Source organism: Bifidobacterium sp. LH_426 (assembly GCF_056356875.1).
Genome location: NZ_JBKEVB010000013.1, coordinates 1 through 56,067 on the forward strand (window position 1 = coordinate 1; position 56,067 = coordinate 56,067).

The window sequence follows — 56,067 nt, forward strand, 5'->3', positions numbered from 1 at the left end:
CAACAATCAGCAGACCGTAAACCATGCCCCAGGACACCCGTCAGGCATGCCCCAGGACATGACGTCAACCATGCCCCGAGACATACGTCAACTATCCGCTGAAACTAGACACGCTAACAATGCGTCGGAATCGCGGGGAAAAACACGGGGAAAATCACGGACCCCGACGCGGGTAGAAGTCGTCGGAAACGACATGACCCCCTCGCTCACGAGGGGCGAGAGGGTCATGTTCGTGAAGTTATCTCACCGAAGTGAGTGATCCGCGAAGGCGAATCAGGCTTCGATGCTGCCGCCGGCGGCCTCGATCTTGGCCTTGGCGGAAACGGAGGCCTTCACGCCCTTGAGCGTGAACGCGACGGAGACGTCGCCGTCGCCCAGGACCTTCACCGGGGCGTTGCCGCGAACGGCGCCCTTGGCGACCAGGTTCTCGACGGACACCTCGCCGCCCTCCGGGAAGAGCTCGACGAGACGCGCGATGTTGATGACCTGGAACTCGACCTTGAACGGGTTCTTGAAGCCACGGAGCTTCGGCAGGCGCATGTACAGCGGGAGCTGGCCACCTTCGAAGCCAGGACGCACGTTGGTGCGCTTGGTCTGGCCCTTGGCGCCGCGACCCGCGGTCTTGCCCTTGGAGCCCTCACCGCGGCCGACGCGGGTCTTCGCCTTGTTGGCGCCCGGAGCCGGCTTCAGATCGTGCATCTGCAGGATTTCGTTGTCTGCCATAATCAGTCGACCTCCTCGACGGTGACCAGGTGGCGAACGACGTTCACCAGACCGCGGTTGGCCGGGATGTCCGGACGGACAACGGTCTTGCCGATCTTGTTCAGACCCAGGGTCTGCGCGGCGGCACGCTGCTTCGGCGTGCGGTTCACGAGACCGTGGTGGAGCGTGATCTTCAGGTTAGCCATCTATCACTCACCATCCTTCGCTTCGGCGGCCTTGGCGGCCTGAGCCTCTTCACGGGCCTTGCGGGCCTCGGCGATGCCGGCGGCGCGGGCGCGCAGCAGGGCATCGGGGGCGACCTCGTTCAGGGCGAGACCACGACGGGCGGCGATCTCCTCCGGCTCCTCAAGCTGCTTGAGGGCGGCGACGGTCGCACGGACCATGTTGATCGCGGTCGGGGAGCCCATGGACTTGGTCAGCACGTCGGTGATGCCGGCGCACTCCATGACGGCGCGCACCGGGCCACCGGCGATAACGCCGGTACCGGGGGCGGCCGGACGCAGCAGGACGGTGCCCGCGGCGTCGTGACCGATCACCGGGTGGGTGACGGTGCCGCGGACGCGCGGCACGGTGAACATGTGCTTCTTGGCATCCAGCTGGCCCTTGGCGATGGCCGCCGGGACCTCACGGGACTTGCCGTAGCCGACACCCACGGTGCCGTTGCCGTCGCCGACCACCACGAGGGCGGCGAAGCTGAACGTACGGCCACCCTTGTGGGTCTTGGACACGCGGTTGATGGTCACGACGCGATCGAGGAGCTCATCACCCTTGTTCTCTTCGCGACGGTTGCGACGCTCACCGCGACGGCCCTCGCCGCGACGACCGCCACGGCGGCCGCCACGACGCTCGTCGTTGGCGTTGGCGTTGTTCTCGTCAGCCGGGGCAGCCTGAGTGTTCTGAGTTTCTTCAGCCACTTGGGTTTCCTTCATTTCTTCGCTCACAGTGCCAGACCTCCCTCACGGGCGCCATCGGCGACGGCGGCGACACGGCCGGTGTACTTGTGACCACCACGGTCGAAGACGACGGACTCGATGCCGGCGGCCTTGGCCTTCTCGGCGATGAGCTCGCCGACCTTCTTGGCGGCCTCGACCTTGGTGCCCTCGAAGCCGGCGAAGTCAGCGGTCAGCGTGGAGGCGGAGACCAGGGTGATGCCCTTGGTATCGTCCACGACCTGCGCGACCATGTGGCGGTTGGAACGGGTGACCACCAGGCGCGGACGCTCGGCGGTGCCGGAGATACGCTTGCGGATGCGGGCGTGACGACGCTTGAGCGCGGCCTTCTTGCCCTTGCCGAAAATAGTGACGCTCATATCACTTACCAGCCTTTCCAGCCTTGCGCAGAATATGCTCGCCGGCATACTTGATGCCCTTGCCCTTGTAGGGTTCCGGAGCGCGCAGCTTGCGGATGTTGGCGGCCACCTGACCGACCATCTGCTTGTCGGTGCCCTCGACGACGACGTGCGTCGCGTCGGTCACCTTGAGCGTGATGCCTTCCGGCGGGTTGACGGTGATCGTGTGGGAGTAGCCGAGGAAGAACTCGATGCCCTTGCCCTTGGCGACGGCGCGGTAACCGGTGCCGACGATCTCCAGGGTCTTGGAGTAGCCGTCGTGCACGCCCTTGACCATGCCGGCCATGATGGAGCGGGCCAGACCGTGCTTGGCACGGGTCGGACGCAGGTCGTCGGCCGGGGTGACGATGATCTCGTTGCCCTCGACGGCCGCGGTGATGCCTTCCGGCAGGATGTAGGAATCGGTGCCCTTCGCGCCCTTGGCCTCGAAGTTCTGACCGTCGATCTTGACCTCAACGCCAGCGGGGATGGCGATGGGGAGCTTACCAATATGCGATGCCATGTGTCAGCTCTCCTTTCTCACCACACGTAGGCGACGATCTCGCCACCGATGCCTCGATCGAGGCATTCCTTCTGGGTCAGCAGTCCCGACGAAGTCGAGATGATCGCGATGCCGAGGCCACCGAGCGGCATCGGCAGGGAGTCGGACTTCGCGTAGCGACGCAGGCCCGGCTTGGAGATGCGCTTGATGCCCTGGATGGAACGCTCGCCGTTCGGACCGTACTTGAGGGTGACCTCAAGGGTCTGACCGACCTTGGCTTCCTTGGCGGTGTAGTCCTTGATGAAGCCTTCGCGCTTCAGGATCTCCGCGATGTTCTTCTTGAACTTGGAGTACGGCATATCCACGGTCTCGTGCTTCGCCGCGCTCGCGTTACGCAGACGCGTGAGCATGTCTGCGATCGGATCTGTCATTGTCATGTGGGCTTATGCCCTTTCTCGCCGTGGTTTCCGCCGCCGGCTCCCCTGGGGCTCCAGGAGAGCTACAGCCGCGGACCTTCAGCGTCGATGTTTACCAACTGGACTTCGTAACGCCGGGCAGCTCGCCGCGGTGGGCCTTCTCGCGAAGGCAGATGCGGCACAGGCCGAACTTGCGGTACACGGAATGGGGACGACCGCAGACCTGGCAACGCGTGTAGGCGCGCACCTTGAACTTCGGCTTGCCGGCCGCCTTGTTCTTAAGAGCGGTTTTTGCCATATCAGTTCTCCTTGAAGGGGAAGCCGAGGTGCTTGAGCAGCGCGTAGGCTTCCTTGTCGTCCTTGGTGCTGGTCACCACGGTGATGTCCATGCCACGCTGGTGGTCGATGGAATCCGGATCGATCTCGTGGAACATGGACTGCTCGGTGAGACCGAAGTTGTAGTTGCCCTGGCCGTCGAACTGGTGGCCGTTGATGCCACGGAAGTCGCGGATGCGCGGCAGGGCCATCGTCAGCAGACGATCGAGGAACTCCCACATGCGGTCGCCACGCAGGGTGACGTACGCACCGATGGCCTGGCCCTCACGCAGGTGGAACTGCGCGACGGACTTCTTGGCCTTGGTAATCTTCGGCTTCTGGCCGGTGATCAGGGTGAGGTCCTTGACGGCGCCCTCGATGAGCTTGGAGTCGCGAGCGGCGGCACCGACACCCATGGAGACGACGACCTTCTGGACGCGAGCGACCTGCATCGGGTTGGAGTACTTGAACTCCTTCTCGAGCTCAGGCACGATATGCTCGTTGTACTGCACCTTCAAGCGCGGGGTGGCCGGCGCTTCGACGGTAGTGGTGTCGGTCATGCCAGCTCCTTTCCGGACTTCTTGGCGACGCGCACGCGCACGGTCTTCACCTTGCCGTCACGCGCCTCTTCCTTCACGATGACGCCGACGCGGGTCGGCTTGCCGGTCTCCGGGTCGATGACCATCACGTTGGAGCGATGGATCGGAGCCTCGACGGAGACGATGCCGGCCTGCTGGCCCTGCTGGGTGGCGCGGACGTGCTTCTTGACGATCTGAACGCCCTCGACGATCAGACGGTCGTTCGGCAGCACGCGAAGGACCTTGCCCTCCTTGCCGCGATCCTTGCCGCGGATGACCTTCACCTGGTCGCCGCTCTTGATCTTGGCTACCATGTCAGATCACCTCCGGGGCGAGGGACACGATGCGCATGAACTTCTTGTCGCGAAGCTCACGGGCGATCGGTCCGAAGATACGAGTGCCCTTCGGTTCACGGCCGGAGCCGAGAATCACCGCGGCGTTCTCATCGAACTTGATGTAGGAGCCGTCGACACGACGGTGCTCCTTGACGGTACGGACGACGACGGCCTTGACCACGTCACCCTTCTTGACCGATCCGCCAGGGATCGCGTCCTTGACCGAGGCGACGATGACGTCGCCCAGGCCGGCATAGCGTCGCTTCGAGCCACCGAGCACGCGGATGGCAAGGATTTCCTTGGCACCCGTGTTGTCGGCGACATGAAGCCGCGTTTCCTGCTGAATCATTGATTCTCCTTAGCCGAGCTGGTTCTCCCCGCACACCGGGCGCGGTGGATAGACGCACAGAACATCTATCTAACCGCGCCCGGTGGACGGCGAGCCTTGCCGAACTTATTTTTTTACTTGGCGCGCTCGATGATCGACTCGAGACGCCAACGCTTGGTCTTGCTCAGAGGACGAGTCTCCATGATACTCACGAGGTCGCCAATGTGCGCCTCGTTGTGTTCGTCATGGGCCTTGACCTTCTTGGTGGTGCGGACGACCTTGCCGTACAGCGGGTGGGTCTTGCGGTTCTCCAGCTCCACGGTGATCGTCTTGTCCATCTTATCGGACACGACGTAGCCGCGGCGAACCTTGCGGAAGTTGCGCTCCTGCTGCTCTTCAGCCATGATCACTGCTCCTTAGCGGTTTCGTCGGCCGGCTCGGAGGTGATGCCAAGCTCGCGCTCGCGCAGCACGGTGTACATGCGGGCGATGTCGTGCTTGACGGCCTTGAGGCGGGCCGTGTTCTCGAGCTGACCGGTGGCGGACTGGAAGCGCAGGTTGAACAGCTCTTCCTTGGACTTCTTCAGGAAGCCCTCGATCTCCGCGTTGGTCTTCTCGTTGAGATTCTTGATGGAGTATTCTTCGGTTCCGACTGCCATATCAGATGTCACCGCCTTCACGAGCAATCACACGGCACTTCATGGGGAGCTTGTCGATGGCACGACGCAGGGCTTCCTTGGCGACGTCCTCGGAGACACCACCGATCTCGAACATCACGCGACCAGGGTGGATGTTGGCGATCCAGAACTCCGGAGTACCCTTACCGGAACCCATTCGGGCGCCGAGCGGGTGCTTGGTCAGCGGACGATCCGGGAAGATCGTGATCCACACGCGGCCACCACGCTTGATGTAGCGGGTCATGGCGATACGCGCGGCCTCGATCTGGCGGTTGGTCACGTAAGCCGGGGCCAGCGCCTGGATGCCGTAATCACCGAAGTTGATCTCGTTGCCGCCCTTGGACATGCCGGAGCGGACGGGACGGTGCTGCTTGCGGTACTTGGTCCTCTTTGGGATAAGCATTCTTGCTCACTCCTTCGTTTCCGTGGCAGCGGGGGCCGCGGCGGCCTCGGCCTTGGGGGCCTCGGCGTTGCGGGCGGCACCGGCGTTGCGGTTGCCACGGCGCGGACGGCGATCGCCGCGACGGCCGGGACGGTTGTTCTGCTGGGCCTGCTGCTCTTCGAACTCACGTTCGGTCATGTCGCCCTTGTAGATCCAGACCTTGACGCCGATGCGGCCGTAGGTCGTCTTGGCCTCGAAGAAGCCGTAGTCGATCAGGGCGCGGAGGGTCTGCAGCGGGACGCGACCCTCGCGGTAGAACTCGGAACGGCTCATTTCGGCACCGCCGAGACGGCCGGAGAGCTTGATGCGGATACCCTTGGCACCGGCGCGCATGGCGTCCTGCTGGGCCTTGCGCATCGCGCGGCGGAAGGTGACGCGGTTGGTCAGCTGCTCCGCGATGCCCTGAGCGACGAGCTGGGCGTCCAGCGCGGCGTTCTTGACCTCGAAGATGTTGAGCTGGACCTGCTTGCCGGTCAGCTTCTCGAGCTTGGCGCGGACCTTCTCGGCCTCGGCGCCGCGGCGGCCGATCACGATGCCCGGACGGGCGGTGTGGATGTCGACGCGGACGCGGTCGCGGGTGCGCTCGATGACGATCTTGCTCACGCCGGCGCGCTCGAGGTCCTTGTTCATCTCCTTGCGGATCTTGTCATCCTCAAGGACGAAGTCGCTGTAGCGCTCGCCGGCCTTGTTGGAATCGGAGAACCACTTGGAGCGGTGGTTTTCAGTGACGCCCAGGCGGTAGCCAAAGGGATTGATCTTCTGACCCATCTTTAGCGGTTTCCTTCCTTGTTGGCGACGACGACCGTGATGTGGGAGGTGCGCTTGTTGATACGAGCGGCACGGCCCTGGGCACGAGCACGGAAACGCTTGAGCGTCACGCCCTCGTCCACGTAGGTCGCCTTGACGACCAGGTCGTTCTCACGGAACGGCTCGCCGGCCTTGTCGGCCTTGACGCGCGCGTTGGCGATGGCGCTCTCGAGGACCTTGCGAACCGGGATGGACGCGTCCTGCGGAGCGAACTTGAGGATGGTGAGGGCTTCGGTCGCCTGCTTGCCTCGGATGAGGTCGACCATGCGGCGAGCCTTGCGCGGCGTCACGCGGACGTGACGGGCGATTGCTTTAGCTTCCATAAGTCATTCTCTCCTTTAGCGGCGGGCCTTCTTGTCGTCCTTCACGTGACCCTTGAAGGTCTTCGTGGGGGCGAACTCACCCAGCTTGTGGCCGACCATGGCCTCGGTGACGAACACCGGGACGTGCTTGCGACCATCGTGGACAGCGAACGTGTGTCCGATGAAATCGGGGGTGATCATCGAACGGCGGGACCACGTCTTGATGACGTTCTTGGTACCCTTCTCGTTCTGCTCGTCGACCTTCTTCTGCAAGTGGGCGTCGACGAAGGGGCCCTTCTTGATGCTACGAGTCATCGCTTCGAATCTTCCTTACTTGCGGTTCTTGCCGGACGGACGGCGACGGACAATCATCTTGTTCGAAGCCTTCTTCGGACGACGGGTACGAACCTCGCCCTTGCCCCACGGGGAGACCGGCGGCTTGCCGCCGCGGGTACGACCGCCGTGCGGGTGGTCGACCGGGTTCATGGACTCACCACGGGTGATCGGGCGCTTGCCCATCCAACGGGCGCGGCCGGCCTTGCCGAGCTGGACGTTCGCGTGGTCCTCGTTGCCGACCTCGCCGACGGTCGCGCGGCAGCGGGCGTCGACGTTGCGGATCTCGCCGGACGGCATACGCAGCTGGGCGTAGGCGCCGTCCTTCGCGACGAGCTGGACCGAGGTGCCGGCGGAACGGGCGATCTTGGCGCCGCCGAGCGGCTTGAGCTCGATGGCGTGGATGACCGTACCGGTCGGGATGTTCTTCAGCGGCAGGTTGTTGCCCGGCTTGATGTCGGCCTGGGCGCCGGTCTCGATGACGTCGCCCTGCTTGATGCCCTTCGGCGCGATGATGTAGCGCTTCTCGCCGTCGGCGTAGTGCAGGAGGGCGATGCGGGCGGAGCGGTTCGGGTCGTACTCGATGTGAGCGACCTTGGCCGGCACGCCGTCCTTGTCCCAGCGACGGAAGTCGATGAGACGGTACTGGCGCTTGTGGCCGCCGCCACGGTGGCGGGACGTGATACGGCCGTAGGAGTTACGACCGCCGGTCTTGGAGAGCGGACGAACGAGCGACTTCTCAGGCGTGGAACGCGTGATCTCGGAGAAGTCCGAGACGGAGGCGTTGCGGCGGCCGGCGCTCGTCGGCTTGTAAACGCGGATAGCCATAATGTAGTTCTTCCTTTAACTTTTCTCGGCTAACCTTCAGTTACCGAAGATGTCGATGGTCTGGCCCTCGGCGACGGACACGATCGCACGCTTCTGGGAAACGCGACGACCGAAGCCGAGGCGGGCGCGAGTGCGCTTGCCCTCACGGTTGAGGGTGTTGACCTTCGTCACCTTGACATTGAAGATCTGTTCGATAGCCTGCTTGATCTGCACCTTGTTCGCGTTCGGGGCCACCACGAAGGTGTACTGGCCACGATCGGAGGCGGCGTAGCTCTTCTCGGACACGACGGGCTTGATGATGATGTCGTGAGCCGGCTTGTGAATAGCGACCATGGAAATCAGGCCTCCTTCTTGGTCTTCGCCGCCACGAAGGCCTCGAGGGCCTCCTTGGTGAAGACGACGTACTGCGCGGTCACCACGTCGTACGTGTTGAGCTGATCGACGAAGATCGGGTGGACATACGGAAGGTTGCGCACGGAGAGCCACTCGTTGACCTGGTCACGGGTCAGCGCGATGGTGGCGAACTTCTCACCGATGACCGGGTTCAGGGCGGCGATGGCGGCCTTGGTGGACGGCTTCTCGGAGACGCCGAAGTCGACGACGGCCACGCGACCGGCGTTGGCGCGGTCGGAGAGCACGTACTTGAGGGCGGCGGCCTTCATCTTCTTGGGGGTGCGCTGGGAGTAGTCACGCGGCTGCGGGCCGAACACGACGCCGCCGTGGTACCACTGCGGGGCGCGGATGGAGCCCTGGCGGGCACGACCGGTGCCCTTCTGCTTCCACGGCTTCTTGCCGCCGCCGGAGACGTTGGCGCGGGTCTTGGTCGCGTGGGTGCCGGCACGACGGGCGGCGAGCTGCGCGATGACGACCTGGTGAATCAGCGGGATGCGGGACTGGACCTCTTCGGCGGAGAAGCCGAAGAGGTCGGCCGGGGCCTCGACGGTGCCGGCGGCCTGGCCCTGCGGGTCGGTGACGTTCAGAGTAACGTTAGCCATGGCTTATCAGGCTCCCTTCACGGCGGAGCGAACGAGAACGATGCCGCCCTTCGGGCCCGGGATGGCGCCCTTGATGGCGAGGATGCCGTTCTCGACATCCGCGGAGACGACGGTCAGGTTCTGCACGGTGGAGGTCACATGACCCATGCGGCCAGCCATGCGCTTGCCCTTGAGAATGCGGCTCGGAGTCGCGCACGCGCCGACGGAACCGGGGCGACGCTCGTTCTTGTGGGAGCCGTGGGTACGGCGGTAGGACTTGAAGCCCCAACGCTTGATGGTGCCGGCGAAGCCCTTGCCCTTGGTGGTGCCGGTCACGTCGACCTCAGCGCCCTCGGCGAAGACGTCGGCGTTGAGCTCCTGGCCCACCTCGTACTCGGTGGCGTTGTCCTCGCGCACCTCGACGAGGTGACGGCGCGGGGTCACACCGGCCTTGGCGAAGTGGCCGGCGAGCGGCTTGGTGACCTTCGTCGGGTCGATCTGGCCGTAGCCGAGCTGGACGGCGGTGTAGCCGTCGGTCTCCGGGGTCTTGATGGCGGTGACGACGTTGGTGGAGACGTCCACCAGCGTGACGGGCACGAAGAAGCCGTTCTCGTCCCACACCTGCGACATGCCGAGCTTCTTGCCCAGCAGCGCCTTGCGATCCTTATGTTGCGACATAGCGGTTCCCTCCTCCCTTACAGCTTGATCTCGATGTTGACGTCCGCAGGCAGATCGATGTGCATCAGGGAATCCACGGCCTTCGGGGTCGGGTCCACGATGTCGATGAGGCGCTTGTGCGTGCGCATCTCGAAGTGCTCGCGAGAATCCTTGTACTTATGAGGAGAACGGATAACACAGAAAACGTTCTTCTCGGTCGGCAGCGGAACGGGGCCAACAACAGTTGCGCCCGCGTTCGTCACCGTTTCGACGATCTTCTTCGCCGATTGGTCGATGACCTCGTGGTCATAGGACTTAAGCCTGATGCGGATTTTCTGTCCCGCCATTGCCGTCCGCCCTTTCTAGCGATTCGTGTACTGGTTTCCAGCCTGCTTCTTCAGGGCACCGGCGCGCATGGCCTCCCTTGGACATACGTCCTCTGGCGGTCATCCGACATCAGTGCACGGCACCACGAATCGCACTGCGATCCGCCGGCCCGTGCTCGCTTTGTTATTTCCAATGTGCGAGCCCAAATCAGGCAACTTGAGTATCTAATCACCGGCCTTGGACGAGCGCGCCCCCGCGACACGCCGTCACCGTATAAGGCAGGCTCATGCCGTCGTCACCGCCAGCACGGCGACGAAGACCAGCAGGGTGGAGACCATCTCGACCATGCCGGCGACGACCGGCTTCACCCGTCGGCGCGAACCGATCCACGGCAGCGTGACCGCGCGCGCCAGCAGCCAGACCGCGGCGAGCTGCGCCCACAGGAACCGCGCGCGCATCCACGCGCCGGGTCCGAGTCCTGCCGCCGCGGACCACACCCACCAGGTCACGCCCGCGAACAGTGCCGCATGCCATGCGATCGATGCGACGAGGTACGCGCGGCTCCCCCGCTCGCGGATCATCGTCTTGACGAACAGCACCGAACCGAACTGCGTCACCGCGAACACGGCCGACATCATCACCGCCGTGGACGGCATCATCGCATGCAACGGATTATGCGCCCCATACGAGGCGACGACCGTGGCCATCAGCGACGAGGCGAGCACGGCCACCGCGTTGCCCCACAGGCTGCGTTCGCGCCTGAACCATGCGGCGAGGAACGAGAGCGCGGCCAGCACCATATATAAGGGAGCCCAGCGCAGTATGCCCGGATTGACGATGATGAATGGAATCCCGAACACGGCCAGCGCCGCCCCATACCCCGCCACGGGCATCCGGTACCGCCGCGCGAACTGGGATTTGAGCCACCGCGCCGCGACGAACTGCACGCAGTAGCACAGCGCCCACAGCACCACCAGCCACACGGAATCCCGGGTCGGACCTCCTGCGACAAGCCCGGCCGCCGCGGGCGCAAGCGCCATCACCCACGCTCCCGGCTGGTCGGGAATCCAGTCCCGCACGCCCGTGGCGCGGGACTTTGCGGGAGAGCCGACGGGAGATTTCACAGGGGCCTTCACCGGCTTGGGCACATCACTCATACGCCCAGTCTAACGGCGCTAACGGCGCTACCGGCGCAGGCGGCGCATCGCGCGGGCGGCGGCCTCGTGGGCGGAGCCCGCGCCGTTGCCGCGCACGCCGAAGGCGACGAGCAACACCATGACGAAGCACAGCGTGGCGGAGATGCGCAGCGCCCACTGGATGCCGGCGATGTTCGCGAGCGTCGCGGACATGCCGCCCGCATGGTACATGGCGGTGAACGTCTCCATCAGGATCACGAGGATCGGCGCGCCCATCGCGCCCGCCACCTGACGGGCCGTGTTCGTCACGGCCGAGCCGGCGGAGATACCGGAGGGCTCGAGGCAGTTGAGCGACCACGTGGTGATCGGCATCAGCAGCGACCCCATGCCGATCTGACGCACGAACTGGCAGATCGACACCCACCAGATCCACGTGTCGGACGAGATGAGGCTCATGCCGATCGTGCCGACGGTGAGCATGATCGCGCCGAACAGGGCGACGGGCCGCGCGCCGAAGCGGTCGAGCGCCTTGCCGCCGAACAGCTGGGAGATGCACTGGCCGATCGCGCCGGGCAGCATGATGAGGCCGCTCATCGTCGCGGAGTAGCCACGGTCGTTCTGGATGTAGAGCGGCATGATCACCAGAATCGAACTGAACGCGAAGAACGCGAGCGACGCGGTGATCGTGCCTACGGTGAACGAGTGGTTCCTCAGCACGCCCAGGTCGAGCAGCGCCGGCTCGGGCCTCTCCCCGCGCACGACGCCCTCACGGTAACGGCGCGAACGGCGCACCTGACGCGCGACGAACCAGATGATGCCGACCACGCCGACGAGCATCGACGCCCACACCATCGGATGCGTGAACGGATAGTTCTCGATGTTCGTGAATCCGAACATCAGTCCACCGAAACCGAACACGGACAGGGCGACGGAGAAGAAGTCGGCCCGCGCGGTCGCGTCGTTCTCGCCGAAATCATGCAGCCACAGCACGGCGGCGACGAGCGAGAGCGCACCGATCACCGTGAGCGTGAGGAAGATGGAACGCCATCCGTTCGCGTCGGTCTGCAGGCCGCCGAGCGTCGGGCCGATGGCGGGGGCGACGCTCATCGCGATGCCCACGGTGCCCATCGCGGCGCCGCGGCGCGACAGCGGGAATATCGAGAACACGGTGATCTGCAGGACCGGCCACATCACGCCGGTGCCGACGGCCTGCAGCACGCGGCCGGCGAGCAGGACGAGGAACGTGGGCGCGAGCCACGCGCACACGGAACCGAGCGTGAACACGATCATCGACGTGATGACGATCTGGCGCGTGGAGAAGCGGCGCGTGAGGAACGCGGTGAGCGGCACCATCACGCCCATCACAAGCTGGAACACGGACGTGAGCCACTGTCCGGTGGTCACATTGATGCGGAATTCGTCGACGATCGACGGCAACGCGGCGGACAGCTGGAGCTGCGTGAAGTTGCCGACGAACGTGATGAACGTGAGGATGGCGAGCGAGACGAACGCCGTGTGCGTCAGATGCCCGTCAACGTATGATTCCTCACGCGTGAGCGTGCGCTTCGATCCCAGCTTCGTCACCATATGCCGCATACTTCTTCCCGTGCGATTCCCGAGGGGATTCGGCCGCCGTCGACCACGATGCGGCTCCCCGAAAGCACGCGAATACGCTATACCCAGCCGTGCCCAATCCACACGCAATCACGCTGTGAGCGAGGTCACGGCGGCGGATGCGGGAATCCGCGACATCTTCCTTGCCTCGCCGGAGGCGGTCATTTATATTACGGAATCGTGAGCGAACTGAAGGGCAAATCGATCGAACCGATCCACGATCACCGCGCGAACGTGCTCTACCAGCACGGCACGCTCGCATTGCTCGTGCCAGGGCTGCTGGAAGGCACCACGACGATGGGCGAACTGCTCACCCACGGCGACACGGGCATCGGCACCGGCGAAGGGCTCGACGGCGAGATCATCGTGCTCGACGGGCGCGCGTGGAAGGTGGGCCGCACCGGCGAGGTGGAGGCCGTGCCCGACGATCTGACGCTGCCGTTCGCGAACATGCACCGGGCCGCGTTCCAGTACCAGTGCGAACGCAGCGACATCGGCCTGGAGGAGCTCAACCGGCGCATCGTCGAGGCGAACGGACGCGCGAACACGTTCTTCGCCGTCATCGTGCGCGGCACGTTCAGCTTCATCAAGACGCGCGCCGTCATCAAACAGCAGGCACCGTACCCGACGCTCGAGGAGGTCGCGGACCGGCAGGCGATCTTCCTCGGCCACGACGTGCGCGGCACGATGCTCGGCTACTTCTCCCCCGTCATGTTCCACGGCGCGGCCGTCGCCGGATTCCACGAGCATTTCCTCGCCGACGACCATTCGATCGGAGGCCACGTGCTCGACGCGGTGCTCGAACGCGGCGAAATCCTGAGCCAGGTGTTCGACACGATGGTCACGCACCTGCCCGTCGACAATCCTGACTACCGCAATCACGACTTCACCCGCGACAACATCGCCGAGGCGATCACCAACGCGGAAGGCGACGTGAAGGCGGACTGAACCAGACCGGCCGGCGCGTGCGCGCCCGCGGCGTCGCGGCACGCGCGCCGGCGGAACGTCGCGCCGGAACCGGCGTCCCGCTCGTGACCGGCCTAGCGTATACTGTCTGCGATTCGACCGCAACCGCGAGACAGAGGACGAGAGAGATGAGCGACAACGAAGCCGGAACGACGGCGGAAGCGCGCGCCGACGCCATGACGGCGACGGCGACCGACGCACCGGCCACCACCCCGCCGGACGACCCGACCACCGGCACCGAGAAGCATACGAGGCACGCACTGCACACGAACCTCAAGCGCGGCATGGAGGCGCGGCATCTGCAGATGATCTCGCTGGGCGGCGTGATCGGCACCGGTCTGTTCCTGAGCTCCGGCTACACGATCCAGCAGGCGGGACCGATCGGCACGATTCTCGCCTACGCGATCGGCGCGGTCATCGTGTACCTGGTGATGCTCACGCTCGGCGAACTGTCCGTAGCGATGCCGGTGACCGGCTCGTTCCACGTGTACGCGGAGAAGTTCATCGGACCGGGCACCGGCTTCGTGATCGCCATCCAGTACTGGCTCACGTGGACGGTGGCGCTCGGCTCCGAGTTCACGGCGGCCGGCCTGCTCATGCAGCGGTGGTTCCCGCACACGCCCACATGGATATGGTCGGCGGCGTGCATCGCGCTGATCTTCACGCTGAACGCCCTATCCGTGCGGTTCTTCGCCGAGGCGGAGTTCTGGTTCGCCTCGATCAAGGTGTTCGCGATCTGCGCGTTCATCCTGATCGGCACGCTCACGATCTTCGGCATCATCCCGATGAAGGGGTACACGCACGCGCCGATGTTCGACAACCTGTTCAAGGACGGCGTCTTCCCGAACGGCTTCATGCCCGTGTTCGCGACGATCCTCACCGTGAACTTCGCGTTCTCCGGCACCGAGCTGATCGGCGTGACCGCCGGCGAGACGCGCGACCCGGAGAAGGCGGTGCCGAAGGCGATCCACACGACGCTGTGGCGCCTGGTCCTGTTCTTCATCGGCTCGATCGTCGTGATGAGCGCGCTCATCCCGTGGCGTCAGGCGGGCGTGGGCGAAAGCCCGTTCGTGCTCGTGCTCAACTCGGTGGGCATCCCGTATGCGGCGGACATCATGAACTTCGTCGTGCTCACGGCCGTGCTCTCCGCCTCGAACTCCGGCCTGTACGCCTCGACGCGCATGGTGTGGTCGATGGGCCATGAGGGCATGATCCCGCGCTGGTTCGCGAAGACGAACCGCCGCGGCGTGCCGATGCTCGCCCTGTGCGCGGCGATGGCCGGCGGCCTGCTCGCGCTGCTCTCCTCGGTGGTGGCGGCCTCCACCGTGTACCTCGTGCTCGTGGCCCTGTCCGGCCTGTCGGCCGTGGTGGTGTGGATCGCGATCGCGTACTGCCAGATCGTGTTCCGCCGCCGCTGGGTCGCCTCCGGGCATACGGCCGCCGAGCTCAAGTACGCGACGCCCGGCTACCCGTGGACCTCGTGGGGTGCGTTCATCCTGTGCACCGCCTCGTTCCTGCTCGTGTTCTTCGACAAGGAGCAGCGGTTCGCGCTCGTGGCCGAGCTGCTGTTCATCGTCGTGTGCTATGCCGCGTACTTCGTGCAGAAGTGGTGGCGCGACAAGCATCCGGCGGCCGAGGTGCAGCTGCCGTAAAGCCGTGGATAACCGCGGATAGCCGTGGATAACGGGCCGCGGCCCTGGAAGCCGTCGCGATTGCGACGGCTTCTGCGTTGGAAGGGGTACATTCCGGTTCCGCGGGACGCGTATCTGGCTTGTGAGGGGTACCTTTCCACGGATATTCCGGGTATGGGCCGCGCCATTGCATGCCGGCAACCGGGAATATCGCGTTGCAGGCACCCCTCGCAACGCAGATAAGTGTCGGCTCGGGAGAGGCGGTACCCTCCAAAGCGATATGACCCTCCGTTTGCCGTACAGGGGCCGTATAGTGAAAGCGTGAACGGCTCTGCGAAGGTTCCAGGTGCTCCGGCGACCGCGACGGCGGCCGCCCCGGTGAAAAGCGGGCGGATCGCCGCCTGCGCGTTCGGCGTGGCCATGCTGCGCGTGTTCTGGTGGACGACGCTGGTCGCCGGCATCGCGTTGGCGGCGTCTCTTGTGACGATGTTGACGGCCTCATGGCCGGTCCCTTGGGTTCCCGACTGCTGGACGACGTGGCTCGCCGCGTTGGGTGGCGTCGTGGTGGTCGAATCGGTGGTCTTCTGGATCGGCATCGTCACCGTGTATCTCACGTCGGTGCAACTGGGGTTGAGGATTCGTGTGATCGGCATCCTGTGCGGCTGGATTCCGATCGCGAATCTCGTCGCGTTGCACCATATCATCCGCACCGTGGCGGAGGAGGTGCGCTTCGAATCGGCGAAGGAGCGGCTGGACCGGGCGCGCGCCGGCGCACGCGTGTGCGCGACGCGCTACCCGGTCCTGTTCGTGCACGGCGTCTTCTTCCGTGACACGAAGGCGCTCAACTATTGGGGTCGTGTGCCGGCGGAGCTGGAGCGCAACGGCGCGGTCGTCTATTACGGCGAGCATCAGTCGGCGGCGTCCGTGGCGGACAGCGCGCGCGAACTGACCGAACGCATCCGGCGGATCGTCGAAACGACCGGATGCGGGAAGGTGAACGTGATCGCCCATTCGAAGGGCGGATTGGACATGCGCTACGCGATTGCGCGATGCGGTGCCGGGCGGTGGGTGGCGTCGCTGACGACGATCAACACGCCGCATCGCGGCTGCGGGTTCGCGGACTACCTGCTGACGAACATCCCGATGGCGGTGCAGCGGCGCGTCGAGGCGGCGTACAACGCGGCCGCCTCGCATCTGGGCGACAAGAAGCCCGACTTCATGGCCGCGGTGCACGACCTCACGCAGGCGGGCTGCGCGCGACTCAACGCGGAGATCGGCGATGCGGTGCTGCTGGAGGAGGGAGCGCGTGCGGCGGCGGGCGGCATGGCCGGCACGACCGGCACGGTGACGGTACCGGGCGGCGGAGCGGCGGAGCGCACGGCGGGTGCGGCGGGGCTCGGACCGTTCGCTGGTATCCTGTGCCGCAGTGTCGGGTCACGGCTCGCGCATGCGACGACCGGCAAGTTCCCGCTGAACTTCACGTACCCGCTGGTGAAGTGGTTCGACGGGCCGAACGATGGACTGGTCGCGCGGCCGTCGTTCCCGTGGGGCGAGAGCTTCACCTGGCTGGAACCGAACGGCGTGCGCGGTATCTCCCACGCGGACATGATCGACCTGAACCGCGAGAACATCCCCGGCTTCGACGTGCGCGAGTTCTACGTGGGACTGGTCGCCGATCTGAAGCGCCGCGGGCTATGAGAGGCGAGCGAATACGCAAAAGGCCACCGCTTGTGGCGGTGGCCTTGGTGGTGGGCGATGTAGGAATCGAACCTACGACCCCTTCGGTGTGAACGAAGTGCGCTAGCCGCTGCGCCAATCGCCCATATCGCGCGTCGATGCCGCTCGTCCGAGCGAAACCGGCGTTTCGACGAAAAAACCGGCGGACGCCGGTTCCTTCTTCGAGTGGAGCTAAGGGGATTCGAACCCCTGACCCTCTCCATGCCATGGAGATGCGCTACCAGCTGCGCCATAGCCCCGTGTTCTGTTATGCACGCGTCTGCCGAAGCAGTCACGTTCGTGGGCGATACAAGATTCGAACTTGTGACCCCTTCCGTGTCAGGGAAGTGCGCTACCTCTGCGCCAACCGCCCGGGTCGTCTTCAGACCGAATCGCTCCGGCCTTCCGAGAGCGGACAACGGGACTCGAACCCGCGGTCTCAACCTTGGCAAGGTTGCGCTTTACCAACTAAGCTATGTCCGCAGTTGTTTGCTGCTCCGTGAAGCAACGAGTGAATAACATACGCGAGTTTCCACCATCATGCAAATCGAGACGCCCCATCGGCGTGTCGCGCGCGATTCCTGGAGCTTCGCAGCACGTCTCCGTCATCGCGAAAACCGCACGAAATCGCCGATAATGACGCATGGGCGCCGCCTGAAGCGCGACTAGACTGAGTGACTGAACGCGATGGAACGCAACCGGACGCAACCGGGCGCAACCGGAGACCGCCGAACGACCGAACGACCGGGCGGGCGCGGGCGGCGGCATCACGGCATCGCACGACATCGCACGGGAATCGTGCCACACACGCACGGAAGGAGACGCCCATGGGCAACGTGTTCGACTATGTGACCGGCGAACGACGCCCGCTCACCGATCCGGACGCGCCGTTCAACGAGGTCGACGCGCTCGTGTTCGCCTCGCTCTCCTACGAGGACGTGGCGCGGCTCTCCCCCACGCTCGCGCTCGACGAGACCAAGGGCGGCGCCCGCGGCGGCTCGTTCGCGGCCCGGCTGCGCGCGTTCGAGCCGCGCCACCCGTGGCTGTGGGTCAAGGGGTTGGTGCGCGAGCCGTTCGAATCGGTCACGCTCGCCGAGGCGGAACAGGCGCTGCATCGCGAGCTCACGGGTGCGGCCGACGGCGGCGGCGACATTGGCAACAGCAGCGACAGTGCCAAAGACGGCGACGATACGGACGCTACAGACGGCGATACCGGTCATACCGGCGATACGGACGGTACGGCCGGCGCGGCCGACACAGGCAAGCCGGACGCGCAGATGGTCGGTCTGACCGACCCGAACGAGACGCACGACTTCTTCGCCGCCGTGGCCGCCTCGCCGCGGTTCGCGGCGACGCGGCTCGGCGCGGTGGCCGAACACGTGAATCCGGGCGAGCAGACGCAGTTCGCGGCGATGACGTTCATGCTGCCGGACGGCCGGGATTGGCGCGGCCGGCCGCGCGTCAAGAATCCGACGCGCGGCGGCACGCTGGTCATCGCCTTCCGCGGCACCGACGATTCGCTCATCGGGTGGAAGGAGGACTTCAACATGGCCTTCCAATACCCGGTGCCGGCGCAGCGGGCGGCGAGCGCCTACCTCGACATGGTGGCGCGGCTGTGGCGCGGACCGATCGTGCTCACCGGACATTCGAAGGGCGGCAATCTGGCGGTGTACGCGGCGATGAACGCGGATGAGGAGGTGCGTCGGCGCATCCGTCACGTGTATTCGTTGGATGGTCCGGGATTCCCGCCGAACGTGGTCACGTCGCGGCAGTATCTGGATATCCAGCCGAAGGTGACGAAGATCGTACCGAGTTCGTCGATCGTGGGGCAGATCTTTGAGACGCCGGAGCCATGCCGCGTGGTCACGTCGGATTCGGACGGAATCATGCAGCATTTCTCGTTCTCCTGGCAGGTGGAGGGCGACCGGTTCGTGACGGAGCCGGATCTTGCATCGAGTTCGCAGCTGTTCAACCAGTCGTTGAACGCGTGGATGGCCGGGTTGACGGTGGAGCAGCGCGAGCGCGCGGTGGATGCGCTGTTCGCGGTGCTGCATGCGAACGGCGCGACGACGTTCTCCGAGGTGATGGCCGGGTTCCCGGGGTCGATTCCGGCGATGATCGCGTCGATGCTGGGCCTGCCGGCGCAGGACCGGCGTCATCTGCTGGAGGCGGTGGCGATCCTGGTGCGCGCGACGATGGCGCGGCAGTCCGGCGGACAGTCCGCGCGGCAGTCCGGGAACCAGCCCAAGGAACAGCCCACGGAACAGCCCGCATAGCGCAGCGCTCGCCCCATGTCCTCTTATTGGTTATACTGTCTAGACAGATTGTCTAGATTGTTGACGGGAGGGACCATGTCACGACCACGCAGGGACTCGAACATCCCACCGGCCAAGGAGCGCATGGAGAACGCGTTCTGGGGGCTGCTCGCCGACCGCGAGTACCGCCGCATCACCGTCACCGACATCGTGCACCGCGCGCAGGTGAACCGCAATTCGTTCTACTATCATTTCTCCGGACTGTCGGAACTCGCCGACGCGGCGATCCTCGCCGAAGTGCAGACCTCGCCGCTCATCCAGGAGGCGCCCGATCCGGACGCCGACCCGCAGGAGCAGTGGCGCAAACGCGTCACGCATTTCATGCATTCGCCGCGCGAACAGCAGCGTCTCGACCGTCTCGCCCTGCTCGCCGGGCCGCACAGCTCCCCCGAACTCGTCGAATCGCTGCATGATTTCGCGCGATTGTCACTGATGCAGACGCTCGACCTCGACGCGGACCATCTGGACCTCAAGACCGACCTGCTGCTCGACTTCACGGCCGGCGGCCTGCTGTCGATTCTCAAACGCTGGCCGGAGCTGCGCCAAAGCGTCTCGATGGACGACCTGCTCAACGAGGACGTGGCCGTGCTCGCGATGGGCATCTACCTGTCCATGTCCAAGGAGAACATGCTCGCCTACTGGAACCGCATCTACAACAAGTAGGAGGGCGACGGCACCCCCTCAGACGGGCTTCGCCCGCCAGCTCCCTCTGAAGGGGGCGCAAGAGGTTGGACATGCGCCAGCCGGTTCCGCGCCCCCTGAAGGGGGAGCTGGACGCCGTAGGCGGACTGAGGGGGTGTGCGGTTTCTCACAGAGGGGAATCATCGCGTCATCATGGCGTTTCCCGCGTCGAGGCGACATCATGGAGACATGACGAACGAGACGAACGCAATGAACGCGACTGGCGACGGCACGATGCGGACGGACGGCGCGGCGGCGCCGGCGCCGGTCCGCATCGAACACGACTGCATCGGCGAACTGGCCGTACCGGCGAACGTGTATTGGGGCATCCACACACAACGCGCGATCGGCAACTTCCCGGTCTCCGGCATCACCGATTCGGCGCACCCGGAGCTCATCCGCGCCTACGCGACGGTCAAGCGGGCCTGTGCGGGCGCGAACGAGGAGCTGGGGCTCATCGACGCGGACAAGGCGCGGTTCATCCGCGAGGCGTGCGTCGAGATCGAGGGCGGCAAGCTCGCCGACCAGTTCCCGGTGGACGTGATGCAGGGCGGCGCGGGCACGTCGTCGAACATGAACATGAACGAGGTGATCGCCAACCGCGCGTTGGAGCTCGCCGGGCACAGGCGCGGCGACTACGCGTACATCCACCCGAACGACGACGTGAACGAGTCGCAGTCGACGAACGACACGTATCCGGCGGCGTGCAAACTGGCGCTGATCGACGCGATCCATCCGCTCGCCGAGGCGACGAAGCGTCTCGCGAAGGCGTTCCACGATCTGGCGGACAAGCACATCAACGACGTGACGCTCGGCCGCACGCAGCTGCAGGACGCCGTGCCGATGACCTACGGGCAGGAGTTCCACGCGTTCGCGACGCTGCTCAAATCCGATCTCGCCGGTTTCGAACGGCTCGTGCCGCAGCTCGCGCAGCTGAACCTCGGCGCGACGGCCATCGGCACCGGCATCTGCGCGGATCTGCGGTTCCGGCGCGCGGCGACCGAGCATCTGGCGCGCATCACCGGCCTGCCGATCACGGCGGCGCCGGACCCGGTGGCGGCGATGACCGACATGGGCGCGTACGTGTCGACCTCGGCGGCGTTGAAGAACCTCGCCGTGCACCTGAAGAAGGCGGCCGACGACCTGCGTCTGCTCAACTCGGGCCCGCGCGCCGGATTCAACGATCTGGACGTGCCGGCGCGTCAGGCGGGTTCGAGCATCATGCCGGCGAAAGTGAACCCGGTGATTCCGGAATGCGTGAACCAGTGCTGCTTCATGGTGTTCGGCATGGACGTGACGGTGAACTGGGCGGTGGCCGAGGGCCAGCTGCAGCTCAACGCGTTCGACCCGGTGATGGTGCACGAGCTGCTGACCGGCATGTCACTGCTCACGAACGCGATGGACGTGTTCCGCGTCAACTGCATCGAGGGCATCGTCGTGCACACCGAGGTGGGGCGCGCACACGCCGAATCGACGCCGTCGATCGCGGCCGCGCTCAACCACTACATCGGCTACGAGCGGGGTTCGGCGATCGCCGCCGAAGCGGTGCGTTCGGGCCGCACGGTACGCGAGGTGGCCGGCGAGATGACCGATCTGCCGGCGGAGAAGCTTGACGAGATCCTCGATCCGATACGTCTGGCGCGTGGATTGGGTCAGACCTGCCGCGAGCACCGGGAGTAGGGAGATTCGGGAGTAGGGACCGGAACGACACCCCCTCAGTCCGGCAGGCACCCCCTCAGTCCGGCCTACGGCCGGCCAGCTCCCCCTGAAGGGGGCGCAGACTGAATTCGCGCCCCCTTCAGGGGGAGCTGGCGCGCGGAACGCGACTGAGGGGGTGCCCGCCGCGCGCGACACGCCGACGTGCGGTTTTGCGGATATTCTCCGGTGGATATGCACCGGCTTCCAGCCCCCGCGTTTATCGTGGTGCGCATGGAAAACTTCGATGACATGATTGCGGCCTGGTTCCGTGCGAACGCGGGCAAACTGCTGTGGCTGTTCGTGGTGGTCGCCGCCGCGTGGGTGGCGGACCGCGTGCTGCGACGGCTGCTACGCAAGGTGCTGGATAATTCGCAAATCCCCAGCGCCTCCATCTTCATCAACCTGATGCGCGTGGTGGTCTGGTGCGCGGCCGCCACGATGGTGCTGCAACCGGTGTTCGGCATCAATCCGACGACGTTGGTCACCGCCCTCGGCGTCGGCGGCGTCGCGTTGTCCCTCGGTCTGAAGGACACGATCGCGAACGTGATCGGCGGGTTCGGGCTGATGCTCGGCCGCGTGATCCAGCCAGGCGATCTGGTGTCGATCCAGGGCGTGACCGGCACGGTGAAGGACATCACGTGGCGTCATTCGATGATCGAGACGCGCTCCGGCGACCAGATGGTCATCCCGAACTCGATCCTCAACACCGCCTCGCTGACGAAGCTCACGACGGTCACCGAAGGCATGGCCACGGTGCCGTTCACGGTGAAGGGCAGCGCCGACCCGGACGAGGTGAGCCGCGACATGCTGCGGCGCGTGGAGGCGGGTGCGAGCGCGGTGCTGCGGCCGGAGAACCCGCCGCTGGTGAAGTTCACCGGGTTCTCCCCGTACGGCGCGGAGGGCGAAATCCTGCTGTTCGTGCGCGACGGCGTGCTGCTGTCCACCGCGAAGGACCGCGCGGCGCGCGCCATCGCCACCGCCGACTACCTGGTCAAGGACGGCGGCGCCTCCGAATGATCACCGGGAGACGGCATCGCGCAGCGATGACGGAGGGAGAGACCGCGGTCAGAAGAGCGTGATCAGTCCCATCTGCCACAGTCCGAGCACGACGGTGAGCAGGATGTAGACCGCCATGCCGGGATTAAGGAACGCGAGGCGCGCGCCGTACCACTTCGGCAGCTGTTCGGGCGGGTCGTAGAATTCGATGCGCTTCACGTTCACGCAGATCAGCGCCACTCCGGCGATGACGAGCAGGACCATGAGCACCCCGTACAGGCCGAGCAGCATGACGCCCATCATGGCGACCGAATCGTGCTCGGCCACGCGCATCATCTCGGCCTCGCCCGCCGAACCGCTCATCATCTTGGCGACGTCGCCGCCACCGGCGCTGATGAGCTTCAGGATGCCGGGCGCCACGAGCGAACCGGAGGCGTTGATCACCATGTGCATGATCACCGGATAGCGGAGGCGGCTGGTGCGCATGTACGCGTAGCCGAACACGAGACCGAGTCCGAACGCGTAGAAGAACTGGTACAGGTTCATGTGGAACAGCGCGAACGCGAACGCGGACAGCACAATGGCAGTGCGTTCGCCGTAGCGACGCGTACGGTCGATGATCTGCTTGCGGAACAGCCATTCCTCGAAGAACGGCGCGAGCAACACGACGAACAGCGCGTCCACCCACGGGTCCACGTGCAGGATCATCTCGGAAACGCGGTTCGTGGCCGTGCCTCCCGAGATCACGCCGGACAGCCACGTGCCGATGATGTTGCCCGCCATCATGATCGGGAAGCACGCGATCATCAACGTCCAGAACCGTTTCGCGCCGAGCGTGAACTCGCGGGCCTTCAACGCCGGCACGCGGGAGAACACGCTGAGGCCCAGCGGCATCGCGACCGCATACAGCGGCCCCGACGAGATGAGCATGGAGAGCCACATGGGAGCGCCGCCCGGGCCGGGGAACAGCGGCCGCAGCAATCCGGACAAGACGATGTTCAACCCCACCCAGAACGCGATCATCACGCACAGGCCGACGCCGATCAGCGTGAACCGCCGGTGCGCCTCCATGAAGAACGGCCGGTACGGGTCTCCCGACTGAGACGTCTGGGACGGTGTCATCTGCGACGGTGTCATCTGCGGCTGTTCATCACTCATACGTCCCAGCTTACGGCACTCGTCACCGACGTAAAACTATGGGCGTGACTAGTATAGTCACGCCCATAGTAAAGGCCCCCATCGAATCAGAACACGACCGGAGCAACAGACCCCGCTGGGCTCCATCACAACTTTCCCCGTACGTTGTTGTCAAAAGTGTGCTGTTCCGACACTTTTAACATGTTAAAAGTGTGTTGACTGCACACTTTTGACAACAACCGCCGTGGGAGGCCGTGCGGGACGGCGCAAGGCGACGCGGAACGGCGCATGCCACCGGCACACCGCCGGCACGCCACACAAGGCGATTCAGCAGGCGAGCGCTGCGACGGGGCGCGGCGTGACGATCACCTCGTCACCGACGGCGAGACCGGCGGGCAGCTCGTTCGCGGGCAGCTGCACGGTGACCTTGAGCTGTTCGCCCTTGTTCCAATGCCGGTATTCGCCGCTGGAGATCCCGCAGTCGACGCGGGCCACGGCGCCGAGGAAGTGAATCACCTCGACGCGGGCGTGCTCGCCGGCCGCGGACGTGGCCTCGCCGGCGCGCACGAGCGCGATGTTCTCCGGGCGCACGAGCACGGCCACCGGATCGCCTTTCCTGGAGCCGGGCAGCAGCGGCACGCGCTGGCCGAACACGACCGCCTCCTCGCCGTCGGAGGCGCCGGGCAGACGGTTCGTCAGACCGATGAACGTGGCCACGTATTCGGTGGCGGGACGCTGGTAGAGGTCCTGCGGCGCGGCGATCTGCTCGATGCGGCCGTGGTTCATCACACCGATGCGGTCGGCGACGGCGAGCGCCTCCTCCTGATCGTGCGTGACGAACACGGTGGTGGTGCCGGTGTCGAGCTGGATGCGGCGGATCTCGTCGCGCAGCTGGACACGCACCTTCGCGTCGAGCGCGGAGAGAGGCTCGTCGAGCAGGAGCACGCGCGGCTTGATGGCGAGCGCGCGGGCGAGCGCCACGCGCTGCTGCTGGCCGCCGGACATCTGCTGGGTGAACTTGTTCGCCTGATCGGCGAGGCCGACGAGTTCGAGATGCTCCATGGCGACGCGTCGACGTTCCTCGCGCCCGACGCCGCGCACTTCGAGACCGAATTCGACGTTCTCGACGGCGGTCATGTGCGGGAACAGCGAGTACGCCTGGAACACCATCGACATGCCGCGCTTGTTGACGGGCACGCCGGTGACGTCCTGTCCGCCGACGAGGATGCGGCCGCCCTGGATGTCCTCGAGGCCGGCGAGGGAGCGCAGAGCGGTGGATTTGCCACAGCCGGAGCCGCCGAGCAGCACGACCATCTCGCCGGGCTTGATGTCGAGGTTGAAGTCGTCGAGCGCGTGCACGGTGGAGCCGGGGTAGATCTTGACGACGTCCTGCATCCGGATGCCGCCGCCGCGGGTGGCGGAATCCTTGAGCAGGGCCTTGGCGGCCTTGGTCACGTCCTTGCCGCGCACGCCTTCGAGCGTGGCGGTCGGGTCGTTCTTGAACTCGTGTTCGGCCTGCTTGTGTTCGGCCTGCTTGTGTTCGGCCTGCTTAGCGCCGCCGGCCGTGACGTTGTTCTGTTGCGCGAGAGACATAATCGGTTACTTGCTTTCCTTGGTTTCGCCCGTGCGCGTCCTGCCGATGTGTTCGGAGATGAGGTCGAGCGCGATGAGCAACACCACGCCGAACAGCAACGCGAGCAGCGACATGGCGGTGGAGATCTGGGAGTTGGATTGGCCGAGCTGGTAGAGCGCGACCTGCAGGTTCATGCGGCCGAGCAGCGAGGCGACGGTGTATTCGCCCAGCACCACGGCGATGGAGATGAAGCTGGCGGACAGGATCGACTGCCACAGGTTCGGGATGATGACGCGGAAGAAGACCTTCGGCCAGGAGGCACCGAGCGAGCGGGACGCTTCGACGAGGGTCTTCACGTCGATGGAGTTGAGTCCGACGGCGATGGCGCGGAAGGCGAACGGCATGACGAGCACGACGTAGGCGAAGCACAGCCAGATCGGGTTGGTGTCGAGCACGGCGGAGCTCAGCCAGCGGTAGATGGGGCCGAGTCCGACGACGAGCACGATGGCGGGGATGGTCAGCGGCAGCGTGGCAACCCATTCGATGGCGCGTTCGAGCGCCTTGGAGCGGATGTGCACAATCACCATGGTGGGGATCATGAGCAGCAGCATGAGCACGACGGTCACGACGCACAGGCCGAGCGAGGCGCCGAGCCCCTGCCACAGGACGGTCAGGTCGGCGCCGAGCGATTCGCCGTTGCCGGTGAAGATCGCGATCCACGGGGCCGCGGACCAGCGTCCGGACAGCGGGTGGCGCAGCGTGAAGACGAGCATGGAGATGAGCGGCACGAACAGGAACGCCAAGGTGACGAACAGGATGACGAACTTGATGACGCTCTGCCTGCGCACGCGGGCGGCGCGCAGTTGCGGCGGGCGGTTCGACGCCGCGACGGTTTCGGTGGTGGTGTTCACTGCCAACGTCCGGCCCTCTTTTCCACGGCGTGGCTCAGCAGCATGACGATGGCCACGACGATAATCATTGCGAATGCCAGCACTTGGGCGAATCCCTGCTGGTTGGGGTCCATCTCGTTGCGCATCGCGCCCTGGATCATCAGCGGCACGAGGATCGAACGCTGCGAGAACAGGGCCGCGGCGGTCGCGTACGCGGAGAACGCGGAGGCGAACAGCAGCAGGAACGCGGAGATGAAACGGGGGGTGAGGATCGGCAGGGCGATGCGCGTCCAGTACTGGAACGTGTTGCCGCCGAGCGACTCGCACGCCTCGCGCCACTGCGGTCGGATCGAATCGACGGCGGGCAGGAAGATGATGATCATCAGCGGAATCTGGAAGTAGCAGTACACGGTCACGAGGCCCGGCAGGGAGCTCAGCCAGTTCGGGTTGACGGTCAGTCCGGTCACCTGTTTGATGAGCATCGTGCCGATGCCGTTGATGCCGATCGTCGCGATGAACGCGAAGGCGAGCATCACGCCGCCGAACTGGGCGAGCACGGAGGAGATCGCGGAGACCAGGCGCCGCAGCAGGCCGTTCGGCTTCGAGCCGATGACGAGCGCGTAGGAGGCGAGGCCGCCGACCACCGCGCCAATCACGGAGGACGCGACGGACACGAGGATGGAGGTGACGAACGCGGAGACGGTGTTCGGTTCGAACAGTTTGCTGAAGTTGTCGAGCGTGAAGCCGCCGTCACGGGTCTGGAACGCGCCGACGACCACGATGACGGTCGGGGCGAGCAGGAAGCACGCGGTGTACGCGAAGAACGGAATCGTCACCGCGAAGGTGCCGAGCTCCTTGCGATGCCTCGCGAGCGCGGAGGAGGATGTAGCGGACGGGCCCGCGGCCTTGCCGGCGACGGACCCGTTCTGTGCGATTGACGCAGTCATGGGATCGGTTCCCTTGGTCTGACGTTCGAACCGGCTCAGTTGCCGATCGTCTTGTCCCAGTTGTTCTGGAGCCACTCGGTGATGCGGGTGGCGTCGTCGTTGGTGTAGCTGACCGGCTTGCCTTCGATGGTGATGGCGTCCTTGAGGGTCGCCTGGTCGACGGTGCCGTCCTGCTTCATCGAGTCGAGCAGCACCGGGTTGGCGCCGCCCTTGAACCACAGGTTCTGGGCTTCGGCGGTGTACAGGTACTCCTCCCACAGGCGGGCGGCGGCCGGGTGCGGCGCGTCCTTGTTGATGGCCTGGTTGTAGTAGCTGACGACCTGCGCCTTCGGGAAGGTCTTGTACTCCCAGTTGACGCCCTTGCTCTTCAGCTCCTTCTTGTAGGAGGCCTGGTTGTAGGTCCAGTCCATGACGACGCCGGTCTGGCCGGAGTCGATGGTGCCGTTGGTCACGTCGACGGTGGTGAGGTTGCCGGCGTCCTTGAGCTTCTTGAAGAAGTCGAGGCCGGGCTGGACGTTCTTGATGTCGCCGCCGGCCAGCTGGTTGACCATCAGGTAGCCGTTGAAGGCGGCGCCGGCCTCGGCGGGCTTGCCGTTGAGGGCGACGGTGCCGGCGAACTTCGGGTCGAGCAGGTCGTTGAGGGACTTGATCTCGCCGTACTTGTCCTTGTTCCAGCCGATGGACATGATGCCGGTGTAGTCGGCGTAGTAGGCGCCGTTCGCGTCCTTGTCCTCGTCGGGGATCTTGTCCCAGGCCTGCACCTTGTACGGGGCGAAGGAGTCGGTGGAGGTGGCGGCGATCTGCTGGCCGAGGTCGAAGACGTCCGGCGCGGCGTCGGTGCCCTTGTTGGTCTTGGCGGCGTCGAGCTCCTCCTTGGAGGAGGCGTTCGGGTTGAGCTCGGTGATCTTGATCTTCGGGTACTTCTTCTTGAAGGCGGAGATGACCTCGCCGTAGTTGGACCAGTCGTGCGGCAGGGCGATGACGTTCAGCGCGCCCTCCTTCTCGGCGGCCTTGACGAGGTCGTCCATCGTGCCGAAATCGGCGAGGGAGGTGGCCTTGGCGGACTTCTGGTCGACGGTGACGGACTTGCCGGTGGAGCCGGAGCCGTTGCTGGAGGAGGCGTTCGACGAACCGCAGGCGGCCATCGAGAACGCGAGCACGGTGGCGATGGCGCCAGCCGCGATCTTACGCAGGTTCTTCATGGGTGTTCCTTACTCAACTTGCCTCTAGGGAGTTGCCTCTAGGGAATCGGGGGGCCTTCATCCGCGCCGTGGGCGCGCGGCCCGTAATCCAATTGAGAAAGGTACGTCCGTTATCCGTCCCGACACCGACGCCCCGGTGAACGCCGCGCGACCTTGCGCGACGGATTGATGAACACTCGGAATCCGTAGATGAACTGCGACGATTACGTTGTCCGCATCGACATTCGGACGGCGGAAACACGCGGGGAGGGTCCCGACATAGCGACGGAACCCTCCCCGACACAATCAACCAATCGACCAATCGACCGGCACCCCCACCGGCCCTCACCGGCACGCAGGCGCCTAGCGCAGCACGCCGTCGATCAGGCGGGTGATGAGCGCGGTGTAGCTCACGCCGGTGGCGTCCCACGCCTTCGGGTACATGGAGATCGGCGTGAAGCCGGGCATCGTGTTGATCTCGTTGACCATCACGGTGCCGTCCGCCGTGACGAACGTGTCCACGCGGCTCAGGCCGGCGCCGTCGACCGCGACGAACGCGCGGCGGGCCACGTCGCGCACGTCCTCGAGCACGCTGACCGGCAGGTCGGCGGGCACCTCGACATGGCTGGCGGACGCGTCCATGTACTTGGAGTCGAAATCGTAGAACTGGTCGTCGTCCTGATGGTCGAGCACGATTTCGCCCGGCCAGCTGGCCTCCGGCTCGTCGCCGGGGGCGGCGGCGAGCACCGCGCACTCGATCTCGCGGCCGTCGATGCCCTGTTCGATGAGCACCTTCCAATCATGCTTGCCGGCCTCGGCGATGGCCGCGCCGAGCTGGGAGGCCTGCGCCTCGGGCGAATCGGATTCCTCGACCTTCGTCACGCCGAAGCTGGAGCCGGCGCGCGACGGCTTGACGAACAGCGGGTACGTGAGGCCCGCCTCGGCGACGCGCTGAAGCGCCTCCTCGGGGCGGACGGAACGCGCGTCGACCATCACGCCGGGCGCGGTGGGGATGCCAGCCGCGTTGAGCACGACCTTCGTGTAGTGCTTGTCCATGCACGCGGCGGACGCGAACACGCCGCAGCCGACGTACGGCACGTCCATCATCTCGAGCAGACCCTGCACGGTGCCGTCCTCGCCGTACGGGCCGTGCAGCACGGGGAACACGGCGTCGACGTGGCCGAACGGTTCGAGCGTGCCGTCCGCGTTGCGCGCGAAGAAGCCGTCCTGGCCGAGCGCCACGTCGAGCACGACGTCGCGCGCGCCGGCGGTGCGTTCGACGGTCGGCAGCGCGCCGCCGTCGAGGTTCCAGCCGCGCGGGTCCTCGCCGTCGACGATCCACTTGCCGTCCTTGGTGATGCCGACCGGCACCGCCTCGAAGCGGTCGGTGTCGAGCGCGTTGAGCACGCCGGCGGTCGAAATGCAGGAGATCGAGTGCTCGTCGGCCCTGCCGCCGTACAACACCACGATGCGCTTCTTGGTCATAGTCGTTTTCTCGTCCGTTTCTTTATCGTTCTTTGCCGAATTACCGAATCGTTCCGGGTACCGTATCCTACTCCGCGGCGGCTCCGCGTCCACCGCGGCGGTTCCGCGACTATTCCGCGGTGATCTCGCGGCCGAACAGCAGGGACAGCATCTCGGCGCAGGAGATGCCCTCGTCGAGCACGCGGCTCATCGCGTAGGCGAGCGGCGTCGGCACGCCGAGCTCGTCGCCGAGCGCGACGACGGCGTCGGTGGTGGGCACGCCTTCGGCGACGCCGTTGCTCACCTTCGTCGCCTCCTCCTTGCTCAGGCCCTTGCCGAGGTTCGCGCCGAACGTGTAGTTGCGGCTCAGCGGGGAGCCGCACGTGGCGATCAGGTCGCCCACGCCGGCGAGTCCGGCGAACGTCTTCGGGTCGGCGCCGGCGGCCTTGCCTAGCGCGGTGAGTTCGGCGAGTCCGCGCGTCTCGATCATCGCGGCCGTGTTTTCGCCGTAGCCGGCGCCGCGCGCCATGCCGACGGCGAGCGCGACGACGTTCTTCAGCGAGCCGCACATCTCCAGTCCGATGACGTCGGTGGTGACGAACGCCTTGAAGTAGTCGGTGGTGCACGCCTTGGCGACCTTGGTCGCGTTGTCGAGGTCCTCGCAGCCGACGACGGTCGCGGCGGGCTGGCGCAGCGCGATCTCCTTGCTCAGGTTCGGGCCGGAGATGGCGGCGAAGCGCTCGGCCGGCAGGTCGAGGGATTCGCGCACGACCTCGTCCATGCGCTTGTTCGTGTTGCGTTCGATGCCCTTCATGAGGCTCACGACGATCGCGTCGTCGGGGATGAGACCCTTGAATTCGGCGAGCGCGACGCGCGCGAACTGCGCGGCGATCGCGACGACGACGATCTCGGCGTTCCTGACCGATTCGGCGCGGTCGCCGGTGGCGGTCATGTTGTCCGGCAGATGCTCGATGAACGGGAGCCTCACGTGATTGCGGTGGTTGTCGCGGATGCCTTCGACGATTTCGGGCTCCATCGCCCACATCGTCACGTCGTTGCCCGCGTCGGCCAGCACCTGGCCGAACGCGGTGCCCCATGCGCCGGCGCCGAGAACAGTGATCTTCATGCTATGTGATTCCTTACTTTCGGTTCGTGACTGTTTCGTGACCTTCGTGCCATGCTACTCGCCGCTCACGCCGAGGCGATCGGGGTGCGGCTCATCGTGCGGTAGTCCCAGTAGCCTTCCTTCGGGAACTTCTCGCCGCGGATCTCCTCGAGCAGTTCGTTGAGGCGGATGAACATGCGCCATTTGAGCGCTTCGACGGCTTCGGCCGGCGGCTCGTCGCCCCAGTCCTCCATACCTTCGAGCAGGTCCGAGTAGTCGAGCTGGTGGTCGTAGCACATGACGACGTTCTTGCGCGGCCACGGCCACCAGTGGTTGATGGAGGCGGCACCCCAGGTGGCGGCGCAGAACAGCGGCACCTGCTTGCCGAGTCGGCGGGAGGCTTCGAGCGCGATGTAGGCGGCGCCCTCCTTGATGCTCATCACCCATTTCTGCGGGTCGCGGGTGACGGTGCCTTCGGGCCAGACGGTGAGCGGGCGGCCGGAGATGAGGATGTCGATGGACGTCTCCTCGATCTCCTTGGCCTTGCCGGAGTGACGTTGCACCGGCTGCATGCCGACGATCTGGAACCATTTGCCGATGATCGGCCACTTCGCCATCTCGGCCTTGGCCATGTAGCGCGGGCGGCGGCCCATGTGGAACAGGCTGGCCATCGGCACGAACACGTCGAACATGGTCACGTGCGATGCGGCAGTGATGAACGGGCCGCTTTCGGGGATGTTGTCGAGTCCCCACGCGTAGGTCCGGCAGCTCGCGTTGAAGACGACGTCGACGCCTTTGAGCAGACGCCTCGTGCCTTTCGGGTTCTGCGCGTCGATCTCGTGCTGGTTGACGCTGCGGTCGGCGCCGGTGGGCAGGTCGCGCATCGGGTCGACGAGATGATGCTTCTTCGCGAGTTCGGCGACGCGCTCGTCCGAGAGGGGCTTGACCGCGGAGCGCGGCGACGGTTTTCCTTTGGATGCCATGCGCCTTATTGTACGTTCGCCCCCTACCGCGGTCCGTCTCCGTCGACCCGCGCGGATGCTCCGGCTACGGCTCCCCCTCAGTCCGGCCTCATGGCCGGCCAGCTCCCCCTGAAGGGGGCGCAGAGCAGCCCCACGTACAGGCCCCCTCTGACGAGGGGGCTGTCCGCGTAAGCGGACTGGGGGAGAGATACCGGGAACCGTTACGTTCCAGCTATCTCTCCCCCAGTCTCACTCCGTTCGACAGCCCCCCCTCGTCAGAGGGGGCCTGGATGCGTTGTCCGTCAGTCGATGTCGGCGCCGAGCTGGTGGAGCTTGCCGCGGAAGTCGGCGTAGCCGCGGTCGATCAGGCTGATGCCCTGCACGTTGGACGGGCCCTTCGCGGCGAGCGCCGCGATCAGGTGGCTGAAGCCGCCGCGCAGATCCGGCACGTCGATGTCGCGGCCGGTCAGCGGGGTCGGTCCGAAGATCACCGCGGAATGCTTGTAGTTGCGCTGCTGGAAGCGGCACGGCAGGGACCCGAGGCACTCGCGGTACAGCTGAATCGTCGCGCCCATCTGCACCAGGGGCTTGGTGAAGCCGAAACGGTTCTCGTACACGGTCTCGTGCACGATCGACAGGCCGTTCGCCTGCGTCAGGGCCACGACCAGCGGCTGCTGCCAGTCGGTCATGAAGCCGGGGTGCACGTCCGTCTCGATCGCGACCGGCTTGAGGTCGCCGCCCGGATGCCAGAATCGGATGCCCTTGTCGGTCACGTCGAACTCGCCGCCGACCTTGCGGAACACGTTGAGGAACGTCATCATCTCCGGCTGGGTCGCGCCCTTGACGAAGATGTCGCCGCGGGTGGCCAGCGCCGCCGACGCCCAGCTCGCCGCCTCGATGCGGTCGGTGAGCGAGGTGTGCGTGTAGCCCTTGAGCTCCTTGACGCCTTCGATGCGGAACGTGCGGTCCACGTCCACGGAGATGATCGCGCCCATCTTCTGCAGCACGGCCACCAGATCCATGATCTCCGGCTCGATCGCGGCGCCGGACAGCTCGGTCTTGCCCTCGGCGAGCACGGCGGCGAGCAGCGTCTGCTCGGTCGCGCCCACGGACGGGTACGGCAGGTGGATCTTCGCGCCGTGCAGTCCGTTCGGCGCGGTGATGTGGATGCCGTCCTTATGCTCCTTGTCGACGTTCGCACCCAGCTTGCGCAGGGTCTCCAGGTGGAAGTCGATCGGACGGCCGCCGATGTTGCAGCCGCCCAGCGCGGGGATGAACGCCTCGCCCAGACGGTGCACCAGTGGACCGGAGAACAGGATCGGGATGCGCGACGAACCGGACAGCGTGTCCACGTCCGCCACGTCGGCGAGCTGGACGTGCGTCGCGTCGATCGTGACGACGCCGTGATCGCCGTCCACGTCGACGTCCACGCCGTGCAGGCGCAGCAGATCAGACACGACGTGCACGTCGCGGATCTCCGGAACGTTCTTCAGCACCGACTTGCCCGGCGCGAGTAGCGCGGCGACCATCGCCTTGCTGACGAAGTTCTTCGCGCCACGCACCTTGATCGTGCCGTTCAGCGGCTTGCCGCCCTCGACGTGCAGCACGTCGTTCTCGTTTTCGCCCACGATTACCTCTTTCGATTCAACAGGACCGCGAAACACTATCAAACAGTGTGCCATAAGGCATGTGCGAACACCGTGAAACCCGTGGCGATGCGGCTGGCGGCGTAATCCCCGCGCCGCCGGCCGCACGCCGCCGCGACCGCCACGCCGAATGTGACGCGCGTCACAATCGTCGGCGATCGCCGCGCGCCCGACGGATCCGCCGTCGTCGCTTTGCTATGGTGGGCAACAGAGGTGAACGTTCACGGATGGCAGGCGATCGAAGACTGCCGGAACGCACCACCCGCACCACTACGCAAAGGAGCATAATCCATGACCACCGTCGCCATCGTCGGATGCACGCACGCCGGCACCTTCGCCGCCACGTCGATCCTCGCCGAGCATCCCGATTGGACCGTCCACGTGTTCGAACGCAACGGCACGCTGTCGTTCCTCTCGTGCGGCATCGCGCTGTGGGTCGGCGACCACGTGTCCGACCCGAAGAAGATGTTCTACTCGTCGCCCGAGGCGCTGGCCGAGGCGGGCGCGACCATGCACATGCGCACCGACGTGACGTCCATCGACGTCGCCGCCAAGACGCTCACCTACCGTCCGGTCGACGCGATCGGCGTGGGCGTGGGCGACGCGGCCGGCGAGGAGCAGACGCTCCACTTCGACAAGCTCGTCGTCACCACCGGCTCGCGCCCGGTCGTGCCGCCGATTCCCGGCATCGACAGCCCGCACGTGCTGCTGTGCAAGAACTGGGACCACGCCATCGCCATCAAGGAGAAGGCGAAGGAGGCGAAGTCGGCGGTCGTGATCGGCTCCGGCTACATCGGCGCGGAGATCGCCGAGCAGTTCTCGCTCACCGGCGTGAAGACCACGCTCGTCGACGGACTCGACCGCCCGCTCGCCAACAACTTCGACAAGAAGATCACCGACCAGGTGGCCGCCGCGTTCGAGGAGCACGGCGTCACGCTCGCGCTCGGACAGAAGGTGACCGCCTTCCGCGACAACGACGACGACACCGTCACCGTCGTCACCGAGAAGGGCGAGTACACGGCCGAGATGGCGATCCTCGCGGTCGGCTTCCTGCCGAACACAGACCTTCTCAAGGGACAGGTCGACATGCTGCCGAACGGCGCGATTATCGTCGACGACTATATGCGCGCCTCCGTGCCCGACGTGTACGCGTGCGGCGACTCGGCGACCGTCTTCTACAACCCGACCGGCAAGCACGACTACATCCCGCTCGCCACGAACGCGGTGCGCCAGGGCCTGCTCGTCGGCCGCAACATCGCGGAGCCGACCGTCAAGTACCTCGGCACGCAGGCGACGAGCGCCGTGCAGCTGTACGACCTGTCGCTCGCCGCGTCCGGCCTGACCGCAACCGGCGCGGAACGCCGCGGGCTCACCGTGCGCGAAACCGAACTGACCGAGGACTACCGCCCCGACTTCATGCTCACCACCACGCCCGTCACGTCGATTCTCACGTGGGATCCGGAGACGCGTGAGGTCAAGGGCGGCCAGTTCTGCTCGAAGGCGGACATCTCCGGTGCCGCGAACGTGATCTCGATGGCGATTCAGGCGAAGTTCACCATCGACCAGCTCGCGAACGTGGACTTCCTGTTCCAGCCGAACTTCGACAAGCCTGTCTACTACGTCGGCGCCGTCGCCATGAAGGCCGCCGCCGAAGCCTGACGGACGCAACCCATCGTCTCCCTCCGACGAAGGAGGCCGCGTCACCGAAGCCTGACGGACTCCCCATTGCCTCCCTCTGACGAGGGAGGTGGCCACCGAAGGCGGTCGGAGGGAGAGATAGCCGGAACATCACGTTCGCGGTATCTCTCCCCCACCCGGCTCCGCCGGGAACCCCCTCGTCAGAGGGTCCGATCCTCTCAAGCCGACCTACAGGGTCGCCTTGATCTTGTGGGCGAGGTCGGCGTCCCACATCGCGCCGGTGGCGGACATCACGCTGTCCGCGCCGGCGCGCTTGTACGCGGCGAAATCATCCGGCGTCACGACGCCGCCGACGCCGTTGATCGCGAAATCGAGACCGCTCTTCTCGCGGATCGCGGCGAGGCGCGCGACCATGTCGAGGCCCGCGCCGCGGATCGCGTGGCCGCACACGCCGGAACGGTCGCGGCCCTTGCCCGGCAGGGCCTGACGTCCCTCCGCGTCGACGAGACGCGCGGAGATCGTGTTGATCGTGCTGAATCCCTGCACGGTGCCGCGGCCCACGGTCGATCGCACCATGAGCTCGAGCGCCGCGTCGTCGGGGATGTAGGCGAGCTTCACCATGAGCGGCGTGTCGCCGATCTCGTTCTTCACCGCCTCGGCGATGCGGCCGACGAGCAGCGGATTATGGCACAGGAGCACGTTGTGGCCCTCGTTCGGGCAGCTCGTGTTCATCACCATGACCTTCGCCCCGGTCTCCTTGACGAGGCGGGCGGTGGTCGCATGGTCGGCGATGTACTCCTCCTCGGTCATGCCCTCCACGCGGGAGCCCTGGAATCCGGGGACGAGCAGCTGGCCGGGGCCGGCCGCCGCGATCGCGCGGAACATGTCCGGCTGCCACAGGTCCGGGTCCTGCGAGGGCACGCCGAAGCTGTTGGAGATGGAGATCGGGCGCTCATAGTTCGTGTCGGCGAGCACGCCCTCGTCGAGTTCCGGGCTGCCGGGGGTGAGGCTGCCGTCCGCCGACTTCGGGTGTACGGCGAGCACGTTCGGGAACGGGTTGCAGCCCCACGCGCGCGAACGCACGGTCTTGTAGGTGGCCAGGTCGAAGCCCATGCGGAACGCGGCCGTCGTGAAGCGGCTGTTGAGCAGCGGGCCGGCGGGGATGCCGAACGCGAGGTTCACCGGCACGCCGAGGAACGAGTCGGCAGGGGCGGAGCCGGCCTCAGTGATGGCCGTCTCCCCCTCAGTCGGCTTCGCCGACAGCTCCCCCACATGCGTGGGGGAGCAAACGCCATTGACTTGCTCCCCCTCCAAGGGGGAGCTGGCCGCGGAGCGGTCTGAGGGGGTCTCGCCGGCCTCGGCATCCCGATGCAACGCCTCGGCGAACGCGCCGAACGGGCCCTGCTCGTAGTTGTCCTCATAGGTACGGTTCACGTCGTAGAACGGTTCGGACTGCTGGAGGCCCTGGCTCATGGTGTTCTCGATTCTCCTCGACTATGTGCGGATGCTGTGCGCAGATGACGATGTGCGCATATGCGCGACGTTGAGCGGAAATCGCCGAAAACCGGCGGATGTGCTCGCCTATCTGTCCATTATCCAGCATAGGCATCGTCATACACAAACGACGCGCCTTCAAGGGCGCGTCGCTCGTCGTGCAATCCTCATCGGTCACGGATCGATCCCCGCTTATCACGGATCGCGCCACGATCGTCACGGATCACTCCACGGTTCTCCACGGAAAACCGACGCGAATCACGGAGCGAACCGTGCATGCCCGGGAGCGAACCGCGCGAAAACCGGAGCGAACCGGACCACCCACGGAACGGACCGCACGCGACGGAGCGGAACGTAAGCCGCGCGCCGGCGCGGCGCCGTTCCGCTCAACCGACCATCGCCGAGACGAACGAGACGATGGCGAACAGCGCGTTCAGCGACACGAACACGATGAACGCCCACGACGTCCACCCGGCATACGTGTCCTGGCCGCTGCGATTGGCGCGCACGAACCAGCCGAGCCGCCGACCGTACAGCGCGAACACGAGGATCGTGCCGATCACGCCGGCCAGCGCCAACGCGAGCGTGAAGATGCCATACCCCATGTCGCCGAGGAAATGGCTGGCGAGACCGTCGATCACGCCGGACAGGATCGCGTTGTTGAAGATGTGCAACGCGATCGCCCAGACCAGCGAATACTCCATCGCGACATAGCCGAGCACCAGACCGAACAGGAACGCGAAGAAGCCCTGCACCACGTCGTCATGGAACAGGCCGAACGCGAGCGCCGACGTGAGGATCGCGAAGTTCCGGCCGAGCGGCTTCAGCTCCTTCATCAGCACGCCGCGGAACATCATCTCCTCGCAGATCGGGCCGACCAGGCCGATGTACAGCCACATGCTCACGGTGATGGCCGATTCGTTGATGCTGTCCGACGTGGGCGAGGCCAGATCGGCGCCGAGCATCGAGAACGCGAGCTGGATGAGGACGATCACGCCCTGCACGCCCAGAGCGACCACGATGATCGCGAGGCACGCGAGCGGGGTCATGCGCCGGCCGCCGTACTGGCTGACCGTGCCGAGCTGGTTCGTCTCGCCGTAGGTCTCGCGATGCGGGCCGCCGAGCCAGAATTCGCGGGTGAAGATGTCGCGGCAGCGCATGAACATCAGGAATCCGACCGCGGCGAACACGGCGATGAGACTCAGGACGCCGGTCCATCGGTTGAGCGCGCTGTCGTAGGCCGACGAGCCGCCGCTTCGGTTCGTCGCGGCGAAGATAGCGCCGAAGACGATGCCGGCGACGATGCTCACGCCCGTCATCACGCCCTGATAGGCCAAGGTCAGACCCATCGCGCGGTTGACGACCTTGCGTCGCCAGGTGCGCCACCATGCGCGCGGGTCGATGGCCGCGAACGTCGGCACCGCCATCGGCACCGGTTGCGCGTAGTAGGTGGGCCACATCGGCTGGGGCTGGAACTGGGGTTGCGGGTAGGACTGGGGTTGAGGTTGAGGCGGGTACGGAGCCGATTGCGGCGGGTACTGTGCAGACTGCGACGCGTAGTGATCGTGGCGCGGCGCATATTGGTATTGGGCGGCCTGCGATGGATATTGGGCGACAGGCGCCGCCTGCTGGGAATATGGCACGGACTGGGCTGGCTGAGCATACGGAACAGTCTGCGGGGCCGACGCGGCCTGAGGAGCAGCCACGGGCTGTGAAACCGCCGCAGGCTGGGGAGTCGGAGTGGCGTATTGCGGATACTGCGCGTACTGCGGCATGGGCTGTGCCTGAGACTGGGCCGGCTGCCACACCGGCGGCTGCGGGTAGGCCGAAGACTGGGGAACGGCCTGCGGATAGGCTCCAACCTGCATGGTTTCGGCACCAACCTGCATGGTTTCCGGCGCAATGTGCGGAGTTTCGCCGGCAACGTGCAGGCTTCCCATCGCAACCTGTGCAGTCCCCTGCTGAAGACCGGCGCTCCGCGTCATCACCGGGTTTTCGGGAACCGCGGTATTCCGCGGATTCCCCGAGCTGGCAAACGGCTCGGCGGGAGCTTCTACTCGGCCACCCCGTACAGGTTGGCCCGCAGCACCTACACGTTCGGCCCCCAAACCTACAGGTTGGCCCTCGGACCCTACACGTCCATCCGAAAACCCTACAGGTTCGCCCCCAGACCATGCAGGTTCGCCCGGAGCCCCTACGAATTCGCCCCTGTCACCCGCTGATGCCGACGGCCGCACCGGCTCACCCGATGACACCGGCCCGCCCGGCCACCCCGAATTCCCCGGCTGTACCGACTCACCCGCCTGCGCCTGGCTCCCATACTGCGACTGCTGCGTCGCGTCCCATTGTTCCCGTTGTTTTTGCTCGGATTGCCGCATCTGCGGATTCGCATCCCCCTGCGGATGTTCTTCATTCGTATTCATGCCGCCCAACCTATGCCCCGTTCCTGAACGTAACATGACCACGTCCACAGATGTCCACAGAAGTCCGCCGTATCGATTCCGCGCAACGCCTGACCGCGTTATGATGACGGCCATGGAATCTCAGGGGATGCCGCAGGTACTGGTCGCGGCGGTGGACAACGACCGCATGGCATTGCTCGCGCTGCGGGGCATCCTGCCGCAGCTGCTGCCTGAATCGCGATGGCTGTGGGGCGTCGGTTCCGCCGACGAAGCGGTGCGCCTCGCGCTCGACCCCGAGACCCGCCCCCGGTTGCTGCTCGTGGACATGTCGCTGGGTGATGCGACCGGCATCAGCGTATGCCGCAGGATCCGCCAACGGGATGCCCGCGTGGCGCTGCTGGGCATCACCGCCTTCTCGACCGCCGACTATGCCGCACGTGCGGCCGAGGCCGGCGCGCAGGGCATCGTCTCCAAGGCGGATGTCCCGCAATTGGCCCGCGCGTTGCGCGTCGTCGCATCGGGCGGTACGTTCACCCCACCTGACCGCAGGCCCCGGGCCGGCGCGACCACGCCGGACGTCCCCGTGTTCCGCACCGTCGACGAGGCCCATCGGTTGCTGACCGGCACACCCCCGAACGGCACACACCCGGATTCCCCGTCATCCGACGCCCCGAGACTCGGCCCCAAGGAATCCGAGACGCTGCGCCTGCTGTCATGCGGCCTGAGTTACGACCAGATCGCCGCACGATGGGGCGTCGCCGCGTCGACGGTGCGCACGCACGCCCATCGTGCGGTCGACAAGCTGCACGCCAATTCATTGGCGCACGCCATCGCCCTGTTCCTCGCGCGCTGATCCGGTTTCCGCGGGAACCGGCCGCAGCGGGATCTCCGCGCCGATCGTCCACGCGCCGTCCTGCGCGCTCGCGGCGAGCGTGCCGCCCAGCGCCTCGACCGCCGCGCGGTGCATCGCCAGTCCGCCGCCGTGCCTGCGTCCGTGCATCAGCGTCGACGCGTCGCCGGCGAGCGCGTTGACCTCGCTGATGCGGATGCCGGAATCGTCGATGCCGATGAACAGGCTGTACGCGGGCGTCGTCGCGTCATCCGGTATCGCGCAATGCCGCACGATGTTCGCGTAGATCTCCTCGACGAGTTCCATCACGACACGCTGCACCGGTTTCGGCACGCGCGCGCCGCCGCCTGCGTCCCCTGCCGCGGCGTCCCCGCCGCCCGTCACATCGATCCGACTGGTTCCGACGAATCCCAGCATCGTCATCGTGCGGTCCTGGTCTTCGAGGTATTTCTCCAGTTCGACGTCGAACGGCGGTGTACCGCCCGTCACCCCGCCGCCCTCCGCGCTCTCGGCCGCGACTTCCGATTCGAGGCCGGCGAGGTCGCGTTTGCCGTTGAGCACGTCGATGACGTCGTGCACGCGGGCGAGCGCGTGGTGCGAGCGCGCGTAGATCGCGTCGAGCATGGCCGCATCGTCGTCCGTCGCTTTGGCGCGCCATGCGAGCATCGCGATGGTGGACATGTCGTTGGCGACGGCGTCGTGGATCATGTGCGCGAGCGCCTGTTCTCGCGTGACGCGGCCGAGCAGCCGTTCGACGCGCGCCGCCCGCTCACCGGCGACGGACGCGTGGCGGAACGCGGCACCGAACATGATGAGGAATCCGAAGCCCATGATGTCGAACACGCCGGTCGCGACGCCCGCGATCGCCGTGTATCCCGGCACCGATGCGGCCGGAACGTCGGAGGCCATCACGCCGAAGCCGACGTCGCCGAACCCGGCGATCATGCCTGCGACCACGCCACTGCCCATCGACCGCGTGCCGAACAGCGCGAAGCAGACGGCGTCCACCGCCGCGTAGCCGACCAGCACGGCGAGCATCATCCGGTTAGGCAGCGCGTAGCCGATGGCAAGGAACAGGGTGACGACGGCGAATCCGCCGCTCGCCCACCAGCCATCAGGCAGAAATCCCATCGTCAGCAGCAGCACGGGCGCGACCAGGCACACTTCGCGCGGCCGGAACGGCAGCAGGGCGATGACGGCTATCCAGCCCAGCGTCAGCAGCATCCGCCCGGGCGATGACGGAGGCGCGACGATCAGCCCGGCCACCATCACGGCGAGGCCGATTCCCGCATCCTTCTCCAAGAAATGCGGTTCACACCACCAGCCGCGCACCTGTTCCAACGCGGCGCGGGTCTCGGAGAGACCGAATCGACCGTCGTTCATCGTGCGGTCTCCGCGCGAACCGCACGGACCATACCGGCCGCAGCCATGCCATCCGGCTTGTCGAACCGCATGCCGCGCGGATCGCTCGGCAGCACCATGAGAATCACCCATGCCAGCGATCCCATCGTGTAGCAGGCGAAGGCAAGCAACATTCCCACAATGGTCGCCGGTGCCGCGGCGCTGTTCCCCATGCCGTCGTAGCCGTACACGACGGCGAGCACGAAGACCGGCAGCAGCGAGCCGAGCTGCAGCAGGATCGGCAGAAGCAGCCACCGACCGCTCCGGTTCGCGTCGTGCAGTCGTCGGACGGACAGTGTGATGATTGGGATGAACAGCAGCAGCTGGACGACGGTCGCCGCGTTGTCCGCGACGGCGTCCAGCGGTGATTCACCGTCGGTTCCGCCCGCCACGTCGCTGACGCCGGCCGCGGTGCCGATCCCCATCGCCGCGACGACCACGATGGCGGCCACAATCGTGCAGAACAGCACGGCCCACCAGTATTCGCTGCGCGAGGCTCGGCCGTCGAGTACCTTCATCTTGCGGAAGAACCGCCCGACCGCACGCCTGAATCCGATGCCGTACCACGGCACCCACAGCGGAGGCTCCACCCCCAGCGGAGGCTCCTCCCGCAGCGGCGGCTCCGGCACCGGCCTGTCCTCATCCACGCTCATCATGGTCTCCTTTCATTCACTGCCCTCCACTCAACCGCATTCCGCGCCGGCCGTCCACCCGCGCAGGGCGACGGTCAACATGCGTCCACAGGAGATCGGCCCATAATCGGCATACATGCCTCGATTCGATACAGTGGGATGCATGAACGAACTTGGGGAAGGTGACGACGGCAACACGGGAAACGGCAACAACGGCAACGGCAACGCCACCGATACCGCATGGCGGCCGCTGCCGGAGCGGGTGCGGACGGTGTGGCTCATCAACGAGGCGATCCAATGCGCGGTCTGGCTGGCGGCGTGCGGCGTGTTCACGGCGGTCTGCATATCCCACGATTGGTGGGGGTTCTGGACGCAGCTGGTCGCCGCACTCGCCGCGATCTACGCGGTCGGCGACCTCGCGACCCAGCCGTTGCAGACGAGGTACCGGTACGCGTTCACCCGATTCCGCATCGGCGAGCGCGACCTCGCCACACGCACCGGCTGGCTGTGGCGCAGATCCACGACCACCCCGTACAACCGCGTGCAGCATGTGGATACGAAGCAGAATCCGGTGCAGCGCCGGTTCGGACTGACCACGGTGGTCGTGCATACGGCGGCTGACACGACCGAAATCGCCGCGTTGGACACCGCGGAGGCCGAGCGCATGGTCGCGACGATCGCGGCCCGCGTGGCCGATGCACGGGAGGACCTGTGATGCGGCCCGTGACGTGGCCCGTGACGTGGCGTCGTCTCCACCCGGCGGCGCTGATCGTGCGCGTGGCGTCGAATGCGAAGGGCACGGTCTCGTTGCTGCTCTCGTTCGTCGTGATCATCCGTATCTCGCTGATGCGCCACGAATGGTGGCTGTGGCTGGCGGCCGCGGCGATCGTCGCCTACGTGGCGGTCGGCCCGGTCTGCGCGTGGCTGTCGACCCGCTACCGTCTGTCCGCCACGATGCTCGAATACCGTTCCGGCGTGCTGTTCCGCAAACGCCGCGCCATCGCCTATGGCTCAATCCATGCGATCAACAGCGCGAGCCCGTGGTATCTGCGCCCGTTCGGCGTGATCCGTCTGACGGTCTCCCCGATCGGCGACGACGCCGACATCGACCTGAGCGCGGTTCCGTCGGCGTTGCAGGGCGAGTTGGAGCGTCGACGCGCCGAAGCGGCCGGCGCGGCACGATCCGGCACCTCGACACCGCAGGCCGCCTCCGATTCCTCGTCCGGAGTCACCACGGATGGGGGCGCCACAACCGCCGCCGATGCTGCAACCGGCACCGCCACCGACCTTACCGCCCCGCGCGCCGGCATCGTCACCTCCTGCCCCTCCCCCATCCCCGTATTCCGTGCGTCGACGCGCGACATCCTCCTGTTCGCCGTCACCGATCCGCGCATCGTCGCGGCCGCGTTCGTCGTATTCGGGTTCATCCAAAACGTGCAGGATGTGCTGCCCCACACGCTCACGCGCACTGCGGAACGGTCGATCGGCGACTACGCCTCGCAGGGTGCCGCGGCGATCACGCTGCTCATCCTGGCGTGCGTCATTCTGCTGATGCTCGTCAGTATCGCGATCTCCCTGCTGCATTTCCACGGGTTCGAGGTGTGGCGGCGCGGGGACGATCTGATCGTCGAACGTGGCCTGTTCACACGCCGTGCGACGACGATTCCGACGGCCCGCGTGCAGACGATCGTCGTATCGCAGTCGTTGCCGCGCCGCATGTTCGGTCTGTGTTCGGCGCGGCTCGGCCTGTCCGCGGCGGCGGGCGGCGACGACGTCGCGTCAGCCGCGGTCGTGCTGCCGGTCATCGGCGCCCGCCGCGTGGCCGCGACGTTGCGCGCGATGCTGCCCGAATGGGATGTTCCAGGCATGTTCGCCGCGACGGCGCCGACCCATCGCACGGGCCGCGGCCTCGCACGGTATTACGTGACGATGCCGCTCGCCGCGACCGCCGCCGCCACGCTGCTCGTCGGCATGGGCGGCCCGGCGACCCACTCGTGGCCATGGTGGGTGGTGGCCGTGCCGTTTGCGGCGGGATTGTGGTGGACGGCCTGCCGATGGCTGCAGGCGAGGGCTGAAGGGTATGCGATGCTTCCGGATGGCCCGGAGCCACCGGCATGGGATCGCCCGAGCCGTTCGCCGGATACCGCCGTACCGGATGGCCCCAGCGCCAAGGCCCCGGCTCCCTTGCCGCACCGGATTCTGGTGACGGGAGCGACGCGGTGGGGGTTGTTCGCGATGATGACGCGACGGGCGCGCGTGCAGTCGGTGACGCGCACAACCACGCCGTGGCGCGACGCACGCGGCGTGGAGAGTCTGCGCATGCGCCTGTTCGTGATGAACGGCATGTCCGAAATCCGGTTCCGTTTCCTGCGGCGTGCTGACGCGGACGCGCTCGAAGCATGGTTCACGGGGCGGTGATGCGCCGCGGGATTCCTTATGGGAGGGGTTTCTCGGCTGCGAGGGGTACATGTCTGAGATAGCGGTCACCCATCTTCGTTACGAGGGGTACCACAGGATCGTTGTACGGCCGTCTGCCGCCGTTTTACGGCGCTCATGGGGGCGATTATCGCCGGTCAGGCACCCCTCGTAAGCCGGTTACACCGTCGGACCGGCCATGAAGTACCCCTTGTAACCAAGAAACATCAATTCGCTTCGGTGAAACGCATAGTGGCCTCCTTCCCGGGAAGGGAAGGAGGCCACTATGGGGCCGATTCGTCGGCGGCATCAACCGCCGATCGCCGTCAGCCGTGGTCGCGGAATCGAATCGTTCTCACGATTCCCCGCGGGAACCTGTCACTTCTTGCGCTTGGTGAGGAAGAACAGGGCGACGGCGGCGATGACCAGCAGCACGATCACGATCACGATGATCGCGATGTTGGAGCCGGTGGTCGTCAGCGTGTTGGCGTCCGTGTTCGCGTTCTGGCTCGCGGACGGCTTCAGCGTGCCGGGAATGACGGTCACGGTGGCGGTCACCTCGTAATCGGTGCCGTTCACCGTGGCGACGCCCTTCACCTGGAACGTGCCGGTCTTCGCGTACTTGGCGGCGGGCACGGTGTCCCAGACCACGGCGGCATCGGTCGTGGAGCCGTCGGACCAGTGGGCCTTCACCGTCTTCGGCAGGGCGGGCGCCGTGCCTTCGGTGGTGGAGACCTTCACGTCACGCTCGACGGAGGTGACGGTGTTCTCCGTCACGGTGACGGTCGCCTTGATCGTGTAGTCCTTGCCGCCAGCGGTGACGGTGCCTTCGATCTCGAACGAGCCGGCCTGGTCGAGCTTGTCCGCGGGAATCTCCGGCCACGTGATGGCGACGGTTTCGACGTCCCCGTTCGTCCAGGTGACGGTGGTGGTCTTCGGCAGGTCGGGCTGCACGCCGACCTTGGTGCCGACGGTCACGGCCGTGGTGTCGACGGACTTCACGGTGGCCGGGTTCACCTTCACGGTGACGGTCACGTCAAGCCCGGCGGCCTTGCCCTTGACGACGAAGGTGTTGCCTTCACGCTTCGAGTAGTCGGCCTTCGTGTAGGACTTGGTGTTCCACGTGATCACGGCGTCTTCCGTCGCGCCGTCCGTGTAGGTGACCTCGACGGTCTTCGGCAGCTTGTCGGACGGGTCGGTGCCGGAGTCGACAGTCACGCCGGCGAGCTTGGCGGCGGATTCGGCCTTGGCGGTGACCTTGACGGTGACCCTCACGTCGGCGGTCGCACCGGTCACGGCGTCGGTCGCCTTGCCGTTCACGATGAACTCGCCGCGCTTCGCGTACTGGGACGCGTCGATGGCGTCCCACGTGATCGGCGTGTCGACGCCGGTCTCGCCGTTGCTCCAGTCGGTCTTGACGCTGGTCTGCAGCTGCGGCGCGACCTTCGCCTCGGTGGTCACGGCGGGGATGTCGGCGACCTTGGTGATAGTGGCCGGCGTGACCTTGACCGTGACGGCGACGGGCAGCGTGGCGGCTTCCACGGCCTTCGCGACGATGACCTTGGAGGAGTCGGCCGCGGCGGCGGATTCGACGGTCGGGTCGACGGTGCCGTTCACGGTGAACGTGTTGCCTTCACGCTTCGAGTAGTCGGCCTTCGCGTAGGTCTTGTGCCACGTGATCGGGTTTGTGGTCGTGTCGCCGTTGGACCAGGTGACGGTCGCGGTCTTCGGCAGCTTGCTGGTCGGGTCGGTGCCGGACGGCACGGTAATCGTGGTGGTGCCGTCAGTCGGCTCGGCCTTCTGCGCGGTGGCCGGGTTGACCTTGTAGGTGACCTTCACCTTGTAGTCCGTGCCGGCGATGGTGACGGTGCCGTTGACGGTGAACGTGCCGCCCTTACGGTTGGTGTAGTCGGCCTTGTCCGGTTCGTCCCACGTCACCGGTTCCTGCGTCGTGGTGCCGTTCGACCACGCGACGGTGGCCTGCGCGTTCGAGAGGTCGGGCTTGGTGCCGGAGTCGACGGTCACGAACGGGTTGGCGGACGGGCCGGTGACGGATTCGACGGTGGCGGCGACCACGGTCACGTTGACGGTGAACTCATAGGTCTTGCCGTTGACAATCACGGTGCCCTTGACCGGCACGGTGGCGCCTTCCGTCTTGAACTGGTCGGCGGTGGTCTTCTCCCACGTGATGTCCTTGGTCTCGGTATCGCCGTTGGAGTAGGTGACAGTCGCCTTGATGCCGCTCAGGTCGGGCGTTTCGCCGACGACGGTCTGCGCGGTCGCGGCGGAGGCCACGACGGACTTCACGGTGGCAGGGTTGACGGTCACCTTGAAGGAGACGCCATCGGCGTATCCGTCGACAGTGCCCTTCACAGTGAACTCGCCGCCGGCGCGCTTGCCGTACTGATCCTTGGTGAGCTTCGTCCACGTGACGTTCGCGGTGCCGGTTTCGCCGTCGTTGTACGTGACGGCGACGGTGTCCGGGTATGTGGGTTCGGTGCCGGATTCGACGGTCTGGTCGTCCGGCGCGGTGACGGAGGTGATGGTGCGCGCGGTGACGATCACCTTCACGGTGACGGTGAAGGTCTTGTCACCCACGGTGACCGTGCCGTTCACGTCGAAGCCGTCGGCGTTCTCGGTGGCGTACTTGCTCTGGTCGATGGAATCCCACATGACGTCGGCCTGCTGTGTGGTGCCGTCAGAATAGGTGACGGTCGCCTTGACCTGGCTCAGATCGGGCGCGTGCGTGGCGATCGTGGAGACGGAAGCCTGCGCGGCGACGGCACCAGTCGGCACGGCGTTGGTCACGTTCACCGTGACCTTGGCCTTGATGGTGGTGCCGCTGACGGTGCCATTCACGATGAAGCTCTTGCCCGCCGTGGCGTACTTACTCGGAGCGATGGACTCCCACGTGACATTGACTTGCTGCTCGGAACCGTCGCTGTAGTGGGCGGTCACCTGCTCAGGCAGGGTCGGGGCCACACCCGCGGGCGTGGAGACGACTTCGGCGTCATCGAGTGAAGTGATGGTGATCGCATTCCACTTCGCATACAGGGTGATGTTGCCGGTGACGGGCGTGGAGAAGTTGTACGGCTTCGTGAACTGCGCGTCAGTGTACCAACCGCCGAACGTGTACCCGGCCTTGGTCGGTGCGGTCGGCGCGGTCGCAACGCTACCGGAGTCCACGGTCTGCGTGGCGACAGTGGAACCGCCGTTCGTGTTGAACGTGACGGTGTACTTCTTGCCCAGCTCGTTCACCTTGGCGACGTAGGCGTTGAAATCGTTGGCGTAGGAATCAACATCCTCGACATAGCCTTTGTATCCCCAGCTGGATGCCACATAATCCTGTACGACCGTCTTGTTGCCGTAGGACTTATACGGAGCAGGAGACGTCGAATTGACGCCCAAACCAGTGATGTCGTATTCGAGATATGACATCGGGCTGTTGTTGTACGAATACTTATTCGTCAGATTGATGTAGTGGCCTGTATTGGAGGAATAAACCGGATTGTTGTCGTAATTGGCCTTTTCGCCATACCACATCTGAGCAGCGGAGGAACTCCCATTCTCGAACAAAGCAGTCGGCCACGCGGCGTTCTCCGCCTCGGCGAACCGATAGTTGCTGTGGTAATTCTGTCCGTTGTTGGCAGCATGATCAGCCTTCGTGGAAGAAAAATTCGCGTTCGATTGGCCCACTGCCATGAGGATGTCCGAGACCTTGTACGGGGTCAGCTTCCTGCTCGCGTCATCACAGACACGTCCCTTGCCGGAAGCCAAATCCGTGCGGCAGGGCTCATTGACCAACGTCAGACGATATGCGTTGATGCTCTTAATCTGGTCGAGAGCATTCTGCATGTTTTCAAGGCTGGTCGCATCGCCATTGCCACCGATGTTCTTCGTGGTCGGCAACGCGGAGTTCCTCAGGATGTTAGCCGCATCCGCAGCGGTGGCCTTCTCATTGGCATCCGTTGCGTTCTCGGACTTCCAGACGAAGTAGCCGTAGGACGACTTCTTCTCCGTGGTGGACAGCGCACTCCAGCCGGTGGCCGCCTGGGCGGGCAGGACGCAGAAGAGCATCGCCGCACTGGCAAGTACGCCGACGACTCCCATCCCCACTCGCGTCATGATGTTCTTCGACATCTTCCTTCTCCATACCTTCATTCGCGAAGTGCCCGACCAAACGACGTCATGAGCACCCCTTCGTATACGGGGCCAAGTATAGGACGCCGTCCCGATAGGCGGAACAGATGCTCCGGTGAGGGGCCGCGAGTGTGCGATCGGAATTTTGGGGGTGCCGCAACGAACCCCCTCAGTCCGGCCTCCGGCCGGCCAGCTCCCCCTAAAGGGGGCGCATACTGCCACCCCTTTGGCCCCCTCTGACGAGGGGGCTGTCGGCCGTAGGCCGACTGGGGGAGAGATAGTCGAAAATCAAAGCAGGCTGGAAAGCAACCGCCGCACCAGCCTTTCCTTGCGCCCCCTTTCAGGGGGAGCTGGCGCGCGAAGCGCGACTGAGGGGGTAAAGACAAGCGGCCGCAGGCTGCGGAAAGGAACACACATCGACTGGAAGCCGATTCCGTTCCTCCCGCGGCCTGCGGCCGCTGTGGTCTCTCCCTCCGACCGCCTCCGGCGGCCACCTCCCTCATCAGAGGGAGGCAAAAGGGAATATCAGATGATGCCGCGATCAGCGAGCGGACCATCCCATTGATATTCGAGCTCGCGGGCGGGCTTGATCTCCTCTTCGGGGAGGTGCTTGGCGGGAATCGTCTTCGGCTTGAACGGGAACTTCTCGGCGCGCATCTTCTCGTAGGCGGCGATGTCGTCCTCGTGCTGGAGCGTCAGGTCGATGTCGTCGTAGCCGTTCATCAGACGCCAACGCGTGTAGTCGTTCACCTCGAACGGCAGGGTCACGTCGCCGCAGGTCACGGTGCGGTCCTCGAGCGAGACGGTCATCGCACGGCCCGGCTCCTCTTCGAGGAGCTTCCACAGCAGTTCGACGCTCTCCTGCGGCATGATCGCCGCGAGCACGCCGTTCTTCGCCGTGTTGCCGTAGAAGATGTCGGCGAAGCTCGGCGCGATGACGACGCGGAAGCCGTAGTCGTGCAGCGCCCACACCGCATGCTCGCGGGAGGAGCCGATGCCGAACTCGGGGCCGGCGACGAGAATCTGGCCCTTCGCGTATTCGGGCTTGTTGAGCACGAACTCGGGGTCGCGGCGCCACGCGTAGAAGAGCGCGTCATCGAAGCCGGTCTTGGTGACGCGCTTCAGGAACACGGCGGGGATGATCTGGTCGGTATCGACGTTGGAGCGGCGCAGCGGCACGCCCACGCCGGTCAACGTGGTGAGTTTTTCCATGATTGTCCTTTCGGGGTCTCTCCCCCACCCGGCTGCGCCGGGAGCCCCCTCGTCAGAGGGGGCCGAGATAAACGGATTACAAATCGGCGGGGCTGGAGATCGTGCCGCGGATCGCGGTGGCGGCGGCGACGGCGGGCGACGCGAGGTGCGTGCGCGACCCCTTGCCCTGACGGCCTTCGAAGTTGCGGTTCGACGTGGAAATCGAGCGTTCGCCCGGCACCATCTTGTCCGGGTTCATGCCGAGGCACATCGAGCAGCCGGCGTTGCGCCATTCCGCGCCGAAGTCCTCGAACACCTTGTCGAGTCCTTCCTTCTCCGCCTGCAGGCGCACGCGCGAGGAGGCGGGCACGACGAGCACGCGGTGGATGTTCTTCGCCTTGTGATGGCCCTTCATGATCGCGGCGGCCTGACGCAGGTCGTCGATGCGGCCGTTCGTGCAGGAGCCGATGAACACGGTGTCGACGGCGATGTCCTTGATCGGCATGCCCGGCTTCAGGCCCATGTACGCGATGGCGCGCTCGGCGGCGGAACGCTTGGTCGCGTCGGCGATGTCCGCCGGGACCGGCACGTTCGCAGTGATCGGCAGGCCCTGGCCCGGGTTGGTGCCCCACGTCACGTAGGGTCCGAGCGTGGACGCGTCGATGTCCACCTCCTTGTCGAAGACGGCGTCGTCATCGGTCTTCAGCGTCTTCCAGTACGCGACGGCCTTGTCCCACATCTCACCTTCCGGCGCGTGCGGACGGCCCTTCAGGTATTCGAACGTGGTCTCGTCCGGCGCGATCATGCCGGCGCGCGCGCCCGCCTCGATGGACATGTTGCACACGGTCATGCGCTCGTCCATCGTGAGGTTGCGGATCGCCTCGCCGCGGTATTCGATGACGTGGCCCTGGCCGCCGCCGGTGCCGATCTTCGCGATGATCGCGAGGATGATGTCCTTCGCGGTGGCGTCCGCCGGCAGCTTGCCATTCACGTTGACCGCCATTGTCTTGAACGGCTTCAGGGACAGGGTCTGCGTGGCCATCACGTGTTCGACCTCGGAGGTGCCGATGCCGAACGCGAGCGCGCCGAACGCGCCGTGCGTGGAGGTGTGCGAGTCGCCGCACACGATGGTCATGCCCGGCTGGGTGAGGCCGAGGATCGGGGCGAACGCGTGCACGATGCCCTGGTCGGCGTCGCCGAGCGCATGCAGGCGCACGCCGAACTCCTTGCAGTTCTTCTCCAACGTGCTCAGCTGGAGGGCGCTCGTCTTGTCCGGGTTCGGACGGTCGATGTCCACCGTGGGCGTGTTGTGGTCCTCGGTGGCGATGAGCTGATCGACGTGGCGGGGCTTGCGGCCGGCCAGTCGCAGGCCCTCGAACGCCTGGGGGCTCGTGACTTCATGCATGAGCATCAGGTCGATGTACAGCAGGTCGGGCGCTCCGTCGCTGCCCTTCCGTACCAGATGATCGGCCCAGACCTTCTCGGCCAGTGTCGTTCCCATGGGGATTCCTCCTAAATTTCTCGGCGCTAGGTCTTGTGTTTGCGCCGTGTTCGTGGTAATAGAGTATGCGGTCAACATGGGGGCGACCATATCCCGGCCGGATTATGAGATGTGCCATCGGAAGCCCGGTTTTCCGCCGGATTATGGCTGGAATTCCGCCGAAATCGTCACCTTTCCCCCGACTTTCCGAGCGCATCGCGATGACGTCGGTTGACCTCGCATGCCGCCCTTGGACGATGTGAGCGCACACAGATTCCATTACTCGGTCATTCGCCGACATGCGGCGTTCGTCACGTGGTACACTGCCCCGATTTGGCATTTCACTATGTGAGATGGTATAAACGGAAACCATGACTTCCATGCACTCAGATACCGCTGTGGCCGAAGAGCCGGTCGCCGAGCAGGACACCACCGACGACAAGACCCCCGCCACCGCGCAGGCCGCCGAGCAGAACGACGGCGAGGTGCATTCCGGCGTCGGCGTGCTCGACAAGACCGTGAAGATTCTCGACGCCCTTGAGACCGGCCCCTCCACGCTCGGCCAGCTCGTGGCCGCCACCGGTCTGGCCCGACCGACCGCCCATCGACTCGCGATCGCGCTCGAACGCCATCGCTTCGTGCTGCGCGACCAGCACGGCCGTTTCGTGCTCGGCTCCCGTTTCGCCGAGCTCGCCGCCGCCGCCGGCGAGGACCGACTCCTCACCGCCGCCGGCCCGATCCTCCAGACGCTGCTCGACCGTACCGGCGAATCCGCGCAGATCTACCGCCGCCAGGGCGACCAGCGCGTGTGCATCGCCGCCGTGGAGCGCGCCTCCGGTCTGCGTGATTCGATTCCCGTGGGCGCGATGCTCTCGATGGAAGCCGGCTCCGCCGCGCAGATCCTGCTCGCTTGGGAGGATTCCGAGCGCATGCATCAGGGCCTGCGCCACGCGAAGTTCAACGCGACCAAGCTGGCCGCCGTCCGCAAGCGCGGTTGGTCCGAGTCGGTGAACGAGCGCGAGGAGGGCGTGTGCTCGATCTCCGCGCCGATCCGCAACGCCTCCGGCCAGGTGATCGCCGCGATCTCCATCTCCGGCCCGTCCGGCCGTATGGGCAACGCCCCCGGCCGCCGCTACGCGCCGCTGGTGATGGCCGCCGGCAAATACCTGACCGAAGCCCTCATCAAGGCCTCCTCCGGCCGCTGAGCCGGCAACAGACCCTACTCGGCCCCCTCTGGCGAGGGGGCCAATGCATACTCACGCGAACAGGCCCTTGAGCTGCTCCCATATCGTGGGCTTGCGCAGCAGGTCGTCGCCCTCTCCGTCCTGCGGGGGCTTCGCGTTCAACGCGTACGTGTACGCCTTCTTCGAACTGGGCTTGCCGACGAGCTCGCCGAACTCCAACAGCTGCGTGCGCGGCTCATACGGATGCCGGATGTCGAATTCGATGAGCCTGGTCGCACGCTTCGCCGGCGCGGGCCCATACGAGCCGAATCCGCAGGTCGGCGTCGCCGCCATCATCACGCCGTCCAGTTCGCCGACGAACCAATTGCGATGGTCATGACCGGTCGCCACCCCTATATAAGGAAACACCTCGGCACGGGAATCATCCGAACCGGCTTCCCCGATCACACCGGAATCATCCGCATCCGCATCATCCATCACCGCACGCATCGTCGCGTCATCGCCGCGCAATACCGCGAACTCACGCGACGTATCCGGGCAACTGATGCCCTCACCCAGATAGCCGCCGGGACGCACCTTCCCCTCGTCCAGAACGTAATACCGCGCGGCGTGCTCGCGGTACCCCTGCATCGCGTACGGCGTGGTCGCGGTGACGGGCGTGAGCAGGTCATAGTATTCCGGCAACGGCATGTGCTGGAACAGGACGGACCGCGCGCCGATCGCCGACGGCACGCGCGCGAGGAACGAGAGCGCGTCGTCCGTCGGCGCGGCGAACCCGCCGCCGTGCGCATAGTCGCCCGAATCGAGGACGACGAGGCCCAGCACCGTGCGTTTGTGCGCCTCGTCGGCGACGGGCAGCGCGAACGTACCGGCCGCATGCGGGTAGACGACCTGATCGGGCAGCAACGTGTGCGCCGACAGCACGTCGGCCTCGACGCCGGGCGTCGGGTTCACGCAGCCGGGGAACTCGCGGTAGATGGCGTCGAGTTCAGCGTTCGACAGGCCGCACTGGAAATCATGATTGCCGTACGTGACGGCGAACGGCACCTTGCGCTCGATCAGTGGCGCGAGGAACTGGGCGATCGCGCCACGCACCAGTTCGCGCGTACGCTCGTGCGCCTCGGCGGCGGCGTTGGCGGCTTCGGCGTCGGACGTGTCGATATCGGCGTCGATATCGCTGCCGGCGGTGACGCTCCAGCGGCGTTTGCGGAACGTCTCGGCGAACGCGGGATCATAGCCGGCGACTTGGTTGCCGGTGAAGACGACCAGATCGGGGCGGACCGCGTCGAGACTCGCCTCGATGAGCCGGATCGTGTCCTTCGCGATCTTCGGGCCGTCCTGGATGTCAGCGACCTGCAGCACACGGAACTTGCCGGAATGGTGGAACTGAAGCCGCCCCAGGCGGGCGGACACGGACAGGGGACGGGTGTCCCCCGCCTCCGCCGGCTTGATCCTCGGCCTTGAAGACATGCCCTCGGGCGCACGTGTGTTTTCCGTCATGACTCCTACTGTAATGCGCCGATGCGCAGCTCATATGGACGCCACGCGACGCCACGGCGCGGTCGTTCCCATGGTGCGGTAACACATATCCTTCACAACCGCGGAATACCGCCGTTTCTTGACACCGCACCATGAGTGGTTTACCGCACCATGGGATGAATGGGAAGGAAAAACAAGAAAACCCTCGCTTGCGCGAGGGTTTTCATTGGCTGGGGTGCCTGGACTCGAACCAAGAATGGCTGAACCAGAATCAGCTGTGTTGCCAATTACACCACACCCCAATTTGGCTGGCGTGTAACTCCGAAGAGTTCCGCGTCGTACCCCCAACCGGATTTGAACCGGTGTTGGCGCCGTGAGAGGGCGTAGTCCTAGACCGCTAGACGATGGGGGCTTATTCTGTTATCCGACATTTCTGCCGTGTTGTTTGGTTCTTTGTGAACCGCGCAACGAGTGATTAATATACGCGCATGCCGGTACGTGCGCAACTTACGGCGTGTCGCCAGTATTTCCAACGGTTTTGCACATCGCGCACAGCGTCCGATACCGCCCGCCGCCTTGCGATTGCGGCGTCTTTTTCATGAAAGAAGGCGGATTGGGCCCCCGGACTGTGGCACCTAGGAGAGGATGACGGACGACATGTCGGCCTCCATGCACTCCCCCGCCTTTCCGGACGCGGCCATCGCACATTCACGATGGAAGGAACGAACGAAACGGACAGGACGAACCAGACGGCATCGTTGCGAACATACCGAGAAGAGAATGGGGATACAGGCAAGCATCACGAACGGCCGCCAGACGGTTCGATGAACAGCAGCCCGAGAGATGCGGGTGCATACGCGAAGGACCCCGACTCGATGAGCCGGGGTCCTTCCTGTCCGTACCCCCAACCGGATTTGAACCGGTGTTGGCGCCGTGAGAGGGCGTAGTCCTAGACCGCTAGACGATGGGGGCGTATTCATTTTTCGGTGTTTTCACCCGCTGCGGCGAACCGCAACGAGTGATTAATATACGTGAGCCGTCCGACTTCGTCAACATCGGCGTGTCACATTGTGACTCCTTGGTTGACAACTCTTTTGTAACCGCTTTCTACCATCCGCCTTGGCGGCATCCTCAGGCGAACACCTCAGGCGAACGACGAATCGCCCCGCTCTTCATCGAAGAGCGGGGCGATTTCGATTCCCACGAGCCGTGGCGTCACGACCTCACACCGTCACCGAACCTATATACAAGGCCCACACGGAACGCGTCACAGACGCATCACAGATGCGCGCGCAGGCCCTTGAGACGGGCAAGCGTCAGGTCGCGGCCGACGATCTCCATGGACTCGAAGAGCGGCGGGGAGACGCGGCGGCCGGACATGGCGACGCGCACCGGGCCGAAGGCGAGGCGCGGCTTGTAGCCGCCCTCCTCGACGAGCGCCTTGTTCAGCGTCTCGTGCAGGTTGTCGGTCTTCCAATCGCCCTCGGAGACGCCTTCCAACGCGGCGATCGCCAGGTCGAGCACGGCCGGCGCGGAATCCTTGAGCTGCTTCTTGGCGCCGTCGTCCGGCTCGATGTACTCGTCGGTCGACAGCAGGGAGCCGACCATGCCGGCGACTTCGCCGAGCAGACGCACGCGCGTCTGGACGAGCGGCGCTGCGGCGGTCAGGATCTCCTGCTCGCGGGCGGTCAGCGCATCCCACGAATCCGCGGAGACCACGCCGTCGCGCTTGAGGTACGGCACGGAGCGACGCAGGAAGTCCTCGGGCTCGAGCATGCGCACGTGCTCGGCGTTGATGGAGATGGCCTTGTCGAGGTCGAAGCGAGCCGGGTTGGCCTTCACGTCGCGCACGTCGAACTTGGCAATCATCTCGTCCATCGAGAACACGTCGCGGTCGGGCGCGATGGACCAGCCGAGCAGCGCGAGGTAGTTGAGCAGGCCCTCGCGGATGAAGCCGGCGTCGCGGTGGTTGAACAGGTTGGATTCCGGATCGCGCTTGGAGAGCTTCTTGTTGCCCTGGCCCATCACGTACGGCATGTGGCCGAACAGCGGGGTCTGCTTGGCGATGCCCAGCTCGATCAGGTAGCGGTAGAGCACGATCTGGCGCGGGGTGGAGCTCAGCAGGTCCTCGCCGCGCAGCACGACGTTGATGTCCATCATCGCGTCGTCGACCGGGTTGGTGAGCGTGTACAGCGGATCGCCGTTCGGGCGGACGATCACGTAGTCCGGCACG

At 65.7% G+C, this 56,067-nt stretch carries 52 protein-coding genes, 7 tRNA genes and 1 pseudogene (1 of these 60 only partly in view); 12 read left to right on the top strand and 48 right to left on the bottom strand.

Translation table 11 applies throughout. The features are described 5' to 3' along the window. Positions 1–273: 273 nt before the first annotated feature. The 23 genes from rplO to AC1AYD_RS10330 form a co-directional block, all read right to left on the bottom strand. Complete coding sequence (rplO, locus tag AC1AYD_RS10220; protein WP_476502904.1) at positions 274–723, bottom strand: 50S ribosomal protein L15; 450 nt, start codon at positions 721–723, stop codon at positions 274–276. 2 nt (positions 724–725) lie between these two features. Further along, a complete protein-coding gene (rpmD, locus tag AC1AYD_RS10225; protein WP_476502905.1) occupies positions 726–908 on the bottom strand; it encodes a 50S ribosomal protein L30 in 183 nt (60 codons plus the stop codon). 3 nt (positions 909–911) lie between these two features. Continuing rightward, complete coding sequence (rpsE, locus tag AC1AYD_RS10230; protein WP_084686093.1) at positions 912–1,664, bottom strand: 30S ribosomal protein S5; 753 nt, start codon at positions 1,662–1,664, stop codon at positions 912–914. Next, positions 1,661–2,032 carry a 50S ribosomal protein L18 gene (gene rplR, locus AC1AYD_RS10235; protein WP_034527275.1) on the bottom strand — a complete coding sequence of 124 codons (372 nt, stop codon included), beginning with the start codon at positions 2,030–2,032 and terminating at the stop codon, positions 1,661–1,663. Before rplR ends, rpsE begins: the two co-directional genes overlap by 4 nt. A 1-nt stretch (position 2,033) precedes the next feature. Beyond that, positions 2,034–2,573, bottom strand: coding sequence for a 50S ribosomal protein L6 (gene rplF, locus AC1AYD_RS10240; protein WP_476502906.1), 540 nt, complete (start codon positions 2,571–2,573; stop codon positions 2,034–2,036). 17 nt (positions 2,574–2,590) lie between these two features. After that, entirely contained in the window at positions 2,591–2,989 is a 399-nt protein-coding gene (gene rpsH, locus AC1AYD_RS10245; protein WP_034527281.1) for a 30S ribosomal protein S8, read from the bottom strand. A gap of 91 nt (positions 2,990–3,080) precedes the next feature. Then, the gene (locus AC1AYD_RS10250; RefSeq protein WP_003814530.1) at positions 3,081–3,266 is read right to left on the bottom strand and encodes a type Z 30S ribosomal protein S14; all 186 of its coding nucleotides are present in this window, start codon (positions 3,264–3,266) and stop codon (positions 3,081–3,083) included. Between the two features lies 1 nt (position 3,267). Then, positions 3,268–3,843 (bottom strand): 50S ribosomal protein L5, encoded by a 576-nt coding sequence (gene rplE / locus AC1AYD_RS10255; protein WP_476502907.1) that lies wholly within the window; start codon positions 3,841–3,843, stop codon positions 3,268–3,270. Further along, positions 3,840–4,175: a 50S ribosomal protein L24 gene (rplX, locus tag AC1AYD_RS10260; RefSeq protein ID WP_034527286.1), complete on the bottom strand. Its 336-nt coding sequence runs from the start codon at positions 4,173–4,175 to the stop codon at positions 3,840–3,842. The genes rplE and rplX overlap by 4 nt, the downstream gene beginning before the upstream one ends. 1 nt (position 4,176) lies before the next feature. Next, positions 4,177–4,545 (bottom strand): 50S ribosomal protein L14, encoded by a 369-nt coding sequence (gene rplN / locus AC1AYD_RS10265; protein ID WP_034527288.1) that lies wholly within the window; start codon positions 4,543–4,545, stop codon positions 4,177–4,179. A gap of 113 nt (positions 4,546–4,658) precedes the next feature. Then, positions 4,659–4,928, bottom strand: coding sequence for a 30S ribosomal protein S17 (rpsQ, locus tag AC1AYD_RS10270; RefSeq protein WP_034527291.1), 270 nt, complete (start codon positions 4,926–4,928; stop codon positions 4,659–4,661). Positions 4,929–4,930: 2 nt separating this feature from the next. Beyond that, positions 4,931–5,182, bottom strand: a complete 252-nt coding sequence (rpmC, locus tag AC1AYD_RS10275; protein WP_055428029.1) for a 50S ribosomal protein L29 — start codon at positions 5,180–5,182, stop codon at positions 4,931–4,933. Between the two features lies 1 nt (position 5,183). Continuing rightward, positions 5,184–5,603: a 50S ribosomal protein L16 gene (rplP, locus tag AC1AYD_RS10280; RefSeq protein ID WP_055428030.1), complete on the bottom strand. Its 420-nt coding sequence runs from the start codon at positions 5,601–5,603 to the stop codon at positions 5,184–5,186. A gap of 6 nt (positions 5,604–5,609) precedes the next feature. Further along, positions 5,610–6,410, bottom strand: coding sequence for a 30S ribosomal protein S3 (rpsC, locus tag AC1AYD_RS10285; protein ID WP_034527300.1), 801 nt, complete (start codon positions 6,408–6,410; stop codon positions 5,610–5,612). 2 nt (positions 6,411–6,412) lie between these two features. Next, positions 6,413–6,772 carry a 50S ribosomal protein L22 gene (gene rplV / locus AC1AYD_RS10290; RefSeq protein ID WP_101622003.1) on the bottom strand — a complete coding sequence of 120 codons (360 nt, stop codon included), beginning with the start codon at positions 6,770–6,772 and terminating at the stop codon, positions 6,413–6,415. Positions 6,773–6,787: 15 nt separating this feature from the next. Further along, entirely contained in the window at positions 6,788–7,066 is a 279-nt protein-coding gene (gene rpsS / locus AC1AYD_RS10295) for a 30S ribosomal protein S19 (RefSeq protein ID WP_003814508.1), read from the bottom strand. Between the two features lie 15 nt (positions 7,067–7,081). Beyond that, entirely contained in the window at positions 7,082–7,912 is an 831-nt protein-coding gene (gene rplB / locus AC1AYD_RS10300) for a 50S ribosomal protein L2 (RefSeq protein ID WP_034527305.1), read from the bottom strand. Positions 7,913–7,948: 36 nt separating this feature from the next. Beyond that, positions 7,949–8,245 carry a 50S ribosomal protein L23 gene (rplW, locus tag AC1AYD_RS10305; protein ID WP_476502908.1) on the bottom strand — a complete coding sequence of 99 codons (297 nt, stop codon included), beginning with the start codon at positions 8,243–8,245 and terminating at the stop codon, positions 7,949–7,951. A gap of 5 nt (positions 8,246–8,250) precedes the next feature. Further along, positions 8,251–8,907 carry a 50S ribosomal protein L4 gene (rplD, locus tag AC1AYD_RS10310; protein WP_476502909.1) on the bottom strand — a complete coding sequence of 219 codons (657 nt, stop codon included), beginning with the start codon at positions 8,905–8,907 and terminating at the stop codon, positions 8,251–8,253. 6 nt (positions 8,908–8,913) lie between these two features. After that, positions 8,914–9,564 (bottom strand): 50S ribosomal protein L3, encoded by a 651-nt coding sequence (rplC, locus tag AC1AYD_RS10315; protein ID WP_034527320.1) that lies wholly within the window; start codon positions 9,562–9,564, stop codon positions 8,914–8,916. A 17-nt stretch (positions 9,565–9,581) separates the two neighbouring features. Further along, complete coding sequence (rpsJ, locus tag AC1AYD_RS10320) at positions 9,582–9,890, bottom strand: 30S ribosomal protein S10 (RefSeq protein ID WP_003827292.1); 309 nt, start codon at positions 9,888–9,890, stop codon at positions 9,582–9,584. A gap of 264 nt (positions 9,891–10,154) precedes the next feature. Further along, entirely contained in the window at positions 10,155–11,027 is an 873-nt protein-coding gene (locus tag AC1AYD_RS10325; protein WP_476502910.1) for a YwiC-like family protein, read from the bottom strand. Positions 11,028–11,054: 27 nt separating this feature from the next. Continuing rightward, positions 11,055–12,602 carry an MDR family MFS transporter gene (locus AC1AYD_RS10330; RefSeq protein WP_476502911.1) on the bottom strand — a complete coding sequence of 516 codons (1,548 nt, stop codon included), beginning with the start codon at positions 12,600–12,602 and terminating at the stop codon, positions 11,055–11,057. Between the two features lie 198 nt (positions 12,603–12,800). Here AC1AYD_RS10330 and budA point away from each other — a divergent pair, with 198 nt between their 5' ends. The 3 genes from budA (at position 12,801) to AC1AYD_RS10345 (ending at position 16,915) form a co-directional block, all read left to right on the top strand. After that, positions 12,801–13,568, top strand: a complete 768-nt coding sequence (budA, locus tag AC1AYD_RS10335) for an acetolactate decarboxylase (RefSeq protein WP_476502912.1) — start codon at positions 12,801–12,803, stop codon at positions 13,566–13,568. A 146-nt stretch (positions 13,569–13,714) separates the two neighbouring features. Continuing rightward, the gene (locus AC1AYD_RS10340) at positions 13,715–15,238 is read left to right on the top strand and encodes an amino acid permease (RefSeq protein ID WP_476502913.1); all 1,524 of its coding nucleotides are present in this window, start codon (positions 13,715–13,717) and stop codon (positions 15,236–15,238) included. Positions 15,239–15,538: 300 nt separating this feature from the next. Beyond that, on the top strand, positions 15,539–16,915 hold the full coding sequence (locus AC1AYD_RS10345; RefSeq protein WP_476545131.1) for an esterase/lipase family protein: 1,377 nt from the start codon (positions 15,539–15,541) through the stop codon (positions 16,913–16,915). A gap of 48 nt (positions 16,916–16,963) precedes the next feature. Here AC1AYD_RS10345 and AC1AYD_RS10350 read toward each other — a convergent pair. From AC1AYD_RS10350 to AC1AYD_RS10365, 4 genes are all read right to left on the bottom strand, one after another. After that, positions 16,964–17,039: transfer RNA gene (locus AC1AYD_RS10350), tRNA-Val, on the bottom strand. An 81-nt stretch (positions 17,040–17,120) separates the two neighbouring features. Then, positions 17,121–17,193 (bottom strand) — tRNA-Ala (locus tag AC1AYD_RS10355). 41 nt (positions 17,194–17,234) lie between these two features. Next, positions 17,235–17,306: transfer RNA gene (locus AC1AYD_RS10360), tRNA-Val, on the bottom strand. 37 nt (positions 17,307–17,343) lie between these two features. Then, a tRNA-Gly gene (locus tag AC1AYD_RS10365) sits at positions 17,344–17,416 on the bottom strand. A 344-nt stretch (positions 17,417–17,760) separates the two neighbouring features. Here AC1AYD_RS10365 and AC1AYD_RS10370 point away from each other — a divergent pair. From AC1AYD_RS10370 to AC1AYD_RS10385, 4 genes and pseudogenes are all read left to right on the top strand, one after another. After that, positions 17,761–19,252: pseudogene (locus AC1AYD_RS10370) on the top strand (DUF2974 domain-containing protein). Between the two features lie 32 nt (positions 19,253–19,284). Next, complete coding sequence (locus tag AC1AYD_RS10375) at positions 19,285–19,911, top strand: TetR/AcrR family transcriptional regulator (RefSeq protein WP_476545133.1); 627 nt, start codon at positions 19,285–19,287, stop codon at positions 19,909–19,911. 252 nt (positions 19,912–20,163) lie between these two features. Further along, a complete protein-coding gene (locus AC1AYD_RS10380) occupies positions 20,164–21,609 on the top strand; it encodes an aspartate ammonia-lyase (protein WP_476545164.1) in 1,446 nt (481 codons plus the stop codon). 249 nt (positions 21,610–21,858) lie between these two features. Next, positions 21,859–22,644, top strand: coding sequence for a mechanosensitive ion channel family protein (locus tag AC1AYD_RS10385; protein ID WP_476532355.1), 786 nt, complete (start codon positions 21,859–21,861; stop codon positions 22,642–22,644). Between the two features lie 48 nt (positions 22,645–22,692). On the opposite strand, the gene AC1AYD_RS10390 is transcribed toward AC1AYD_RS10385, so the two are convergent. The 9 genes from AC1AYD_RS10390 to murA form a co-directional block, all read right to left on the bottom strand. Continuing rightward, complete coding sequence (locus tag AC1AYD_RS10390) at positions 22,693–23,781, bottom strand: lysostaphin resistance A-like protein (RefSeq protein WP_476545134.1); 1,089 nt, start codon at positions 23,779–23,781, stop codon at positions 22,693–22,695. A 306-nt stretch (positions 23,782–24,087) separates the two neighbouring features. Beyond that, entirely contained in the window at positions 24,088–25,353 is a 1,266-nt protein-coding gene (locus AC1AYD_RS10395; protein ID WP_476545135.1) for an ABC transporter ATP-binding protein, read from the bottom strand. A gap of 6 nt (positions 25,354–25,359) precedes the next feature. Continuing rightward, complete coding sequence (locus AC1AYD_RS10400; protein WP_476545137.1) at positions 25,360–26,250, bottom strand: ABC transporter permease; 891 nt, start codon at positions 26,248–26,250, stop codon at positions 25,360–25,362. Then, positions 26,241–27,170, bottom strand: coding sequence for an ABC transporter permease (locus AC1AYD_RS10405; RefSeq protein ID WP_476502921.1), 930 nt, complete (start codon positions 27,168–27,170; stop codon positions 26,241–26,243). The genes AC1AYD_RS10400 and AC1AYD_RS10405 overlap by 10 nt, the downstream gene beginning before the upstream one ends. Positions 27,171–27,205: 35 nt before the next feature. Then, positions 27,206–28,372, bottom strand: a complete 1,167-nt coding sequence (locus AC1AYD_RS10410) for an ABC transporter substrate-binding protein (protein WP_476502922.1) — start codon at positions 28,370–28,372, stop codon at positions 27,206–27,208. Between the two features lie 342 nt (positions 28,373–28,714). Further along, positions 28,715–29,836: a D-alanine--D-alanine ligase family protein gene (locus tag AC1AYD_RS10415; RefSeq protein ID WP_476502923.1), complete on the bottom strand. Its 1,122-nt coding sequence runs from the start codon at positions 29,834–29,836 to the stop codon at positions 28,715–28,717. 109 nt (positions 29,837–29,945) lie between these two features. Next, positions 29,946–30,941 (bottom strand): NAD(P)H-dependent glycerol-3-phosphate dehydrogenase, encoded by a 996-nt coding sequence (locus tag AC1AYD_RS10420; RefSeq protein ID WP_476545138.1) that lies wholly within the window; start codon positions 30,939–30,941, stop codon positions 29,946–29,948. 65 nt (positions 30,942–31,006) lie between these two features. Continuing rightward, complete coding sequence (locus AC1AYD_RS10425) at positions 31,007–31,903, bottom strand: lysophospholipid acyltransferase family protein (RefSeq protein ID WP_476545139.1); 897 nt, start codon at positions 31,901–31,903, stop codon at positions 31,007–31,009. A 281-nt stretch (positions 31,904–32,184) separates the two neighbouring features. After that, positions 32,185–33,510 (bottom strand): UDP-N-acetylglucosamine 1-carboxyvinyltransferase, encoded by a 1,326-nt coding sequence (gene murA, locus AC1AYD_RS10430; RefSeq protein WP_476502926.1) that lies wholly within the window; start codon positions 33,508–33,510, stop codon positions 32,185–32,187. 309 nt (positions 33,511–33,819) lie between these two features. Between murA and AC1AYD_RS10435 the strand changes: the two genes are divergently transcribed. Continuing rightward, complete coding sequence (locus AC1AYD_RS10435) at positions 33,820–35,187, top strand: NAD(P)/FAD-dependent oxidoreductase (protein ID WP_476502927.1); 1,368 nt, start codon at positions 33,820–33,822, stop codon at positions 35,185–35,187. 207 nt (positions 35,188–35,394) lie between these two features. On the opposite strand, the gene AC1AYD_RS10440 is transcribed toward AC1AYD_RS10435, so the two are convergent. Together AC1AYD_RS10440 and AC1AYD_RS10445 are read right to left on the bottom strand one after the other, a co-directional pair. Further along, complete coding sequence (locus tag AC1AYD_RS10440; protein WP_476502928.1) at positions 35,395–36,639, bottom strand: diguanylate cyclase; 1,245 nt, start codon at positions 36,637–36,639, stop codon at positions 35,395–35,397. A 407-nt stretch (positions 36,640–37,046) separates the two neighbouring features. Next, positions 37,047–38,120, bottom strand: a complete 1,074-nt coding sequence (locus tag AC1AYD_RS10445; RefSeq protein ID WP_476545141.1) for a lysostaphin resistance A-like protein — start codon at positions 38,118–38,120, stop codon at positions 37,047–37,049. A gap of 1,075 nt (positions 38,121–39,195) precedes the next feature. Between AC1AYD_RS10445 and AC1AYD_RS10450 the strand changes: the two genes are divergently transcribed. Next, the gene (locus AC1AYD_RS10450; protein WP_476545143.1) at positions 39,196–39,915 is read left to right on the top strand and encodes a response regulator transcription factor; all 720 of its coding nucleotides are present in this window, start codon (positions 39,196–39,198) and stop codon (positions 39,913–39,915) included. Here AC1AYD_RS10450 and AC1AYD_RS10455 read toward each other — a convergent pair. Beyond that, complete coding sequence (locus tag AC1AYD_RS10455; protein ID WP_476502931.1) at positions 39,877–41,295, bottom strand: sensor histidine kinase; 1,419 nt, start codon at positions 41,293–41,295, stop codon at positions 39,877–39,879. The genes AC1AYD_RS10450 and AC1AYD_RS10455 overlap by 39 nt on opposite strands. Then, positions 41,292–41,969 (bottom strand): DUF805 domain-containing protein, encoded by a 678-nt coding sequence (locus AC1AYD_RS10460; protein WP_476545144.1) that lies wholly within the window; start codon positions 41,967–41,969, stop codon positions 41,292–41,294. Before AC1AYD_RS10460 ends, AC1AYD_RS10455 begins: the two co-directional genes overlap by 4 nt. A 139-nt stretch (positions 41,970–42,108) precedes the next feature. Here AC1AYD_RS10460 and AC1AYD_RS10465 point away from each other — a divergent pair, with 139 nt between their 5' ends. Both AC1AYD_RS10465 and AC1AYD_RS10470 read left to right on the top strand, forming a co-directional pair. Then, entirely contained in the window at positions 42,109–42,660 is a 552-nt protein-coding gene (locus AC1AYD_RS10465) for a PH domain-containing protein (RefSeq protein ID WP_476545146.1), read from the top strand. Positions 42,661–42,668: 8 nt separating this feature from the next. Then, a complete protein-coding gene (locus AC1AYD_RS10470) occupies positions 42,669–44,363 on the top strand; it encodes a PH domain-containing protein (RefSeq protein WP_476545148.1) in 1,695 nt (564 codons plus the stop codon). A 375-nt stretch (positions 44,364–44,738) separates the two neighbouring features. Here AC1AYD_RS10470 and AC1AYD_RS10475 read toward each other — a convergent pair whose 3' ends face one another. The 3 genes from AC1AYD_RS10475 to leuC all read right to left on the bottom strand — a co-directional run bounded on the left by AC1AYD_RS10475 (position 44,739) and on the right by leuC (position 51,192). Next, a complete protein-coding gene (locus tag AC1AYD_RS10475) occupies positions 44,739–48,500 on the bottom strand; it encodes an Ig-like domain-containing protein (protein WP_476545150.1) in 3,762 nt (1,253 codons plus the stop codon). 525 nt (positions 48,501–49,025) lie between these two features. After that, positions 49,026–49,712, bottom strand: a complete 687-nt coding sequence (leuD, locus tag AC1AYD_RS10480; protein ID WP_476545152.1) for a 3-isopropylmalate dehydratase small subunit — start codon at positions 49,710–49,712, stop codon at positions 49,026–49,028. A gap of 76 nt (positions 49,713–49,788) precedes the next feature. Further along, a complete protein-coding gene (gene leuC / locus AC1AYD_RS10485) occupies positions 49,789–51,192 on the bottom strand; it encodes a 3-isopropylmalate dehydratase large subunit (RefSeq protein ID WP_476532370.1) in 1,404 nt (467 codons plus the stop codon). A 350-nt stretch (positions 51,193–51,542) separates the two neighbouring features. Here leuC and AC1AYD_RS10490 point away from each other — a divergent pair, with 350 nt between their 5' ends. Then, entirely contained in the window at positions 51,543–52,376 is an 834-nt protein-coding gene (locus AC1AYD_RS10490; protein WP_476545154.1) for an IclR family transcriptional regulator, read from the top strand. Between the two features lie 51 nt (positions 52,377–52,427). On the opposite strand, the gene AC1AYD_RS10495 is transcribed toward AC1AYD_RS10490, so the two are convergent. From AC1AYD_RS10495 to gltX, 5 genes are all read right to left on the bottom strand, one after another. Continuing rightward, complete coding sequence (locus AC1AYD_RS10495; RefSeq protein ID WP_476545155.1) at positions 52,428–53,855, bottom strand: metallophosphoesterase; 1,428 nt, start codon at positions 53,853–53,855, stop codon at positions 52,428–52,430. A gap of 206 nt (positions 53,856–54,061) precedes the next feature. Then, a tRNA-Gln gene (locus AC1AYD_RS10500) sits at positions 54,062–54,136 on the bottom strand. A 37-nt stretch (positions 54,137–54,173) separates the two neighbouring features. Next, positions 54,174–54,246, bottom strand: a tRNA-Glu gene (locus tag AC1AYD_RS10505). Between the two features lie 487 nt (positions 54,247–54,733). Then, positions 54,734–54,806 (bottom strand) — tRNA-Glu (locus AC1AYD_RS10510). 306 nt (positions 54,807–55,112) lie between these two features. After that, on the bottom strand, positions 55,113–56,067 hold the 3' portion of the coding sequence (gltX, locus tag AC1AYD_RS10515) for a glutamate--tRNA ligase (protein WP_476502944.1). Its footprint extends 587 nt past the window's final position; the window shows 955 of its 1,542 coding nt (coding positions 588–1,542); its start codon lies off the right edge, out of view; its stop codon occupies positions 55,113–55,115.

Excerpts from the sequence above, each read along its gene's own strand:
- rplF (WP_476502906.1), bottom strand. The coding sequence starts at position 2,573 with ATGGCATCGCATATTGGTAAGCTCCCCATCGCCATCCCCGCTGGCGTT.
- AC1AYD_RS10390 (WP_476545134.1), bottom strand. The coding sequence starts at position 23,781 with ATGAGTGATGAACAGCCGCAGATGACACCGTCGCAGATGACACCGTCC.
- AC1AYD_RS10495 (WP_476545155.1), bottom strand. The coding sequence starts at position 53,855 with ATGACGGAAAACACACGTGCGCCCGAGGGCATGTCTTCAAGGCCGAGG.
- rpmD (WP_476502905.1), bottom strand. The coding sequence starts at position 908 with ATGGCTAACCTGAAGATCACGCTCCACCACGGTCTCGTGAACCGCACG.
- AC1AYD_RS10450 (WP_476545143.1), top strand. The coding sequence starts at position 39,196 with ATGGAATCTCAGGGGATGCCGCAGGTACTGGTCGCGGCGGTGGACAAC.
- AC1AYD_RS10405 (WP_476502921.1), bottom strand. The coding sequence starts at position 27,170 with ATGACTGCGTCAATCGCACAGAACGGGTCCGTCGCCGGCAAGGCCGCG.
- rplV (WP_101622003.1), bottom strand. The coding sequence starts at position 6,772 with ATGGAAGCTAAAGCAATCGCCCGTCACGTCCGCGTGACGCCGCGCAAG.
- AC1AYD_RS10250 (WP_003814530.1), bottom strand. The coding sequence starts at position 3,266 with ATGGCAAAAACCGCTCTTAAGAACAAGGCGGCCGGCAAGCCGAAGTTC.
- rplP (WP_055428030.1), bottom strand. The coding sequence starts at position 5,603 with ATGCTTATCCCAAAGAGGACCAAGTACCGCAAGCAGCACCGTCCCGTC.
- AC1AYD_RS10380 (WP_476545164.1), top strand. The coding sequence starts at position 20,164 with ATGCGGACGGACGGCGCGGCGGCGCCGGCGCCGGTCCGCATCGAACAC.
- rplC (WP_034527320.1), bottom strand. The coding sequence starts at position 9,564 with ATGTCGCAACATAAGGATCGCAAGGCGCTGCTGGGCAAGAAGCTCGGC.
- AC1AYD_RS10440 (WP_476502928.1), bottom strand. The coding sequence starts at position 36,639 with ATGAGCCAGGGCCTCCAGCAGTCCGAACCGTTCTACGACGTGAACCGT.
- rplW (WP_476502908.1), bottom strand. The coding sequence starts at position 8,245 with ATGGTCGCTATTCACAAGCCGGCTCACGACATCATCATCAAGCCCGTC.
- AC1AYD_RS10435 (WP_476502927.1), top strand. The coding sequence starts at position 33,820 with ATGACCACCGTCGCCATCGTCGGATGCACGCACGCCGGCACCTTCGCC.
- AC1AYD_RS10415 (WP_476502923.1), bottom strand. The coding sequence starts at position 29,836 with ATGACCAAGAAGCGCATCGTGGTGTTGTACGGCGGCAGGGCCGACGAG.
- AC1AYD_RS10425 (WP_476545139.1), bottom strand. The coding sequence starts at position 31,903 with ATGGCATCCAAAGGAAAACCGTCGCCGCGCTCCGCGGTCAAGCCCCTC.
- AC1AYD_RS10455 (WP_476502931.1), bottom strand. The coding sequence starts at position 41,295 with ATGAACGACGGTCGATTCGGTCTCTCCGAGACCCGCGCCGCGTTGGAA.
- rplE (WP_476502907.1), bottom strand. The coding sequence starts at position 3,843 with ATGACCGACACCACTACCGTCGAAGCGCCGGCCACCCCGCGCTTGAAG.
- AC1AYD_RS10325 (WP_476502910.1), bottom strand. The coding sequence starts at position 11,027 with ATGAGTGATGTGCCCAAGCCGGTGAAGGCCCCTGTGAAATCTCCCGTC.
- AC1AYD_RS10410 (WP_476502922.1), bottom strand. The coding sequence starts at position 28,372 with ATGAAGAACCTGCGTAAGATCGCGGCTGGCGCCATCGCCACCGTGCTC.
- leuD (WP_476545152.1), bottom strand. The coding sequence starts at position 49,712 with ATGGAAAAACTCACCACGTTGACCGGCGTGGGCGTGCCGCTGCGCCGC.
- rpmC (WP_055428029.1), bottom strand. The coding sequence starts at position 5,182 with ATGGCAGTCGGAACCGAAGAATACTCCATCAAGAATCTCAACGAGAAG.
- rplD (WP_476502909.1), bottom strand. The coding sequence starts at position 8,907 with ATGGCTAACGTTACTCTGAACGTCACCGACCCGCAGGGCCAGGCCGCC.
- rplB (WP_034527305.1), bottom strand. The coding sequence starts at position 7,912 with ATGGCTATCCGCGTTTACAAGCCGACGAGCGCCGGCCGCCGCAACGCC.
- AC1AYD_RS10490 (WP_476545154.1), top strand. The coding sequence starts at position 51,543 with ATGACTTCCATGCACTCAGATACCGCTGTGGCCGAAGAGCCGGTCGCC.
- AC1AYD_RS10395 (WP_476545135.1), bottom strand. The coding sequence starts at position 25,353 with ATGTCTCTCGCGCAACAGAACAACGTCACGGCCGGCGGCGCTAAGCAG.
- rplN (WP_034527288.1), bottom strand. The coding sequence starts at position 4,545 with ATGATTCAGCAGGAAACGCGGCTTCATGTCGCCGACAACACGGGTGCC.
- leuC (WP_476532370.1), bottom strand. The coding sequence starts at position 51,192 with ATGGGAACGACACTGGCCGAGAAGGTCTGGGCCGATCATCTGGTACGG.
- AC1AYD_RS10475 (WP_476545150.1), bottom strand. The coding sequence starts at position 48,500 with ATGTCGAAGAACATCATGACGCGAGTGGGGATGGGAGTCGTCGGCGTA.
- rpsH (WP_034527281.1), bottom strand. The coding sequence starts at position 2,989 with ATGACAATGACAGATCCGATCGCAGACATGCTCACGCGTCTGCGTAAC.
- AC1AYD_RS10465 (WP_476545146.1), top strand. The coding sequence starts at position 42,109 with ATGAACGAACTTGGGGAAGGTGACGACGGCAACACGGGAAACGGCAAC.
- AC1AYD_RS10385 (WP_476532355.1), top strand. The coding sequence starts at position 21,859 with ATGGAAAACTTCGATGACATGATTGCGGCCTGGTTCCGTGCGAACGCG.
- AC1AYD_RS10330 (WP_476502911.1), bottom strand. The coding sequence starts at position 12,602 with ATGCGGCATATGGTGACGAAGCTGGGATCGAAGCGCACGCTCACGCGT.
- AC1AYD_RS10420 (WP_476545138.1), bottom strand. The coding sequence starts at position 30,941 with ATGAAGATCACTGTTCTCGGCGCCGGCGCATGGGGCACCGCGTTCGGC.
- rplR (WP_034527275.1), bottom strand. The coding sequence starts at position 2,032 with ATGAGCGTCACTATTTTCGGCAAGGGCAAGAAGGCCGCGCTCAAGCGT.
- rpsC (WP_034527300.1), bottom strand. The coding sequence starts at position 6,410 with ATGGGTCAGAAGATCAATCCCTTTGGCTACCGCCTGGGCGTCACTGAA.
- AC1AYD_RS10460 (WP_476545144.1), bottom strand. The coding sequence starts at position 41,969 with ATGATGAGCGTGGATGAGGACAGGCCGGTGCCGGAGCCGCCGCTGCGG.
- AC1AYD_RS10340 (WP_476502913.1), top strand. The coding sequence starts at position 13,715 with ATGAGCGACAACGAAGCCGGAACGACGGCGGAAGCGCGCGCCGACGCC.
- rplO (WP_476502904.1), bottom strand. The coding sequence starts at position 723 with ATGGCAGACAACGAAATCCTGCAGATGCACGATCTGAAGCCGGCTCCG.
- rpsS (WP_003814508.1), bottom strand. The coding sequence starts at position 7,066 with ATGACTCGTAGCATCAAGAAGGGCCCCTTCGTCGACGCCCACTTGCAG.
- rpsQ (WP_034527291.1), bottom strand. The coding sequence starts at position 4,928 with ATGGCTGAAGAGCAGCAGGAGCGCAACTTCCGCAAGGTTCGCCGCGGC.
- rpsJ (WP_003827292.1), bottom strand. The coding sequence starts at position 9,890 with ATGGCGGGACAGAAAATCCGCATCAGGCTTAAGTCCTATGACCACGAG.
- AC1AYD_RS10445 (WP_476545141.1), bottom strand. The coding sequence starts at position 38,120 with ATGTGGCCCACCTACTACGCGCAACCGGTGCCGATGGCGGTGCCGACG.
- AC1AYD_RS10375 (WP_476545133.1), top strand. The coding sequence starts at position 19,285 with ATGTCACGACCACGCAGGGACTCGAACATCCCACCGGCCAAGGAGCGC.
- rplX (WP_034527286.1), bottom strand. The coding sequence starts at position 4,175 with ATGGTAGCCAAGATCAAGAGCGGCGACCAGGTGAAGGTCATCCGCGGC.